This window comes from Streptomyces sp. NPDC006512 (assembly GCF_040611935.1).
Lineage (GTDB): Bacteria > Actinomycetota > Actinomycetes > Streptomycetales > Streptomycetaceae > Streptomyces.
Window position 1 is genome coordinate 1 of the sequence record NZ_JBEXPG010000076.1, and the last position, 42,245, is coordinate 42,245.

The window sequence follows — 42,245 nt, forward strand, 5'->3', positions numbered from 1 at the left end:
GACCCTGTGGGAGAGTAGGACGCCGCCGAACAATCATTGTGGGAAAGCCCCGCACCTTATGGTGCGGGGCTTTTCTGCGTTTACGGCCCGGAACGGCGCGGATGCGGTGCCGTCCGGCCGTCAGGCGGCGCTACCAGTCGGCCGGGTAACTTTTCAGGCCGCTCGTTTCGAGGGTCCAGCGGCCGGCCGGGACGGTGTCACCGAAGGCGTAGGGGACCTTCTTGCGGTAGCGGATGCCGTCGGGGCCTTCCGAGGGGTCACTGTGGACCGTGACGGCCTTCTTGTCCTTGCGGGGATCCACGACGACGTACAGGGGGATGCCCATGCGCGGGTAGTCGTGGAGCTTGTCGCGGATGTCGGTGAGGGAATTCGTGCGGGAGACGACTTCCACCACCATCAGGACGTCGCGCGAGTTCACGACCTTGGCCGTGTCGTCGGTGTCCTCCTCGGCGATGACCATGAGGTCGGGGACCTTGGTCAGTCCGGTATGGGGATCACCCATGTTCGTGTCGTTGAGGGCCATGACCTCGGGCGTTTGGGCCTCGATCTGGCGGCGGAGCCGCACCACGTTCAGGCCGTGGGGAGCCGTGGGGCTCATCATCGTGAGGAAGATCTGACCGTCGGTGGTCTGCACCTTCCACGCGTCCTCCTGGAGCTCGGCCAGTTCCGCGAGTTGCTCCGCGAAATCGTGCATCCGGCGCATCTGCTCGGGGGTGAGGTCGGCCATCGTGTCCTCCTGGTGGGTGCCCGACCAGCGTAGCCAGCCCGGGACCGCAGGAGCGGCTCTAGAGCGCTAGTGCCGTGACCGGAAAGGTCCACCGGGTCGCGACGCCCGGCACGGCACCTCTCCGCGTTGTCGGACCACGGAGGTACGTCCAGTACGAGCCGCGGCCCTCCGCCTCGAGATGCACCGCACCGGACGCCGCGACCCGCCAAACCTTCCCGGCCACGGCACTAGAGGCGGCCGGCGGCCTTCAGGGAGAGGTAGGCGTCGGCCAGGGCTGGGGGGAGGGCTTCGGGGGTGGCGTCCACGACGTGGACGCCGTGGCGGGTCAGCTGGTCGGCCGTGCGGCGGCGCTGGGTCTGGGACTGGGTGCCCGCGGCGGCCTCGTAGACGGCGTCGACGGTGCCGCGGGCGCGGGTCATCTCGGCCACGTGCGGGTCGGCCACGGAGGCCAGGACGACCGTGTGGCGCTGCGTCAGCCGGGGGAGCAGCGGCAGCAGGCCCTCCTCGATCGGGGCCGCGTCCAGGCTGGTCAGCAGGACGACGAGGGACCGGCGGGGGGCGCTGCGCAGGATCGTGGAGACCAGGGTGCGGGAGTGGGTTTCGACGAGTTCCGCTTCGAGGGTCGCCATGGCGCTGACGAAGGCCGGAAGGGTGTCGGCGGCCGAGCGGCCCTGGACCTGGGCGCGGGCACGGCGGTCGTGGGCCAGCAGGTCCACGCGGTCGCCGGCGCGGGTGGCCAGGGCGGTCAGGAGCAGGGCCGCGTCCATGGCGGCGTCCAGGCGGGGAGCGTCCCCCACGCGGCCCGCGGCGGTGCGGCCGGTGTCCAGGCAGATCAGGATGTGCCGGTCGCGTTCGGGGCGCCAGGTGCGGACGGCGACCTTGTTCTGGCGGGCGGTGGCGCGCCAGTCGATGGAGCGGGTGTCGTCGCCGGGGACGTAGTCGCGGAGGCTGTCGAACTCGGTGCCCTCGCCGCGGGTCAGGACGCTGGTGCGGCCGTCGAGTTCGCGCAGGCGGGCCAGGCGGGACGGGAGGTGCTTGCGGCTGGCGAACGGCGGCAGGACGCGGACCGTCCAGGGGACGGTGTGGGAGCCCTGGCGGGACATCAGGCCGAGCGGGCCGTACGAACGGATCGTGACGCGGTCGGCCCGGCGGTCGCCGCGCCGGGTGGGGTGCAGGCGGGTGGTCAGGCGGCGGCGTTCGCCTGCGGGGACGGTCAGGTCGTGGCGGGAGGCGGGGCCCTCGGTACCGGGCTGCCAGCTGCTCGGCGGCCAGGCGTCGCGGACGCGGGCGCGGAGGGTGCGGCGGCCCGGGTTGGTGACCGTGAGGTGGACGTCGGCGCTCTCGCCGAGGCGCACCGAGGTGTCGCCCGAGCGGGTGAGGCGCAGGGCGCGGACGGGCGCCGCCAGGGCGCAGTCGACGGCGCAGGCCAGGGCCAGGGTGCCGTTGACGGCGAGGATGCCCGTCCAGCTCGGTTCGAGGATGCCGACGGGCAGGCTGCCGAGGGCCGCGAGGAGGGCGGCGCGTCCGGTGAGGGCCATCAGCGCGGGACGGGGACGTGGGAGAGGATCGCCGTGATGACGGCGTCGGCCTTGACGCCTTCCATCTCGGCTTCCGGGCGGAGCTGGACGCGGTGGCGCAGGGTGGGCAGGGCGAGGGCCTTCACGTCGTCGGGGGTCACGTAGTCGCGGCCGACGAGCCAGGCCCAGGCGCGGGCGGTGGCCAGCAGGGCGGTCGCGCCGCGCGGGGAGACGCCGAGCGTGAGGGACGGCGATTCGCGGGTGGCGCGGCAGATGTCGACGACGTAGCCGGCGATCTCGGGGGAGACGGTGACGTGGGTGACGGCTTCGCGGGCGGCTTCGAGTTCCTTCAGGCCTGCGACGGGGCGCAGGCCCGCCGCGGCGAGGTCGCGGGGGTTGAAGCCGGCGGCGTGCCGGGTCAGGACGCCGATCTCGTCCTCGCGGGAAGGGAGGGGCACCGTCAGCTTGAGGAGGAAGCGGTCGAGCTGGGCTTCGGGGAGGGGATAGGTGCCCTCGTACTCGACGGGGTTCATGGTGGCGGCGACGAGGAAGGGCTCGGGGAGCTTGCGGGGGGTGCCGTCGACCGTGACCTGGCGTTCCTCCATCGCTTCGAGGAGCGAGGACTGGGTCTTGGGGGGCGTGCGGTTGATCTCGTCCGCGAGGAGCAGGTTGGTGAAGACCGGGCCGTCCTGGAAGGAGAACTCGGCGGTGCGGGCGTCGTAGACGAGGGAGCCGGTGACGTCGCTCGGCATCAGGTCCGGGGTGAACTGGACGCGCTTGGTGTCGAGTTCGAGGGAGGCGGCGAGGGCGCGCACGAGCAGGGTCTTCGCGACACCGGGGACGCCTTCGAGGAGGACGTGGCCGCGGCACAGGAGTGCGACGACGAGACCGGTGACGGCGGAGTCCTGGCCGACCACGGCCTTGGCGATCTCGGTGCGGAGCGCTTCCAGGGAGGTACGGGCGCTGTCCGTGGTGGCCGTCATGAGGTGCGGACCTCTCTTTCGAGGGCGTCGAGGTGGTCGGCGAGCGCGACGAGTGCCGCGTCGTCGGCGGGGGTGGTGCCGAAGAGGAGGGTGGTCACGTCGCGGGTGCCGTCGCCGAGGCGGGCGGACACGGCGGGGACCAGGGAGGCCGGGTCGTGGGCCTGGGCGGGCGGTACGCCGACCAGTGCGGCGAGGCGTTCGCGGGTGGCGGCGCGCAGCACGGTCGAGGCGCGGTCGCGGGCGTCGGCCTTGCGGTAGAGGCGGGCGCGGCCCTCGGTGGCCTCGGAGGCGCGGACGGCGACGGGGAGCCTCTCGGTGACGAGGGGGCCGAGGCGGCGGGCGCGCCAGAGGGCGGCGAGGACGGCGGCGGCGAACAGCTGGAGCAGGGCCCAGTGCCAGCCGGACGGGACGAGGTCGAGGAGGCTCTGGTCCTCGGTGTCGTCGGCGGCGGTCATGTCCGCGAGGGTGGGCAGGTACCAGACGAGGTCCGGGCGGGAGCCGAGGAGTTGGAGGGCGAGGGAGGCGTTGCCCTCTTCGGCGAGGCGTTCGTTGAGGAGGACCGACTCGGAGCCGAGGAGGACGGTGTCGCCGCCCTTGGTGGTGCCGGGCAGGACGAGGAGGGTGGGGCGGCCGCCGCTGGGGTAGCAGGCGGTGGCTCCGGCGGGGCCGGCGGTGTAGCGGAGGTCGCCGCCGGTGGAGGCGCGGCCGGCGGTGGCGGCGGCCGGCAGGGTGCAGGCGGGGTCGAGGTCGTCCTGGTGGGCGAAGCCGCCGGTGCGCGCGGCGGGGGCCAGGTCGGAGAGGGAGTCGCCGGGGGCGATCAGGACGGTGCGGCCGCCGGAGAGGTCGATGGCGGAGCGGATCGCGCGGCGCTGGGAGGCGCCGAGCAGGTCCGGGTCGGTGACCAGGAGGGTGGTGCCGGGGCCGGCCGCGGCGGCGGCGTCGGTGGCGTTGGTGACCACGCGGGTGGTGACTCCGCGTTCCTGGAGGAGTTGCGCGAGGGCCCGGCTGCCCTCGGGGTCGGGGGAGCGGGGGTCGAGGCGTCCGTGGTGGTCGCCGGTCTGGAGGCCGGCCAGGAGGACGGCGGAGACCAGCAGGATGCCGAGGGCGAGGAGGAAGCCGCGGCTGCGGGCCCAGAGCTGGGCGCCGGTGAGGGCGGTGGAGGTGCCGGCGCGGCGGCCCGGGCGGTCGGGCGCGGGCGCGGGGGCCGGGGCCGGGGCGGGCGGCGCCGTCGCGGGCTCGGTGGGGCCGGTCATGCGGTGGGTCCCGTCAGGAGCGGCTTGGTGCGCTCCAGGGTGAGGTCGAGGGTGCGCAGGCGGGCGTAGGCGTCGGGGTCGGCGGTGCGGCCGCCGTAGGTGACGTCGTCGAAGGTGCGGGCGGCGGCGCGCAGGTCGTCGGCGTGGCCGGGCAGGGACACGGCGGCTTCGGCGGCGGCCTCGTCGGCGGTGCGGCCGGGGCGGGGGTCGAGGAGGGTGCGTTCCTCCAGGGAGCGCACGAGGGCGCGCATGCGTTCCTGGACGGCCTCGGTCCAGCGGCCGGCGGCGGCGTGGGCTTCGGCGGCGGTGCGGTGGTCGGCGGCGCTGCGCAGGCCGTCGTCGAAGAGGATGCCCGCGCTGGTGGCCGTACGGCGGGGGGTGCCGAGGCGCCACCAGAGGGCGGCGACGAGGAGGACGACCAGGACGACGACGGCGAGGACGCCGTAGCCGCCGCCGGGGGTGGAGGCGGAGGCGCTGTCGAGGAGGCCGCCGATCCACTCCCAGAAGCGGTCCAGCGCGCGCTCGAAGAGGCCGGGGTCGTCCTGGTGGTAGGCGCGCTTGGCCAGTTCGCGTTCGGCCGCCTCGCGGGCGGCGTCGCGCGGTGTCGTCAGTGGTGGCGTCTCGGCGCCGGGCAGCAGCACCGTGGTGCCGGTGACGATGAGTCCCCCCGTTCTCATCGGTGCGTCAGCCTCCTGTGACCGGTCCGCTGCCGGGCTGCGGGGTGGCCGCGTCGTAGTCGTCGAGGCCGGCGGCGCGGGCGAGTTCCAGGTCGAGGGCCTCGCGGCGGATGCGCTGGTCGATGTAGAGGAGGTTGGTGACGCCGGTCTGCATGGGGACGGTGACGGTGAGGCTGACGAGTCCGCCGATCGCGGTGATGATCAGGAAGGTCCAGCTCTGGGCGGAGGTGCCGTCGAGGAGGCCGCTGAAGCCGCCGGGGGACACGATCATGGCGATGACGGCGAAGGGCACCGCGATGATCAGCGAGGTGATCCAGGTGATGACCCAGGTGAGGGCGCTGATGCCGAAGATGCGCCACCAGGAGCCCTTGACCAGCTTGGCGGACCGCTTGAAGGCGTCGGTGACCTTGCCGCGTTCCAGCACCAGTGCGGGCGGTGCCAGGACGAAGGTCACGAAGTACCAGGCGAGGAGCGTGAGGGCGACGGGGATGCCGAGGACCATCAGGACGGCGTTGCCGGTCAGGAGGCCGGGGAGCAGGGGCAGGACGCCGGCGGCGAGGGCGCCGAGGAACAGTACGGCGGTCAGGGCGAGCAGGCGCGGGAGCAGCGGGCGGACGGCGCGCAGGTCGGCGGCGACGGTGGAGCTCTGGCCGAGGACGGCGCGGCTGACGACGCCGGCGAGGAGGCCGGTGACCAGGAGCAGTCCGAGCAGCTGGATGTAGTAGTTGAAGACGGCGGTGGTCAGGGTGTCGCCCAGCAGCCGCATGGCTTCTTCGGGGGTCGCGGCTTCGTCGGGCGTCATGACGAGGTTGTCCATCATGAGGCGCTGCACGGTGAGCAGGCCGAGCTGGACGAGGGCGGCGAGGACGAGGCTGACGGAGAGGACCGTCTTCCAGTGGCCGCGCAGGGTGCTGACGGCGCCGTCGAGGATCTCGCCGAGGCCCAGGGGGCGCAGGGGGATCACTCCGGGCTTGGCGGCGGGGGGCGGGCCGCCCCAGCCGCCGGGGCCACCCGGATGGCCGTACGGGGCGCCGTAGGGGCTGCCGTACGGTGCGCCGGGCTGCTGACCGGGCTGCTGGCCGGGCTGGCCGTACGATCCCCAGCCCTGGCCCTGCTGCTGCGGGGGCGGGGTGGGGCCCGCTGCCGGGCTGGACCACTGGCCGGGCGGGGGCTGGGACGCCGACCACTTCGGGGCGTCGGCGGGCGGTGCGGGCGGCTGGGTGCCGTCGGAGCCCTGGCCGTCGGACGGGGATCCGGGCGTGGCCCAGCCCGGAGAGTCGTTCATCGTCGCTCCTTCACGTGCACCTGCCGTGGCGGGCGCGCTGGTCGGCTGCCATCGTGCCATGGGGGGACCTCGAACGGACCAGCTGTCCCCCACCCAGGATCTTGGGCTGCTCGTCCCTTCAATTGTCGCGCGGATCCGGGGCAGACTGGTCGTCCTGATCACCACGCAGGTCCGAGGGGCGATTTCCAGCCCTTTTGGCTGTGGGACAGCTCACCGCCGGGTAACGATTAGCTAATGGGATGATGTCAAGCATGAAGGGACGCGTCCTTGTCGTCGACGACGACACCGCACTGGCCGAGATGCTCGGCATCGTGTTGCGTGGAGAAGGTTTTGAGCCGTCGTTCGTAGCGGACGGTGACAAGGCATTGGCTGCCTTCCGGGAGGCCAAGCCGGACCTCGTCCTGCTCGACCTCATGCTGCCCGGACGGGACGGCATAGAGGTGTGCAGGCTGATCCGGGCCGAGTCGGGCGTGCCGATTGTCATGCTCACCGCCAAGAGTGACACGGTGGACGTGGTCGTGGGCCTGGAGTCCGGGGCCGACGACTACATCGTCAAGCCGTTCAAGCCGAAGGAGCTGGTGGCCCGCATCCGGGCGCGTCTGCGCCGGTCGGAGGAGCCCGCACCCGAGCAGCTGGTCATCGGTGACCTGGTCATCGACGTGGCCGGGCACTCGGTCAAGCGCGACGGCGCCTCCATCGCACTGACCCCGCTGGAGTTCGACCTGCTGGTCGCCCTCGCCCGCAAGCCCTGGCAGGTGTTCACCCGCGAGGTGCTGCTGGAGCAGGTCTGGGGCTACCGGCACGCCGCGGACACCCGCCTGGTCAACGTGCACGTACAGCGTCTGCGCTCCAAGGTCGAGAAGGACCCGGAGCGCCCCGAGATCGTCGTGACGGTGCGCGGTGTCGGCTACAAGGCCGGACCGAGCTGACGTGCAGCCCGGCAAGCCCCGGGGCGGCTCCCGATGGGGGTCCCCGTGGGGTGGCCGGCAGCTCCGTTCGGTGGCGGACGGAGCCTCCGGCGGCCCCGTGCTGCGGCTGTGCGTACGCCTCGTACGCCGGCCGCTGCTTCCGGCTGTCCGGCTGTGGCGGCGCAACATCCAGCTCCGGGTGGTCGTCGCGACGCTGCTGATGTCGCTGGCCGTGGTCCTCGCCCTCGGCTTCGTCGTCGTCGCCCAGGTCAGCAAGGGACTCCTCGACGCCAAGGAAGAGGCCGCGCAGAGCCAGGCCGCGGGAGGGTTCGCGGTCGCACAGGAGAAGGCGAACACCCCCCTGTCGGTGGAGCCCGACGCCACCGACAACAAGGTCGGCCGGGACGCCAGCACCTGGATGAACTCGCTCGTCAAACAGCTCGCCAGCGGCGGCCAGACCGCCTTCGAGGTCGCCGCGCTCGGCGCGGGCGAGCAGCAGCCCGGAGCCCAGGGCGTCAAGGGCGCCCGCGCGTCCGGCAACGTCGACCCGACCGCCAGCGTCCCCATCGAGCTGCGCCGGGCCGTCAACCACGCCACCGGCACCTTCAAGACCTTCTCCGAGATCCGGTACACCGCCGGCGTCGGGGACAAGGCGCCCGAGCCCGCGCTCGTCGTCGGCAAGCGGCTGACCGACATCAACGGCTACCCGTACGACCTGTACTACCTCTTCCCGCTCACCCAGGAGGAGGAGTCCCTCAACCTGGTCAAGAGCACCATCGCGACCGCCGGCCTCTTCGTCGTCGTCCTGCTCAGCGCCATCGCCTGGCTCGTCGTGCGCCAGGTCGTCACCCCCGTCCGGATGGCCGCCGGGATCGCCGAAAGGCTCTCGGCCGGGCGGCTCCAGGAACGCATGAAGGTCACCGGCGAGGACGACATCGCCCGCCTCGGCGAGGCCTTCAACAAGATGGCCCAGAACCTCCAGAACAAGATCCAGCAGCTGGAGGACCTCTCGCGGATGCAGCGCCGCTTCGTCTCGGACGTCTCCCACGAGCTGCGCACCCCGCTCACCACCGTCCGGATGGCCGCCGACGTCATCCACGACGCCCGCGTCGACTTCGACCCCGTCACCGCCCGCTCCGCCGAACTCCTCGCCGGACAGCTCGACCGCTTCGAGTCGCTGCTCGCCGACCTGCTGGAGATCAGCCGCTTCGACGCGGGCGCGGCCGCCCTGGAGGCCGAGCCCATCGACCTGCGGGACGTCGTACGCCGCGTCATCGACGGCGCCGAACCGCTCGCCGAGCACAAGGGCACCCGGATCCGCGTCCTCGGGGACACCCAGCCCGTCATCGCCGAGGCCGACGCCCGGCGCGTCGAGCGGGTGCTGCGCAACCTCGTCGTCAACGCCGTCGAGCACGGAGAGGGCCGCGACGTCGTGGTCCGGCTCGCCTCCGCGGGCGGGGCCGTCGCGGTCGCCGTCCGCGACTACGGCGTCGGCCTCAAGCCCGGCGAGGCCACCCGGGTCTTCAACCGCTTCTGGCGCGCCGACCCGGCCCGCGCCCGCACCACCGGCGGAACCGGCCTCGGCCTGTCCATCGCCGTCGAGGACGCCCGGCTGCACGGGGGCTGGCTCCAGGCCTGGGGCGAGCCCGGCGGCGGCTCGCAGTTCCGCCTCACCCTGCCCCGCACCGCGGACGAGCCCCTGCGCGGATCCCCGATCCCGCTGGAGCCCGAGGACTCGCGCGGCAACCGGGCCCGCGCCGCCGCCGAGGCCGCCGGACGCGGACCCGGCGCCGGCGGGCGCCCCGACGGCCGGTCCGAACGCGCGGACCGCTCGCCGATACCGCCGCGCCCGGCCGTCACCACGGCCATGCCGGTGCCCGCCGACCCCACGGCACTGCCGGGCAGCGGCTCCCGGGTCGTCGCCAGGCCGGCCGACCAGCCGACAGCACAGGAGGACGGAACCGGTGGAGGACGCTGAGCGCGGGCAGGACCGCCCGCCGGGCGGAACGAAGGGCACGAGGACGCTCCTCGTCCTAGGAGCGGCCGGAGCACTGCTGACCGGCTGCGCGTCCATGCCGACCCGCGGCGAGATCCGCCCCGTCGAGGCCTCCCAGGGCGTGGACTCCCAGGTCCGGGTGTTCGGCGTACCGCCCGCCGACAAGGCGAACCCCGCCGACATCGTCGAAGGCTTCCTGGAGGCCATGACCAGCGACGACCCGCAGCTGGAGACCGCCCGCAAGTACCTCACCCCGGAAGCGGCGGAGAAGTGGAAGCCCGGCTCCGCCGTGACCGTGCTCTCCGCCGGCCTCGACCGGCTCCCCGTCCAGGGCGAGAAGGACCCCGACGGACCCCGCTGGAAGATCACCGGGAAGAAGCTCGCGACCGTCGACGAGCGCAGCGCCTACCAGCCGGAGACCGGCGGCGGCCGCTACGAGGAGTACCTCCAGCTGGTCCAGGTCAACAAGCAGTGGCGCATCGCGACCCCGCCCAGCAGCCTCGTGCTCAGCGAGTCCGACTTCCAGCGCATCTACAAGCCCGTCAACAAGTACTACTTCGCCGGCAACTCCCTCGTCGCCGACCCGGTCTACGTCCGCCAGCGCAGCGACCCCGAATCGCGGATGGACCCGACCACGCAGACCGTCCAGTCGCTGCTCGCCGGGCCCTCCAAATGGCTCGGCCCCGTCGTCTCGACCAGCTTCCCGACCGGCACCGGACTGCGCGAGGGCACCAAGTCCCTCTCGTACGACGGCCAGAACACCCTGCGCGTCCCGCTCAACGGCAACGGGGCCAACGTCGCGCAGCCGCAGTGCCAGAAGATGGCCACCCAACTCCTCTACACCGTCCGGGACCTGACGGGCTCCCGGCTGGACCGCGTCGAACTGCTGCGCCCCGACGGCAAGTCGCTGCTGTGCGGCGTCAACCAGCCGGCGACCACCGCGTTCGTCAGCCGGACCCCGGTCCCCGAGCACCAGTACTACGTGGACAAGGACTCCAAGCTGGTCCGGATGGTCCTCAGCGTCAACGCCGAGGAACAGCAGGACAAGCCGGAACCGGCACCCGGGCCGCTGGCCACCGCCGCCGACTTCAAGGTGGGCTCCGCGGCCGTCACCTACGACGAGAAGCGCGCCGCGGTCGTCTCCGGAGACGGGCACGGCCTGTACGTGGTGACCCTCGCGACGGCCGGCCCGATGCCGCAGCCCCTCATGACCAGCAAGAGCGGCAAGCTGACCCCACCCAGCTGGGACGCCCACGGCGACCTGTGGATCGCCGACCTCGACCCGCAGACCCAGGGCCTGTGGCGGATCCCCGGCGGCACCGGCACCCCGCAGAAGGTCGACGTCGCCGGACTCGACGGGAAGATCACCGGACTGAAGGCCTCCTCGGACGGGGTGCGCCTCGCGCTGCTCGTCGAGAAGGAGGGCGGGCGCAAGAACCTCTACACCGGCCGGATCGAGCGGCCCGAGGGCAAGGGCGACTCCTCGCCGGTGTCGGTGCGCGAGCTGCGCCCGGCCGCTCCGCAGATGGCCGAGGTGACGGCGATGAGCTGGGCGCCGCGCGGGCGGCTGCTGGTGGTGGGACGCGAGAGCGGCGGCGTCGACCAGGCCCGCTACATGCTGGCGGACGGCTCGATGGTCGCCGCGAGCCTGCCCGGGGCGACCGGGCTCAGCGCGATCGCGGCCGCCGAGGACGAGTCCAAGCCGGTCGTGGCCTACTCCGGCGAGGACGGCATCGTGTGGCTTCCGCCGGGTGCGCAGTGGCGCACGGTCGCGGCGGGCGGCAAGGCCCCGGTGTACCCGGGCTGACCGGCTGACCGGCTCGGCCGGGGGTGTCCGCGGCCGGGGTCCGGGGTTTTCCACAGGGGTGGCGGGGGCCGTACGGGCCCGCCACAGTGGAGGCATGCGGGGGTGGTGGCAGGAGGTCTCCGGGCTGGTGCTCCCGGCGGGCTGCGCGGGCTGCGGCACCGGCCGGGCGGTGCTGTGCGCGGACTGCCGGAGCGCTCTGGGCGGGAGCGCGGCGGGCCGGGTGCGTCCGGCCGCGCGGCGGGCCGGGCCGGCGGGGCTGCCGGCCGTGCACGCGGCGGCTCCGTACGAGGGGGCCGTACGGGCGGTCGTACTGGCCCACAAGGAACGCGGGGCACTGCCCCTGGCCGGGCCGCTGGGCGCCGCCCTGGCGGCCGCCGTGGCCCTCGCGGTGCTCCGGGCGGGTGCGGGCCGGGCGGGGGAGCTGGCGCTGGTTCCGGTGCCCTCCGCACGGCGGGCCGTCCGGGCGCGCGGTCACGACCCGGCGCGGCGGATCGCGCTGGCCGCCTCGGCGCGGCTGCGGCGGGCCGGTACGGCCGCGCGCGTGGCGTCCGTACTGCGCCAGCGCAGGCCGGTCGAGGACCAGGCGGGCCTGGGGGCCCTCAGGCGGCTGGAGAACCTCTCGGGGGCCCTGGAGGTCCGCGCGGGCGGTGCGCGGCTCACCGCGGGGGCGGGGATCGTGCTGGTCGACGACGTGATCACCACGGGGGCCACGCTGGCGGAGGCGGCCCGGGCCCTGCGGGAGGCCGGACTACGGGTGGACGCGGCGGCCGTGGTGGCGGCGCCCGCGGAATCCTTCGTCCGGATCCGGTCGGCAACCCGTACAGAGCAAAAATCTTGTGAATAGATCCGGAACCCCTGGGGAATGCGCAACGTTGCAGGTAGTAAGAGGGAACAGTCACCTGAACGTAGGTATGTTCCGGTAGCGGGTGCCGACAACCGGCATTGAGAGATATGTTCGGTTGTGAGGAACTGGCGATCCTTGGGACCCGGGTATCGGAGCACCAGTCCGCCCGTTTTGGAATCTTCGTGTCAATGCCTGCTCAGGGGGTTGTCTCTCTACTCCGAAGTCGGTGGGATGTAGATCTTGCCGATGGGGGAGGAGGAGGTGAAAGTCGCCAAGTCCGAGGCTCCGGTGTTCACCGGGGCCTGGTGCGAAAGGGAGACGCTTCGCCGCACGAGGCGGGGCTCTCCGGGAACGGAGTTCTGCGTGGACATCGTCGTCAAGGGCCGCAAGACCGAGGTGCCCGAGCGGTTCCGCAAGCACGTGGCCGAGAAGCTGAATCCGGAGCGGATCCAGAAGCTCGACGCCAAGGTGATCAGCTTGGACGTCGAGGTGTCCAAGGAGCACAACCCGCGCCAGGCCGACCGTTCCGACCGCGTGGAGATCACCCTGCGTTCGCGGGGCCCGGTGATCCGTGCCGAGGCCGCCGCCGCAGACCCGTACGCGGCGCTCGACCTGGCTCAGGACAAGCTGGAGGCCCGGCTGCGCAAGCAGCACGACAAGCGCTACACGCGCCGCGGCAACGGCCGGCTCTCGGCGGCGGAGGTCGCCGACGTGGTGCCGGGAGTCGCGTCGCTCAACGGCAACGGCGAGCCGGTCGGCGAGGAGAAGGCGGACGGGATTCCGACCACCCGCATCGGATCCCTCGAAGTGCAGGGCGAAGGCCCGCTCATCGTCCGCGAGAAGACCCACTCGGCCGGACCCATGTCGCTCGACCAGGCCCTGTACGAAATGGAACTGGTCGGCCACGACTTCTACCTGTTCGTCGACTCCGAAACCAAGATGCCCAGCGTCGTCTACCGGCGTCACGCCTACGACTACGGCGTCGTCCACCTGAACTCCGACGGCGCCTCCAGCTCCGACCAGCCGGCAGCGGGCGCCGGCGGTGCGCTCGGCGGCTGAGCATTCATCCGTCGCCCCCGCGGGACGCACGGGCGTTCCGCGGGGGCACCTGTATGGGCGCGTATGAGCCAGCCGGATTTCGCCAGATCCCCGCCCGGCGGTGCGGGCATGGAATCATGGCGGACAGTCAGCCGGCGCCCCATCCCGCCGGTTCGGCCCAGCAGCTCGGCACATGCAGGGGGAGGAACGATGGCGGACAGCTTCGGGCCGGTACGCGGTGACGACGGCGCGGGCTGCCGCGAGGCGGACCCGGCCGGGGAGCCCATCCGGGTGCTCGTCGTCGACGACCACGCCCTCTTCCGGCGCGGGCTGGAGATCGTCCTCGCGCAGGAGGAGGACATCCAGGTCGTCGGCGAGGCCGGGGACGGTGCCGAGGCCGTGGACAAGGCCGCCGACCTGCTGCCGGACATCGTGCTCATGGACGTGCGGATGCCCCGGCGCGGCGGCATCGAGGCGTGCACCTCGATCAAGGAGGTGGCCCCCTCCGCGAAGATCATCATGCTGACGATCAGCGACGAGGAGGCCGACCTCTACGACGCGATCAAGGCGGGCGCGACGGGCTACCTGCTCAAGGAGATCTCCACGGACGAGGTCGCGACGGCGATCCGCGCGGTCGCGGACGGCCAGTCGCAGATCAGCCCGTCGATGGCGTCGAAGCTGCTCACCGAGTTCAAGTCGATGATCCAGCGCACCGACGAGCGGCGGCTGGTGCCGGCGCCGCGGCTGACGGACCGGGAGCTGGAGGTCCTGAAGCTGGTGGCCACCGGCATGAACAACCGTGACATCGCGAAGCAGTTGTTCATCTCCGAGAACACGGTGAAGAACCACGTCCGCAACATCCTGGAGAAGCTCCAGCTGCACTCCCGGATGGAAGCCGTCGTCTACGCGATGCGCGAGAAGATCCTAGAGATCCGCTGACGCCACCGCGGGTCGGGGCGCCGGTGCCTACGCGCCGCGCGCGCGGAGTTCCGCCGTCACGGCGGCCGCCTCCCGCTCGCTCGTCGCGCGGTCGACGCGCACCTCCTCGCAGCCCACCCAACGGGCCGCCTCCCACAGGGCCTCCGCCATAGCGCCGGCGGCCTTCGGACTGGTCAGCGAGAGCTGGCGGGCCACGAGGGTGGTGCCCTCCCGGCCCGGGTCGACGCGCCCCTGGAGGCGGCCGCCGGCCAGCAGTGGCATCGCGAAGTAGCCGTGGATCCGCTGGGGTTTGGGGACGTAGGCCTCCAGCCGGTGCGTGAACCCGAAGATCCGCTCGGTGCGGGGGCGGTCCCAGACCAGGGAGTCGAACGGGGACAGCAGGGTGGTGCGGTGGCGGCCGCGCGGCACGGTGGCCAGGGCCTGCGGATCGGCCCACGCCGGCTTGGCCCAGCCCTCCACCGTCACCGGGACCAGACCGGATTCCGCGACGACCGCGTCGAACTGGTCGCCCTTGAGCCGGTGGTAGTCCGCGATGTCGGCGCGGGTGCCGACCCCGAGCGAGCGGCCGGCCAGGGCCACCAGGCGCCGCAGGCACTCGTGGTCGTCGAGGTCGTCGTGGAGCAGGGCGTCCGGGACGGCCCGCTCGGGCAGGTCGTAGACCCGCTTCCAGCCGCGCCGCTGGGCGCAGACCACCTCGCCGGTGTCGAGGAGCCACTCCACCGCGATCTTGGTCTCGGACCATTCGAACCACTCGCCGCCGTTCTTGGCGCCGCCGAGCTCGGTCGAGGTCAGCGGGCCCTCGGCGCGCAGCCGGTCCAGGACCGCCCCCGTCGAACGCTCCTTGTCCTGGAGGACGTGCCAGCGGTGGCCGCGGGCCCGGCGGGCGCGGCGGCGGAAGGCGAAGTGCGGCCACTCCTCGACGGGCAGGATGCAGGCGGCGTGCGACCAGTACTCGAAGGCGTGGCTCTGCGACCAGTAGGCCTTCTCGACGGTGTCCCGGCCGACCGCGCCGAGGCGTGCGTACGGGATCAGCTCGTGCGAGCGCGCCAGGACCGAGATCGTGTCCAGCTGCACGGCGCCCAGGTGGCGCAGGACCCCGCGGACCCCGCCCCTGCGGTCGGGCGCTCCGAGGAAGCCCTGCGCGCGCAGGGCGATCCGGCGGGCCTCGTCGGCGGACAGGGACAGGGTCGGCTGCGGCAGGCTCATGGCCCGCAGCCTAGGCGCCGCCACTGACACCGGTGCCCGTGGCGGCGGGGAGGTAGGGGAGGGCGGGGGTCAGGCCGAGGTCCGAGGGGAGCAGGGCCCCGACCCAGCCGTCGCGTGCGGTGCCGTTGCGCAGGAGGGAGGCCCGCAGCAGGCCCTCGATGCGGAAGCCGGCCTTCTCGGCGACGGCCTTCGAGCCCGCGTTGCCGACCTCCGCGCGCCATTCCAACCGTACGGCGCCGAGCTCGGTGAAGGCCCAGCGGGCGACGGCGTCCAGGGCCTCGGTCATGTAGCCGTGCCCGCGATACTCCCTGGTCGCCCAGTACCCGACCTCGTACGAGCGGGTCCCGAACGCCTCGTGCACGTGGACGCCGATCGCCGCGACCAGCGGGCCGCGCGGGCCGAGACGGACCGCGAAGCTGTACCCGGTGTCCCCGCGCCAGCCGGCCGGGACCAGCTCGCCCACGAAGGCCTTCGCGTGGGCGCGCTCGTAGGGGGAGGGGACCATCGTCCAGCGCTGGATGTCGGGGTCCTGCGCGGCCGCGTAGACCTCGTCCTCGTCGTCCGGCGCGAAGGGCCGCAGGTCCAGGCGGGCCGTGGTCAGTGTGGTGGGCTCCATGGGCGGAGTCTGGTACCTGGGCGCGGAACGGGCGAGCACTTTTTTCCGAAGCGGGCCCGGAGAGGGCGGCACCTATTTCCTTCTCCGTACGTTCTCATTCCGGGCGCCCGTGCCCTGCGGACACGGCGGACCTCCCGACGCGACCACGTCCTCGCTTACGATGGCCGTTGCGGTGGGGCCCACCTGCCGTGCCCGTGTACGTACAGTGCCCAGGCCCGACCGGCAAGGAGACAAACCTCGGTGTCCGTCTTCAACAAGCTCATGCGTGCAGGCGAAGGCAAGATCCTGCGCAAACTGCACCGCATCGCGGACCAGGTCAACTCCATCGAAGAGGACTTCGTCAACCTCTCCGACGCCGAGTTGCGTGCGCTCACGGACGAGTACAAGCAGCGCTTCCAGGACGGCGAGAGCCTGGACGACCTGCTGCCCGAGGCCTTCGCGACCGTTCGCGAGGCCGCGAAGCGCGTCCTCGGCCAGCGTCACTACGACGTCCAGATGATGGGTGGCGCGGCGCTGCACCTCGGCTACGTCGCCGAGATGAAGACCGGTGAGGGCAAGACCCTCGTCGGCACGCTGCCCGCGTACCTGAACGCGCTGTCCGGCAAGGGCGTCCACCTGATCACGGTGAACGACTACCTCGCCGAGCGCGACTCCGAGATGATGGGCCGGGTGCACAAGTTCCTCGGTCTCGAGGTCGGCTGCATCCTCGCGAACATGTCGCCGGCGCAGCGCCGCGAACAGTACAACTGCGACATCACGTACGGAACGAACAACGAGTTCGGCTTCGACTACCTCCGCGACAACATGGCCTGGTCGCAGGAAGAGCTGGTCCAGCGCGGCCACAACTTCGCCGTGGTCGACGAGGTCGACTCGATCCTCGTCGACGAGGCCCGCACCCCGCTGATCATCTCCGGCCCGGCCGACCAGGCCACCAAGTGGTACGCCGACTTCGCCAAGCTGGTCACCCGCCTGACCAAGGGCGAGGCCGGGCAGCCGCTCAAGGGCATCGAGGAGACCGGCGACTACGAGGTCGACGAGAAGAAGCGCACCGTCGGCATCCACGAGGCCGGTGTCGCGAAGGTCGAGGACTGGCTCGGCATCGAGAACCTGTACGAGTCGGTGAACACCCCCCTCGTCGGTTACCTCAACAACGCGATCAAGGCCAAGGAACTCTTCAAGGCCGACAAGGACTACGTCGTCATCGACGGCGAGGTCATGATCGTCGACGAGCACACGGGCCGCATCCTGGCCGGCCGCCGCTACAACGAGGGCATGCACCAGGCGATCGAGGCGAAGGAAGGGGTGGACATCAAGGACGAGAACCAGACCCTCGCCACGATCACCCTGCAGAACTTCTTCCGCCTCTACTCGAAGCTGTCGGGCATGACCGGTACGGCCATGACCGAGGCCGCCGAGTTCCACCAGATCTACAAGCTCGGCGTCGTCCCGATCCCGACGAACCGCTCGATGCAGCGCAAGGACCAGCCCGACCTCATCTACCGCACCGAGGTCGCCAAGTTCGCCGCCGTCGTCGACGACATCGCGGAGAAGCACGAGAAGGGCCAGCCGATCCTCGTCGGCACCACCTCGGTCGAGAAGTCCGAGTACCTCTCGCAGCAGCTCTCCAAGCGGGGCATCCCGCACGAGGTGCTGAACGCCAAGCAGCACGACCGTGAGGCCACGATCGTCGCCCAGGCCGGCCGCCGCGGCGCGGTCACCGTCGCCACGAACATGGCGGGCCGCGGTACCGACATCAAGCTCGGCGGCAACCCGGACGACCTCGCCGAGGCCGAGCTGCGCCAGCGCGGCCTGGACCCCGAGGAGCACATCGAGGAGTGGGCGCACGCCCTTCCCGAGGCGCTCCAGCGCGCGGAGGCGGCCGTGAAGGCCGAGTTCGAGGAGGTCAAGGACCTCGGCGGGCTCTACGTCCTGGGCACCGAGCGGCACGAGTCGCGCCGCATCGACAACCAGCTGCGCGGCCGCTCCGGCCGTCAGGGCGACCCGGGCGAGTCCCGCTTCTACCTGTCCCTGGGCGACGACCTGATGCGCCTGTTCAAGGCGCAGATGGTCGAGCGGGTCATGGCGATGGCGAACGTGCCGGACGACGTCCCGATCGAGAACAAGATGGTGACGCGCGCGATCGCGTCGGCCCAGTCGCAGGTCGAGACCCAGAACTTCGAGACGCGCAAGAACGTCCTGAAGTACGACGAGGTGCTCAACAGCCAGCGCGAGGTCATCTACGGCGAGCGCCGCCGCGTCCTGGAGGGCGAGGACCTGCACGAGCAGGTGCGCTTCTTCATGGACGACACGATCGACGCGTACATCGCGGCCGAGACCGTCGAGGGCTTCGCCGAGGAGTGGGACCTGGACCGGCTGTGGGGCGCCTTCAAGCAGCTCTACCCGATCAAGACCACCGTCGAGGAGCTGGAGGAGGCGGCCGGCGACCGTGCCGGGATCACCGCCGAGTTCATCGCGGAGTCCGTCAAGGACGACATCCACGAGCAGTACGAGAGCCGCGAGAAGGCGCTCGGCTCCGACATCATGCGCGAGCTGGAGCGGCGCGTCGTGCTGTCGGTGCTGGACCGCAAGTGGCGCGAGCACCTGTACGAGATGGACTACCTCCAGGAGGGCATCGGCCTGCGGGCGATGGCCCAGAAGGACCCGCTGGTCGAGTACCAGCGCGAGGGCTTCGACATGTTCAACGCCATGATGGAGGGCATCAAGGAGGAGTCCGTCGGCTACCTGTTCAACCTGGAGGTCCAGGTGGAGCAGCAGGTCGAGGAGCTTCCGGTGCAGGACGCCCCGTCGCTGACGAAGGAGCCGGTGGCGCGGCCGGAGATCCGGGCCAAGGGCCTGGACGCCCCGCAGCGTCCGGACCGGCTGCACTTCTCGGCCCCGTCCGTCGACGGCGAGGGCGGTGTCATCGAGGGCGACTTCGACGCGGACGGCTCCGCGGACGGCGGCGACGGCATGACGCGGGCGGAGCGCCGCAAGGCGCAGAAGGCCTCCGGCGGGCGGCGTCGCAAGAAGTAGCCCCGAGGGGATCTGTCGCGACGGCCGGGGCCGGACACCGTGGGTGGTGTCCGGCCCCGGCCGTTGCGCTGCCGCGCGGGGGTGGTGTCCCGTGCGGGTGCGGCGTCGTGGCCGGGGGCGCCGCCCCGGACCCCCGCGCCTCACACGCCGGCGGGGCTGGAGAAGCAGCGCCGCCGGTGCCGGGCCAGCGCCGGGTGTGGTGGGGTCAGGGGCGGGGGGAGGCGATTTCCACCGCTGCGCAGCGCCAGCGGAGGTCGGGGCCCTGTTCCAGGCGGAAGGCCATGGCCGAGACGCGGTCGCCCGTCGTGATGCGGGCGAAGGCCTCGATGACGCCCGGGCCGGGGTGGAAGCGGCCGCAGTGCCGCAGTACGGGGCGCAGGCGGTCGCGCAGGGGCCCCGTGGGGGCCAGGGTGACCAGCTGGTCGTACGCCTCGCCCACGGTGAGGCCCAGCAGCGAGTGGACGGGCCGCTGGCCGCTCAGCACCGCCAGGAGGCGTTCGGCGAACCAGTCGTGCGGGCCGGGGCGGCGCACGGGGCGCGGGGTGCCGGCGGGCCGCCGCTGGTCGCGCCGGCCCGCCGGGCGGGTACGGGAGGGCGGCGATCCGGGAGCGGTCCGGCGGCTGCGGTTCCCCTCGCCGCCGGCCGTGCCGCGCGTGGTGGTGTCCATGGCGTCTCCCCCGTACTGGCCTGGCCCGGCGGTCGTACCGGGCGGTAACTCGGTGGGGGTTTTCTACGGCCGCCGCACACGCTCCGCAACCGCCCCGCGCGGCCGGTCCGGCGGGCGGCCCGGTTCACTTATCCGGGTGGCCGCGGCCCCGCCACGGTGCGCCGGAGCCCGGGCGCGGGGACGCCGGTGGACGGGCCCGGGAGCGGCCCGGCGGGCCCGAAAGGGTACGGGCCCGTCACTCAGCCGGACGCACCGCCGGGAACGCGGCGGGCGGTCGTATCCTGAGGGCGTTTCCGACTACCGAAAGCAGCCGGCCATGCGCGTGTACGTCCCCCTGACACTCCCCGGTCTCGCCGAGGCGCACAAGGCGGGCGAGCTGGGGCCCGCCCCGCTCCGCGCCTACGCCGTGACCCCCGGGCTGCGGGAGTGGTACGTGTCGGACGACATCGAGGAGCTGGAGTACGCGGCCCTGAACCGGGCCGCCGCCGCCTCGCTGCGGCTGATCTCCGCCTACGCGGACGCCCCCCGCAAGCGGGTCGTGGTCGCGCTCGACGTCGACGACAAGGCCGCCACCGCCGCCCCCGGGGTCGACGAGGCCACCCTCGGCCAGGTGACGCTGGCCGCGCCCGTACGCCTCGCGGTGGCCGCCGCCGTGCACGTGGACGCCGACGACGCCCGCGAGGACGTCACGGCCGCCGCCGGAGCCCTCGCGGCCGCCGACGGCGGGGACGACGACGCCCGGTTCGTGGTCGACGGCGCCGAGGACCACGAGCTGCTGTGGTTCGGCGTCCAGGAGATTCCGGGGCTGCTCAAGTGACCCGCCCGGCCGACCACATCGTGTGGGACTGGAACGGCACGCTGCTGCACGACATCGACGCCGTGATAGCCGCGACCAACGCCTCCTTCGCGGAGCTGGGCTTCGCCCCGATCACCCTGGAGACGTACCGCGACCTGTACGTCGTACCGGTCCCGAAGTTCTACGAACGCCTCATGGGCCGGCTGCCCACGGACGCCGAGTGGCTCGTCATGGACGAGGCCTTCCACCGGCACTACTGGGCGGCCGCCGACGGCGCCGGGCTCGCCGAGGGCGCGCTGGAGCTGCTGCGCGGCTGGCAGGCCGACGGACTCACCCAGTCCCTGCTGTCCCTCGCACCCCACGACAAGCTCGTCCCCCTGGTGCGCACGCACGGCATCGACCGGCACTTCCTGCGCGTCGACGGACGGACCGGCCCCTCGCACACGAGCAAGGCGGTGCACCTCGTACGCCATATGGCGGCCATGGAGGCGGCGGGAGTGAGCGCCGACCGTACGGTCCTCATCGGAGACGCGGTGGACGACGCGCTCGCCGCGGCCCACGTGGGCGCCCGGGCGATCCTCTACACGGGTGGTTCGCACAGCCGCGCAAGTCTGGAATCGGCCGGAGTGCCCGTCGTGGACAGCCTGGCCGAGGCCGTAGCCGCAGCTCGCGAACAGGCCGGATAGCGGCGGGCACGGACAGGGCCTCCGGGTCGCTGTCCAGAGTGTCAAAGTTCCACCCCCGGATTTGTACACATACAGCTCATGACGTGCCGGGGGTGGATCGGGATAGCCTGGTACCCGTGATCAGCGCGATAGTCATCGGGGGCACTGACGCCCCCGGCCCGCGCCCGGCGCACGACCGTGCCCGGGCCTTCGCTGATCCCCGCTGCCGGGACACCGTGCCGATCTTGGCCGATTCCCTCCCGGTCGGCTCATTCGACGACATAGCGTCGGCAACGATTCCTGACGGGCATCCCGCTTCGAGGCGGCACCGTGTCAGTCCTTCCTTCAACCTACGTCGCGCAATGGCGCGCGACAGGAGCCAGAGGCATGCAGACCAAGCTGGACGAAGCAAAGGCCGAGCTGCTCGCGCGGGCGGCACGGGTAGCTGAGAACAGCCCGGCCGGGGGGCTACTTCCGACTGGGTCCGACCAAGGGGAGCGCCCCGAACGGGGATCGACGCTGTCCTACCTCCAGCGCTACTACCTGCACACCGCACCCGAGGACCTGCTGGACCGGGACCCGGTCGACGTGTTCGGGGGCGCGCTCTCGCACTACCGGCTCGCCGAGAAGCGCCCGCAGGGCACCGCGAGCGTGCGGGTGCACACCCCCACGGTCGAGGAGAACGGCTGGACCTCCAGCCACTCGGTCGTCGAGGTCGTCACCGACGACATGCCCTTCCTCGTCGACTCCGTCACCAACGAGCTGTCCCGCCAGGGCCGCGGCATCCACGTCGTGATCCACCCGCAGGTCGTCGTGCGCCGTGACATCACCGGCAAGCTCATCGAGATCCTCGGCCCCGACTGCGACGCCCACGGCCCGCGCACCGAGCGCCCCCACGACTCCCTCGTCGAGTCCTGGATCCACGTCGAGATCGACCGCGAGACCGACAAGGCCGACCTCAAGCAGATCACCGCCGATCTGCAGCGCGTCCTGTCCGACGTCCGGGAGTCCGTCGAGGACTGGGAGAAGATGCGCGACGCCGCGCTGCGCATCGCCGAGGACCTGCCGGCCGAGCCGACCGCCCCCGACCTGCGCGAGTACGAGCTCGAAGAGGCCCGCGAGCTGCTGCGCTGGCTCGCCGACGACCACTTCACCTTCCTCGGCTACCGCGAGTACAACCTCGTCGACGGAGACGCCCTCGCGGCCGTCCCCGGCACCGGCCTCGGCATCCTGCGCTCCGACCCGCACCACAGCGGCAAGGACGACGGCCACCCGGTCTCGCCGTCCTTCAACCGGCTGCCCGCCGACGCCCGCGCGAAGGCCCGCGAGCACCGCCTGCTGGTGCTGACCAAGGCCAACAGCCGCTCCACCGTGCACCGCCCCTCGTACCTCGACTACGTCGGCGTCAAGAAGTTCGACGCCGACGGCAACGTCATCGGCGAGCGCCGCTTCCTCGGCCTGTTCTCCTCCGCGGCCTACACCGAGTCCGTGCGCCGCGTTCCGGTGATCCGCCGCAAGGTCGCCGAGGTCCTGGAGGGCGCCGGCTTCTCGCCGAGCAGCCACGACGGCCGCGACCTCCTCCAGATCCTGGAGACGTACCCGCGCGACGAGCTGTTCCAGACCCCGGTCGACCAGCTCCAGTCCATCGCCACCTCCGTCCTGTACCTCCAGGAACGCCGCCGGCTGCGCCTGTACCTGCGCCAGGACGAGTACGGCCGCTACTACTCCGCGCTCGTCTACCTGCCGCGCGACCGCTACACCACGGGCGTCCGGCTGCGCCTGATCGACATCCTGAAGGAGGAGCTCGACGGCATCAGCGTCGACTTCACCGCCTGGAACACCGAGTCGATCCTCTCCCGCATCCACTTCGTCGTCCGCGTCCCGCAGGGCAAGGAACTGCCGGTCCTCACCGACGCCGACGTCGAGCGCATCGAGGCCCGGCTCGTCGAGGCCGCCCGCTCCTGGGCCGACGGCTTCGGCGAGGCCCTCGTCGCCGAACTGGGCGAGGAGCGCGCCGCCGAGCTGCTCCGCAAGTACGGCACCTCCTTCCCCGAGGGCTACAAGGCCGACCACTCGCCGCGTGCGGCCGTGGCCGACCTGTGCCACCTGGAGCGGCTCTCCGCCAGCGACCGCGAGTTCGCGCTCTCGCTGTACGAGCCCGTCGGCGCCGGCCCCGGCGAGCGCCGCTTCAAGATCTACCGGACGGGCGAGCAGGTCTCCCTGTCCGCCGTCCTGCCCGTCCTCCAGCGCCTCGGCGTCGAGGTCACCGACGAGCGGCCGTACGAGCTGCGCCGCACCGACCGGGTCAGCGCCTGGATCTACGACTTCGGTCTGCGGATGCCGCTGTCCACCGGCAACGGCGACTCTTACCTCGGCGACGACGCCCGCGAGCGCTTCCAGGACGCCTTCGCGGCGGTCTGGCAGGGCGACGCGGAGAACGACAACTTCAACACCCTCGTCCTCGGCGCCGGGCTCACCTGGCGGCAGGCCGTGGTGCTCCGCGCGTACGCGAAGTACCTGCGGCAGGCCGGCTCCACCTTCAGCCAGGACTACATGGAGGACACCCTCCGCAACAACGTCCACACCACCCGGCTGCTGGTCTCGCTCTTCGAGGCGCGGATGTCGCCGGTCCGCCAGGCCGCCGGCAGCGAGCTCGTCGACGCCATGCTGGAGGAGCTCGACGGGGCCCTGGACCAGGTCGCCTCGCTCGACGAGGACCGCATCCTGCGGGCCTTCCTCACGCTCATCAAGGCGACGCTGCGGACGAACTTCTTCCAGCTGAACAGCGCCGGCGAGCAGCACTCCTACGTGTCGATGAAGTTCGACCCGCAGGCCATCCCGGACCTGCCGGCCCCGCGCCCGGCCTACGAGATCTGGGTGTACTCCCCGCGCGTCGAGGGCGTCCACCTGCGCTTCGGCAAGGTCGCCCGGGGCGGCCTGCGCTGGTCCGACCGCCGCGAGGACTTCCGTACGGAGATCCTCGGCCTGGTCAAGGCGCAGATGGTGAAGAACACCGTCATCGTCCCGGTCGGCGCCAAGGGCGGGTTCGTCGCGAAGAACCTGCCCGACCCGTCGGTGGACCGCGACGCGTGGCTCGCCGAGGGCATCGCCTCGTACAAGATCTTCATCTCGGCGCTGCTCGACATCACCGACAACATGGTCTCGGGCGAGGTCGTGCCCCCCACGGGCGTGGTCCGTCACGACGAGGACGACACCTACCTCGTCGTCGCCGCCGACAAGGGCACCGCGACCTTCTCCGACATCGCCAACGGGGTCGCCGAGGCGTACGGCTTCTGGCTGGGCGACGCCTTCGCCTCCGGCGGCTCCGCCGGCTACGACCACAAGGGCATGGGCATCACCGCCCGCGGCGCGTGGGAGTCCGTCAAGCGGCACTTCCGCGAGCTCGGCCACGACACCCAGACCGAGGACTTCACGGTCGTCGGCGTCGGTGACATGTCCGGCGACGTCTTCGGCAACGGCATGCTGCTCTCCGAGCACATCCGCCTCGTCGCGGCCTTCGACCACCGGCACATCTTCATCGACCCGAACCCGGACGCGGCCACCTCCTACGCCGAGCGCCGGCGCCTGTTCGACCTGCCGCGCTCCTCGTGGGCCGACTACGACACCGCGCTCCTGTCGGCGGGTGGCGGCATCCACCCGCGCAGCGCCAAGGCCATCCCGCTGAACGCGCAGGTCCGCGAGGCCCTCGGCATCGAGGCGGGCGTCACCAAGATGACCCCGGCCGAACTGATGCAGGCCATCCTTCAGTCGCCGGTGGACCTGCTGTGGAACGGCGGCATCGGCACGTACGTCAAGGCGACCGCCGAGACGCACGCCGACGTCGGCGACAAGGCCAACGACGCCATCCGCGTCAACGGCTCCGACGTCCGCGCCAAGGTCATCGGCGAGGGCGGCAACCTGGGCCTGACCCAGCTCGGCCGCATCGAGTTCGCCCGCACCGGGGCCGGCGGCGAGGGCGGCAAGGTCAACACCGACGCCATCGACAACAGCGCCGGCGTGGACACCTCCGACCACGAGGTGAACATCAAGATCCTGCTCAACGCGGTGGTCGCGGACGGCGACATGACCGTCAAGCAGCGCAACAAGCTCCTCGCCGAGATGACCGACGAGGTCGGCCACCTGGTGCTGCGCAACAACTACGCGCAGAACACCGCGCTCGCCAACGGCGCCGCGCAGGCCCCCAGCCTGCTCCACGCCCAGCAGCGCTTCATGCGCCGCCTGGAGCGCGCCGGACTGCTGAACCGGGCGCTGGAGTTCCTGCCCACCGACCGGCAGATCCGCGAGCTGCTGAACAACGGCAAGGGGCTGACCCAGCCGGAACTGGCCGTCCTCTTCGCCTACACGAAGATCACGGTGGCGGACGAGCTGATCGCCACCGAGCTCCCGGACGACCCGTACCTGCGCCGTCTGCTCTTCGCCTACTTCCCGGCCGCCCTGCGCGAGAAGTTCCCCGAGCAGATCGACGCGCACGCGCTGCGCCGGGAGATCATCACCACCCTCCTGGTCAACGACACCGTCAACACCGGCGGTTCGACCTTCCTGCACCGCCTGCGCGAGGAGACGGGGGCCTCCACGGAGGAGATCGTCCGGGCGCAGCTCGCGGCCCGCGAGATCTTCGGCCTGGCCGACGTGTGGGACGCGGTCGAGGCGCTGGACAACGAGGTCGCGGCCTCCGTCCAGACCCGGGTGCGGCTGCACTCGCGGCGCCTGGTCGAGCGCGGTACGCGCTGGCTGCTGAACAACCGGCCGCAGCCGCTCCAGATCACCGAGACCATCGAGGTCTTCGGCGCGCGGGTGTCCGAGGTCTGGGCCGAGCTGCCCAAGCTGGTGCGCGGCGCGGACCTGGACTGGTACCGGTCGATCATGGACGAGCTGACCGGCGAGGGTGTGCCGGAGGAGCTCGCGGCCAAGGTCGCCGGGTTCTCCTCGGCGTTCCCGACGCTGGACATCGTGGCGATCGCGGACCGCACCGGGGTGAACCCGCTGGACGTGGCCGAGGTCTACTACGACCTCGCGGACCGTCTGGACATCACCCAGCTGATGGACCGGATCATCGAGCTCCCGCGGGCCGACCGCTGGCAGTCGATGGCCCGTGCCTCCATCCGTGAGGACCTGTTCGCCGCGCACGCCGCGCTGACCGCCGACGTCCTGGCGGTGGGCAACGGCACCTCGACGCCCGAGGAGCGGTTCAAGGCGTGGGAGGACAAGAACGCCGCGATCATCGGGCGGGCCCGGACGACCCTGGACGAGATCCGCGGTTCGGACGACTTCGACCTGGCGAACCTGTCGGTGGCGATGCGGACCATGCGCTCCCTGCTCCGCGCGCACAGCTGATCACCTGATCACCTGATCACCTGATCACCGACCGAACGAAGGCCCCGGCCCCGGATGTGTTCCGGGGGCCGGGGCCTTCGGCTCGTCCGGGCCGCGGGTCAGCCGCTGGTCAGCCGCGGGTGAAGGCCTCGTAGGCGTCGCAGACCTCCGCGGAGGGGCCGTCCATGCGCAGGACGCCCGATTCCAGCCAGATCGCACGGTCGCAGGTCTCGCGGACGGTGCCGATGCCGTGACTGACGAGGAAGACGGTGCCGGCGTGCTCGCGGAGCTCCTCGATGCGGGCCTGGCTGCGGCGCTGGAAGGCGGCGTCGCCGGTGGCCAGGGCCTCGTCGATCATCAGGACGTCGTGGTCCTTGGCGGCGGCGATGGAGAAGCGCAGCCGGGCGCCCATGCCGGAGGAGTAGGTGCGCATGGGCAGGGAGATGAAGTCGCCCTTCTCGTTGATGCCGGAGAAGTCGACGATGCCCTGGTAGCGCTCGCGGATCTGCCGGCGGGTCATGCCCATCGCGAGTCCGCCGAGGACCACGTTGCGCTCGCCGGTCAGATCGTTCATCAGGGCGGCGTTCACGCCGAGGAGCGAGGGCTGGCCCTGGGAGTAGACGGCGCCGGAGGCCACCGGCTGGAGTCCGGCGATGGCCTTGAGCAGGGTGGACTTGCCCGAGCCGTTGGAGCCGATGAGGCCGATGGCCTCGCCCTTGTAGGCGGTGAAGCTGACGCCCTTGACGGCGTGCACCTCGCGGACGCCGGGGGCCGGCCCGCGGGAGAAGATCCGGCTGAGGGCCGCGGTGGCGCCGCCCTTGCCCCCGCCGGAGCCGTGGACCTTGTAGATGACGTGGACCTCGTCGGCGATGACGGTCGGCACGCGGGTGGCGGGGGCCGGCGGGGCGGCGGGTGCGGGTGCGGTGGGGGTCAGGGCGTCAGCCACGGCCGTACTCCTCCTCTGCCTTCCAGAAGTAGACGAACCCGCCGGCGCCGGCGAGCAGGGCCCAGCCGATGGCGACCGGCCAGACGTGGTGGGGCAGCGAGTCCGCCGTGAAGCTGTCGATCAGGGCGAAGCGCATCAGGTCGATGTACACGGCCGCCGGGTTGGCCTTGAGCAGGAGCAGGACCCAGTCCGGCAGGTGGTCCTTCCTCAGGAGCGAGTCGATCGACCACATCACGCCCGAGGAGTACATCCAGGTCCGCAGGACGAACGGCATCAGCTGGCTGACGTCGGGGTTCTTGCTGCCGATGCGGGCCATCACCATCGCGCAGCCGGCGCAGAACACCGCCATCAGGAACAGCGTCGGGAGGGCGATGAGCCAGGCCGGCGAGGGGGTCTGCCCGAAGGCCAGGAGCAGGACGACCAGCGCGCCCATGGTGACGAGCAGCTGCTGGAAGAGCTGTACGACGGAGGACAGGGGCAGGCTGGCGCGCGGGAAGTGCAGGGCGCGCACGAGCCCGAGGTTGCCGTGGACGGCGCGGGTGCCGGCGTTGACGGAGCTGCCGATGAAGTCCCAGACGAAGACCCCGGTGATCAGGAACGGCACGTAGTCCGGCACGTCGTGGCTGGCGCGCATGACGATGCCGAAGACGAAGTAGTAGACGGCCGCGTTGAGCAGCGGGGTCACCAGGTGCCAGACCTGGCCGAGCTTGGCCGTGCTGTACGTGGCGTGCATCCGGGCGGTGGCGTACGCCGTCACGAAGTGGCGGCGGTCCCAGAGCTGCGCGAGGTACCGGGGGAGGGAGGGGCGGGCGCCGCTGACGGTCAGGCCGTGGGCGGCCGCCAGCTCCGCCGCGGTCGCGTGCGCGGGGGCGGGTGGCGCGGTGGTCACGGTGGTCACGGGAGGTCGCTTTCGACGGGGTCGGGGCCTCGCGGGCGATGGGACGGTGCGATGGAACGGGTCCGTATCGTCGCTACGGCGAGGTTAGGGCGATCCACGTCGGAACGCAACCGTATCGTCGTGACGGGTGGGGGTCGGCCTGCGCGGCTATGCTCTGTGCATGACCACCGAGCCCGCCGCCGCCCCTGCCCGCCGAGCCCCCGCCGGGGCCGCCGTCCTGCGCGAGGACGTCACCGAGGCGATCCGGGCCGCGGTCGTGGACGAACTGGCCGCGGTCGGCTTCGCCCGCATGTCGATCGAGGGCATCGCCCGCCGGGCCGGGGTCGGCAAGACGGCCGTGTACCGCCGCTGGAAGTCGAAGCTGCACCTGGTGCTGGACCTGGTCGGGGCCTTCGCCGCCGACGGACTGCCCGTACCGGCCACGGGCTCGCTCTACGGGGACGTACGGGCCCTGCTGGAGGTCATGTCACACGTGCTGCGCCACCCCGTCGCCTCGGCGGTCATCCCCGACCTGCTGGTCGAGGCGGCGCGGAACCCGGAGATCGCGGACGCGGTCCGCGGAGCGCTCCTGGACGGCCAGCGCCGGCTCGCCGAGGGGATCGTCGCCGAGGCGGTCGCGCGGGGCGAGCTGCCGGAGTCGGCGAGCCCCGAGCGGGCGCTGGACCTGGCGATCGGGCCGCTGTACTGGCGGCAGGTGGTCGTACGGGACGAGGTGCCGGCGGCCTACCTCGACGGCCTGGCCCGGTCGGTGGTCGCGGGCCTGCGGGCCGCCTGAGCCGGGGCCGGGCCGTCCGGGCGGGCCGCCGGCCGGCTCAGTACGCGTACCGGTGGGCCGCCAGGGTCGGCTCCGGGGCCGGCGTCGGGGACGGGGCCGCGGGCGCCGGGCGGCGCTCCTCCAGCGGGACGACCGCCGGGAGCGGGGCGGACTGCCCGAGGAAGACGCGGCGTACGACGCGCTCGGCCGCGTGGCCGTCGTCGTGGGAACAGAACCGCGAGCGGAACGCCGCGCGCAGCTGGGCCGAGCGGGAGCCCTGCCAGTGGCCGGTGGCGAAGATGTCCACGAGCTCGTCCTCGGTGCGCGCGATCGCGCCCGGCGGGCACGCCCGCAGGTCGAAGTAGGTGCCGCGGGCGGCCTCGTACGCCTCCCAGTCGTCCGCGTGGATGACGATCGGCCGGTCCAGGGCCGCGTAGTCGAACATCAGGGACGAGTAGTCGGTGACGAGCGCGTCGGAGGCGAGGCAGAGCTCCTCCACCGAGGGGTGCGCGGAGACGTCGATCAGCCGGGGGTGCGGCTCCCACGCCGGGTCGGTGTCCGCGTACGTGAGGTGGGTGCGGGTCAGCAGCGTGAAGCGCGGGCCCAGATCGCGCAGGACCCGCTCGAAGTCCAGGTGGTCGGGGCGGCTGCGCCGGTAGTCCCGGTGGGTCGGCGCGTACAGGATCGCGGTGGAACCCGGGGGGATGCCCAGGCGCTCGCGCAGTTCGAGGACGTCGGACCGGGTGGCGTGGTGGAAGGCGTCGTTGCGCGGGTAGCCGTACTCCAGCGTCGTGTACGAGGACGGCAGGGCCTTCTCCCAGACGAGGGTGGAGTGCCGGTTCGCGGAGAGCAGGTAGTCCCACTGGTCGGCGCCGCGCAGCAGCCCGGCGAAATCGGTCGTCGGGGTCGCCGCCGGGCGGTCCTGGAGGTCCAGGCCGACCCGCTTGAGCGGGGTGCCGTGCTGGGTCTGCACCAGGATCTGGCCCGGGCGCTTGACCAGGGCGCGGTCGAAGTTCACGTTCGAGGTCAGGTAGGTGGCCCGGGCCAGGGCCGTCCAGTACGCGGCGGAGCCCGGACGCAGCGCGGTGGTCTCGGGCGGGAGCGTCGCCGCGTGCCGGGGGTCGCAGATCCAGGCCGTGCGCATCCGCGGGGCCAGTTCGCGCAGCTTCGCCTCGATCGCCGCCGGATTACAGGCGTAACCGCCGTGCCAGTACGCGGAGAAGACGGCCAGCTCCGGGCGCAGCGGCAGCAGCCGCTGGACGCGGTAGTGCAGCCGCAGGGCACTCTCGCGCAGGCCCCGGCCCAGGACGAGGGCCCCGCCGCCGGCGGCGAGGGCGGCCGAGCGCAGCACCGACAGGACGCGGTACGTGCGCCGGACCCCCAGTCGCATCAGGGAGTGCCGCAGCCGGTCGGTGCGGCTCGGCGACAGCGGCTGCCCGCCCGGGCCGGCCGGCGTCCGGTGGCGCCGCAACAGGGCCGAGGCCCGCGCGAAGAACTCGGCGCGGGCGGCGCGCGGGAGGCGGCGCGGATCGGCGTACAGGGCGCAGAAGTGCTCGGCCATCCGCCGCTGCACGGCGGGGCGCCAGCGCTCCAGTTCGGGGCGGGTGGCCAGGTAGCCGAAGACCCGCTCGTACTGGTCGAAGATGTCGAGGTGGCGGCGGCTGGAGGTGGTGAGGATCGAGCCGGTGCGGCGCTGGCGGTAGTGCACGCAGACCCGGTCGAGGACGGCCACCGACTCCGCGGCCAGGAGCGCCGGATAGGTCCACGGGGTGTCCTCGTAGAAGCCGGGCGGGAACGCGAGGCCCTCGCGCTCCACGTACTCGCGGCGGTACGCCTTGTTCCACACCACCATCAGCATGCCGAGCAGGGCCGGGCGGTCCGCGAGGCGGAAGCTGGCCGGGCCCTCCTCGGAGAGGCGGTGCGCGAGCCGGTTGCGCACCAGCTCGCCCGTCCAGAAGGTGCGCGCGTAGTCGTAGACGAGGACGTCGGGGGAGCCGGTGGCCTTCAGCCGGTCGGTGACGGCCTGGAGGGCGCCGGGGGCCAGGGTGTCGTCGCCGTCGAGGAAGACCAGGTAGTCGCCGGTGGCCCGGGCCAGACCCGCGTTGCGGGCCGGGCCCAGGCCCAGGTTGTGCGCCAGGTGCACGGCCGTGACCCGGGGGTCGCGGGCCGCGTACTCGTCGATGATCGAACCGCAGGCGTCCGGGGAGGCGTCGTCGACCGCGATCAGTTCCAGATCCGCGTACGACTGGCTCAGGACCGAATCCAGACTCTCCTGGAGGTACGCCTGAACCTTGTACGCGGGCACGATGACGCTGAACCGGGGCACGGGACATCCAGGGGTCGGCGTGGGCATGTTGCCCAGGAACCGCGCGCGCGGCGATCGGGTTACGCAGGGTGTGGCATTCGGGTTACCCAGCGTCAACGCCGCACGTCAACACCGTGATCACGAGCGGTGCTCACTTGACCGCGCCGGCCATCACCCCCGTCACGAACTGCCGCTGGAACGCGAAGAACACGACGAGCGGCACCACCATCGACAGGAACGCCCCGGGAGCCAGGACGTCGATGTTGTTCCCGAACTGCCGTACCTGCTGCTGGAGCGCCACCGTGACCGGCGGGTGCGCCGAGTCCGCGAAGACCAGCGCCACCAGCATGTCGTTCCACACCCACAGGAACTGGAAGATGCCGAGCGAGGCGAGCGCCGGACCGCCGAGCGGCAGCACCACCCGCGCGAACAGACGCAGTTCGCCGGCGCCGTCGAGCCGCGCCGCCTCCAGCAGTTCGCGCGGGATCTCCGCGAAGAAGTTCCGCAGCAGGAAGACCGCGAAGGGCAGGCCGAAGGCGGTGTGGAACAGCACCACGCCCGCCGTCGTCTCGAACAGGCCCACGGCCCCGAAGAGTTCGGACACCGGAATCAGCGCCACCTGCACGGGAACCACCAGCAGGCCGACGACGACCAGGAACAGCCAGTCCCGGCCCGGGAATTCCAGCCAGGCGAAGGCGTATCCGGCGAACGCGCCCAGCACCAGGACCAGCAGGGTCGCCGGGACCGCGATCGCCACCGTGCTCAGCAGCGAACCCGTGATCGTGTCGTTCTCCAGCAGCCGCGCGTAGTTCGACGCCGTCAGCCGCGACGGCTCGGTCAGCACCTGCCACCAGCCGCCCCGGTTCAGGTCTCCCGGCGACAGGAACGAGGACAGCAGCAGCCCCAGCGTGGGCAGCAGCCAGAACAGGCCGACGAGGACCAGGAAGACCCGCACCGCCCCCGACGCCACCCGCGCGGCGGCCGCCCGCCCCCACGACGTACCCCGCGTACCCGCCGTGGCGCTCATCGGGACCTCTCCTTCCGCAGCCTGCGGATGTTCACCAGCATCACCGGCACCACCAGCACCAGCAGCAGGACGGCGATGGCGCTGCCCAGCCCCGGATCGGCATCCGTCCCGAACGAGGTCCGGTACAGCTGGAGCGCGAGCACGTTCGCGTCGTCCTGGACCGCACCCGGAGCGATCACGAAGACCAGGTCGAACACCTTCATGACGTTGATGACCAAGGTGACCAGCACCACCGCCAGCACCGGCCCCAGCAGCGGCACCGTGATCCGCCGGAACACCTGCCACTCGCTCGCCCCGTCCACCCTGGCCGCCTCCAGCAGCTCGCGCGGCACGGCGGCCAGCCCGGCCCCGATCAGCACCATCGCGAACCCCGCCCACATCCACACGTACGCCCCGATCACCGCCGGGGTGACCAGCGCCGGGCCCAGCCACTCCACCCCCGCGTACGCCTCCCGGAAGTTCCCGGCGGGCAGCCGCAGCAGCGCCCCGTCCGCCTTCGCGGACAGCGCGAACGTGCCGTCGGCGCGGGTCGTCGCCGACTCCACCACCCTGCCGTCCTTCACCGCCTCGACCCGCATCCCGGCGAACGCCGACTCGGAGGGGTCCACGGTGTTCGTCGTACCGCCCCCGCCCCGGGTGAAGTCCTGCCACACCGTGCCGGTGACCTTTCCCGGAGCGGAGCCGGCCGCCTCGGCCGTGCGCGTCCCCTCCGGCAGGTCCTGCGGAGCCACCCCGACCAGCGGGAGCAGCACCGGCACCCCCGCCCGTACCGGACCGCGCGTCACGAAGGCGCCCCCCTCGGCGGGCTCCAGCGGGGAGTCCCGGCCCGGGCGGGCCCGCGGGAACGCCGAGGACTCCGCGAAGGTGTCGTGCACCCCCACCCAGACCGCGTTGGCCACCCCCCGGTCCGGGTCGTGGTCGTAGACCAGCCGGAAGATGATCCCCGCCGCCAGCATCGAGATCGCCATCGGCATGAACACCAGCAGCTTGAACGCCGTTCCCCAGCGCACCCGTTCGGTCAGCACCGCGAAGATCAGACCGAGGGCGGTGGCCGTCGTCGGAGCGAGCACCACCCACAGCGCCGTGTTCGTCAGCGCCGTACGGATCGTGTCGTCGCCGAGTATCTCCCGGAAGTTCGCCCCGCCGACGAAGGAGTCGCCGGAGCGGTCGAAGAAGCTGCGGTAGACGGAGTAGCCGATGGGGTGCACGACGAGCGCACCCAGCAGGACGAGGGCCGGCAGGAGGAACGCCGCCGCCACGAGGCGACGGCGCCGGGCCTCGGCCGACTTCCGCGAAGCCGTGGCCGCCACGGGATCAGTTCCCGTAGGCCCTGGCCGCTTCCGCCTCCAGTTTCGCCTGGGCCCCCGCCACGTCCGACGGGTTCGCCAGGAAGTCCTGGAGCGCCTTCCACTCGCCCGAGCCCGGCGTACCGCCGAAGGCCGCCGGAGCCTGGTCCGACATGTCGAAGCGGAAGTCGTCGCCCGCCGCGATCAGCGCCTTCGCGATGCCCCGCTGGATGTCGTTCGGATACGCGGCCGGGTCCACGGCCTTGTTCGGGGACACGAAACCGCCCTCGCGGGCCTGGATCTCCGCCGCGTCCGGCGAGGCCAGGAACGTCAGCAGCGCCTGCGCGCCCTTCGACGGCTTCAGCGCCACCGCCACGTCACCGCCCGACACCACCGGCGCCTTCGCGCCCACCGCCGGGAACGGGAACACGAGGGCGTCCTCGCCGACCTTCGCCTCCGTCTGCCCGATGTTCACCGCCACGAAGTCGCCCTCGAAGACCATCGCCGACGCCGGCCGGTCCCCACCCGTGAACGTCTGCGTCACCGACTTCGGGAACTCCGTCGCCAGCGCCCCGCTCTGCCCGCCCGCCAGGAAGTCCTTGCGCCCGAACAGCTCGCCGAGCGTCGTCAGCGCCTGCTTCACGCTGTCGTCCGTCCACTTCAGCTCGTGCTTGGCGAGCTGGTCGTACTTCTGCGGGCCCGCCTGGGACAGGTAGACGTTCTCGAACCAGTCCGTCAGCGTCCAGCCGTCCGCCCCCGCCACCGAGACCGCCGGAGTACCGGACGCGGACAGGGTGTCCGCCGCCGCGATCAGCTCCTTCCACGTCTTGGGCGCGGTGACGCCCGCCGCCTCGAACGCCTTCGCGTTGTACCAGATCAGCGACTTGTTGGCCGCCTTGTAGTAGACCCCGTACTGGGTCCCGCCGACCGCGCCGAGGTCCTTCCAGCCCGCCGAGTAGTTCGCGTCCAGCTGCGCCTTCGCCTCCGGACCGACCGGCTGCGCCCACTTGTTCTGCACCGCCGCCGTCAGCGCCCCGACCTGCGGCAGCAGCGCCACGTCCGGCGGGGCACCGCCCGCGATCTTCGTACCGAGGAAGGTGACGATCGGGTCCTGGGCCGGGACGAAGGTGACGGTCGCGCCCGTCCGCTTCTCGAACTCCTTCAGCACCTTGGTGAAGTTGGCCTGTTCCGGGCCCGTCCACACCGCCGCGACCTCCAGCTTCTCGCCGGGCAGCTTCGGCAGTTCCACGCGGTAGGCGGACGGCCGCGAACCCTGCGGGGGATCGGACTCCGGATCCTTCCCGTCCCCGCAGCCGGTGAGGGCCAGCGCCCCCGCCGCTACCAGCGCGGCCCAAGTCCCGCCGTACGCAAGACCTTTCGGCCGCTCCGGACTCCGCCGTCCCCGCTGTCCTCGCATGGTGTCGCCCCCGATGCCGTGTGGCTTTGGTGGTGTGTCCCGTGCCACAAGGTCTACGCCGCCCCGCCCACCCCCGCAATACCGCGTCACGGGGGCGCCGCCCGGGCCGGGGCGGACGTCAGGGAGCCGGCGGGAACAGCACTGGCACCGCCGACACCAGGTGGGAGGCCCGTTCCAGGGCGCTCGCCAGGAGCGCGAGGTCGGTCGGGCCGTTGCCCAGCTCCCGCACCGGCCGGCGGGCCGGCGGGTCGCCCATCCGGTCCCACTCCACCGGGACCACGGTCGGCCTCAAGGTCGCCGTCCGCGGGATCCGGCCCGTGACCCGGCCGCCCTGGAAGGGCACCGACCGGCCGTCGGCGTACCGGAGCAGGCCGCGCCCCGGGCCCGGCTGGTCGGGCGCGCCGAGCTCGACCCGCAGCGTCGCCGCCCGGGCCGGCTCGGTGTCCGCCGTACGGTCCGGGCGGGCACTGGCCGCGATCAGGTGCACCCCGAGCCGGGCGCCTTCGCGGGCCACCGCCTCCAGGACCCGCACCACCGAACCGGCCGCCGGACGGCCCGTACTGCCCAGACCGGGAGCCACCAGCGCGTCGAAGTCGTCGACCAGCACCACCAGCCGCGGCAGCGGACTCGGACCGGCCGCCGGGTCCGTCCGCGGCGCCGAGGCCCGCAGCCGCAGCGTGCCGCTGCGCGGGGGATCCAGGTCGCCGTGCTGCTCGCCCGTCGCGGGCCGGCGCGGGGACACCATCCGTTCGGACACCGCCAGGCGCGCGTGCCACTCCGCGAAGGGCACGCCGTCCAGCAGCTCGTGGCGGCGCTTCAGCTCGGCGCCGAGGGCCTGCGCGAACTCCCGCATGCGCACCGGATCGGACGCCACCAAGTGGGCCGACACGTGCGGGAGTTCCGTACAGGGCAGGAGGCCGTCGCCGCGCTCGCCGCCGGCGCCGTCGAGGAGGAGCAGGGCCAGCCGGTCGGGGCGGGCGGCCGCCGACAGGGACGCGGCGAGGGAACGCAGCAGCTCCGTCCGGCCGCTCCCGGCGGGGCCCTCCACGAGGAGGTGCGGGCCGTCGTGGACCAGCTCCGCGCCGACCGGCCCGCGCCGGCCGGCGCCCAGGACGATCTCGGCGAGCCCGCCGACCCCCTGCCCCTGGTCGGTGGCGGCGGCCCAACGGGCCATGAGGGAGGCCGGGGTGGCCCGGGCCAGCCCCAGCTCGTCCAGCAGCCGCGCGGTCGCGGGCAGGGTGGCGGCGGCCGGCCGGTACCCGCCGTCGCCGCCCGGCGCGTCCGCGCGCAGCGGGGCCAGGGCCCGGGCGAACCGCTCCGCCCACGCGGCGGAGACGGCGTCGGCGACGGCGGCCGCGCCCGGCGCCACCGGCCTACCGCCGCTGACCGCGAAGGTCCGTACCGCGGTGGCTACGTCCCCGCTGAGCAGGGCGGCCGCGGCGCAGTCCCGGAAGGCGGGCGTGGCCGCGCAGGCGCTCTCGTACGTGGCGGCCACCGGGGAGGCGGGCGTCGCCGCCGGAGCGTCCGCGAGGGCCAGGAGGTGGATCCCGGCGGCCGGCCCGTGCGAGGCCAGCCGTCCGGTGACGTCGCGCAGGGCGCCCGCGCCGGGATCGCCGTCGAGCACGACGACCGTGCGTGGCCCCTCGTACGCGCGCGCCGCCTCCCGGACGGTGGCCGGGTCCGCGGCGGCCCAGTTCGTGCCGAGCGGGCTGTCGTCCAGCCGCCGGGTCAGCTCACCGGTCCGGGCGGCGGCCTGGTCGCGGTCGTAGGCCAGCAGCAGCCGGCAGTCCTGCCCGTGCGCGGGCCGTACGTGGGGCAGCCAGCCCAGCCAGGCCCAGTCGCGGCGGCGTTCCTGGACGGGGCGGGCGCGGTCGGCCGCGATCAGTACGATCTCCAGCCGGCCCGGCGCGTGCAGCGCGGCGAGCTGGGCCACCACCGAACGCGCCACCCCGGTCAGCCGCGCCCGCGGCCCGGCGATGCCGAGCGAGCCGGTGTCGCGCAGCGCGATCCGGCTCCCGGCGCCGAGCCCCACCTCCAGTAGCCGGGGATGCCCGGCCCCGCGCGACCACAGCCGCCCGGTCGGCCCGAGCGCGGCCAGCAGCAGCGCGGCAGGGTCGTCGGCGTCGGGCACCGCCGCCACCGGGGCCTGCGGCTCCACCACCGGCTCCGGCTCGGCCTCCTCCCCGCGGACCCACTTGCGGGCCCAGGCGCCGATGCCGCGCCGTCTGGCTCCGCCGGCCCGCCGGTCGGGGTCCTCGTGGGGGCCGGGAGCGGCGCCGGAGCCGGGGTCCGCGCCGGGGCGGGCGCCCGTTCCGGCCGCCGCACCCGGGGCGGGGTACGTGCCCCCGCCGGGGGCCGCCGCCGTACGCGGCGCCGCGCCCGCGGGGAGACTGCCCGGGCCGGAACCCGCGCCCGCGCCGGATCCCGCATCCGGCCCCGGGCCGGAACCCGCGCCCGGCCCGGGGCCGAAGGCGCCCGGGTCGCCTTCGCGGGCCGCGCCCCTGCCCAGGACCGGCTCCCGGCCGGAGACACCCGCACCGCGCTCCCGTACCCCGCCCGGGGCGGCGTTCCAGCCGGAGTCGCCGGAACCCGGCTCCCCGGCCCGGCCCGTGCCCGGCGCCGCGCGGTCGCCGTACGCACCCGTGCCCGTGTCCCCGCGCCCGCCCGAGCCCGCAGGCGCGGGTCCGCCGGACGTGCCGCCCGTGCCCGGGGCCGTGTTCCAGCCGGAGTCGCCCGTGCCGGGTCTGCGGGCTTCGCCCGTGCCCGGTGCCGGGTGCCCGCCGGAAGGGCTCGTACCGGTCCCGCCCGCGCCCGTGCCCCGGCCGTGCGGGGCCGTACCGGTCCCGCCCGTGCCCCCCGCGACCCCGCCGGAGGCGTCCGGCAGGGACAGGTGGCCCTCCAGGTCCGGGACCACGGTCAGGGACTCCGTACCGCCCGGGGCCAGCCGCAGTGTCGACTCGCCGATCCGCAGCAGGGCGCCCGGCGTCAGCGCGACCGGCCGGGCCCCCACGGGCGTGCCGTCCAGCGTCGTGCCGTTCGTGGAGCCGAGGTCGGCCACCGCCACCCGCCCGTCCGCCCGCACGGTCACCGTGCAGTGCAGCCGTGACACGTCCGGGTCGTCCAGCGGCACGTCCGCGTCCGCCGAGCGCCCGATCCGTACCGATCCGGGGTGCAGCAGGTGTACCCCGCCCGCGTCCGGGCCGGCCACCACGTGCAGCTGCGGGGCGTCGGGGCCGTCGTCGGGCAGGGCGTCGGAGTCCGGCAGCGGCGTGTGCAGGGCCAGTACCGCCCCGTCCACCAGCGGGGGCTCGCCGAGGACGGCCCGTTGCGGGTCGAGCCGCTGCGAACCGGCGTACAGCACGACCGTGCCGCCGGTGTCGGGGCCGCCCGCGGTCGCGGCCAGCCCGGAGGCGACCGCGGCCAGCGGGGTACCGGCGGGCGCGGTGACGAGTACGTCACCACTGGCCGGCGCGGTGGCGCTCTGGTGGCCGCTGCGCGACCCAAGGACGGTCAGCCGGATCTGCATCGCCGTCAGCGGTCCCTTCTGCGCGGAGCGCAGTGCACGGTGCGTGCGCCCGGCAGGGGGAACGGCGGGACATGCCTGCCCGATCACCCCCCGCCCGGCACGGACGCGTCGTCCGGTCAGGTATGCCGGAAGGCAGGGCTCCCGTCCCGTGCCGTTCCGTACGGGTGCATCCTCGCACCTGTCACACACAACACGCCCGGCACCCGGCAACAAATGATCTTGATCGGTCCGCAGGGGTGCGATCGGCGAACAAATCCGGACAGGCCGCCGGAGGAAATCCGAGGGAAAACGCCCCCGGCATACCCCGTATACCTCACCCTTCGTACATATGTGCGGCAACCAACCTTCGCCGCCCCGCGTCTTCCCCGGGGACACCCCCTAGAGTTGGGGCCGAAACCCGTACAGCGGAATCAGCCGAGAACTCCGGGGCGACCTGAAAACCGGAGCACCGGAACAGACGGAACAGACGACAGCAGGGGAGCGCGAGACGTGCGGCCAGTCGGCAGCAAGTACCTGCTCGAGGAGCCGCTCGGACGCGGCGCCACGGGCACTGTCTGGCGTGCCCGCCAGCGGGAGACCGCCGGTGCGGAGGCAGCCGTCGCCGGGCAGCCCGGCGAGACCGTGGCCATCAAGGTCCTCAAGGAGGAGCTGGCCCAGGACGCGGACATCGTCATGCGCTTCCTGCGCGAGCGCTCCGTCCTGCTGCGCCTGACGCACCCCAACATCGTGCGCACGCGCGACCTCGTCGTCGAGGGCGACCTGCTGGCCCTGGTCATGGACCTGATCGACGGTCCCGACCTGCACAAGTACCTCCGCGCGAACGGCCCCTTCAGCCCGGTCGCCGCGAGCCTGCTGACCGCCCAGATCGCGGACGCGCTCGCCGCCAGCCACGCCGACGGAGTCGTCCACCGCGACCTGAAACCGGCCAACGTGCTGCTCGACGAGAGCAACGGCCAGATGCGGCCGATGCTCACCGACTTCGGCATCGCGCGCCTCGCGGACTCCCCGGGCCTGACCCGCACCCACGAGTTCGTCGGCACCCCCGCCTACGTGGCCCCCGAGTCCGCCGAGGGGCGTCCGCAGACCTCCGCCGTCGACATCTACGGCGCCGGCATCCTCCTGTACGAGCTGGTCACCGGCCGGCCGCCGTTCGCGGGCGGCACCGCGCTCGAAGTGCTCCACCGCCACCTGAGCGAGGAGCCGCAGCGGCCCCCGACCCTGCCCGAGCCGGTCTGGACCGTCATCGAGCGCTGCCTGCGCAAGGAGCCCGACGAGCGCCCCAGCGCCGAGAGCCTGGCCCGTGGCCTGCGCGTGGTCGCCTCCGGCATCGGCGTGCACTCCTCGCCCGCCGAGGTGGAGGCCGCCCTCGGCGTCGGCGCCCTGCTCGCCCCCGACCCCTCGCCCGCGCCGGTCCCGGCGACGCCCGGAGCCGTCGGCCCCGGGCAGGCGCCGGCCGGGCCGCAGGGCGCGTACGACCCGAACGCCATGACCAGCGTGATGCCGCCGATCGGCGGGGCCGAGGCCACCACCGTGCTGCCCAGCACCGGGGCGCCCGCCGCCGAGGCGACCTCGGTCATGCCGCCCGTGCAGCAGCCGGACGCGCCGCACCCGTGGCAGTCGCAGATGCGGGCCGTCCGCGACCGCAACGAGCAGACGCAGATGCACTACCTCGACCCGAGCGAGGACCCGCTGCGCCGCCGCCCGCAGCGCCAGGCCCCGCCGCCCCCGCAGCACCAGCCCCGCCCGCCGCAGCAGCCGCAGCAGCCTCCCCAGTACCGGCAGGCCCCGCCGCCGCAGCACTACCAGCAGCAGTCGCAGCCGCCGCAGCAGTACCAGCAGCCGCCGCAGCACCAGCCCCAGCAGTACCAGCCGCAGCCGCCGCCTCGGCAGTACCAGCAGCCGCAGCAGCCCCAGTACCGCCAGGCCCCGCCGCAGCAGCACCAGCCCCAGCAGCAGCCGCCGCAGGCCCCGCCGCCGCAGCAGCGGGCCCCGCGTCCCCCGCGCGAACCGCGGGAGCCGCGCCGCCGCAGCGCCAACCCGGTACGGATCCCCGGACTCGGCTGCCTCAAGGGCTGCCTCGTCATGATCCTGCTGTTCTTCGTGGCGGGCTGGCTGGTCTGGGAGCTCACCCCGCTCCAGGAATGGGTCGGCACCGGCCGCGGCTGGTGGGACCAGGTGTGGACCTGGGGCTCCGGCGCCGCCGACTGGGTCTCCAGCGTCGGCGGCTCCGGAAGCGGATCCGGGTCCTGACGGCGACCAGGAGCTGACGGGCCGGCGGAGCCCCGCGGGCGCTCCGCCGGCCACCCGTAGCGCCGACTTCATGGATTTGTCGACATCCGGGACGTGATTTCGCCCGCAGAAGTGAAGGTCGCCGCGATCCGGAGCGCCCAACCCCCATTCGGCCGCGTAGCTTTGGTGCGGTACGCCAGCCGCTGAGGGAGCAGTCGTGGCACGGAAGATCGGCAGCCGGTACACCGCGCACCAGATCCTGGGGCGCGGCAGCGCGGGCACGGTGTGGCTGGGCGAGGGGCCTGACGGGCCCGTCGCCGTCAAACTGCTGCGCGAGGACCTCGCGTCCGACCAGGAACTCGTCGGACGGTTCGTACAGGAGCGCAGCGCGCTGCTCGGCCTGGAACACCCGCACGTCGTCTCCGTCCGCGACCTCGTCGTCGACGGCAACGACCTCGCCCTCGTCATGGACCTCGTCCGCGGCACGGACCTGCGCACCCGCCTCGACCGCGAGCGGCGCCTCGCCCCCGAGGCGGCCGTGGCCATCGTCGCGGACGTCGCGGACGCCCTGGCCGCCGCGCACGCGGCGGGCGTGGTCCACCGCGACGTCAAGCCCGAGAACGTCCTCCTCGACATGCAGGGCCCGCTCGGCCCCGGCGGCGCGCACCCGGCGCTGCTCACCGACTTCGGCGTGGCCAAGCTCATCGACTCCCCGCGGCGGGCTTCCGGCGGGCCCGGGACCCGGGCCTCGGCCCCGACGACCCGGATCATCGGTACCCCCGACTACCTGGCCCCCGAGATCGTCGAGGGCCTGCCCCCGCGGGCGGCCGTCGACATATACGCCCTGGCCACGGTCCTGTACGAGCTCCTCGCCGGGTTCACCCCCTTCGGCGGCGGGCACCCGGGCGCGGTGCTGCGCCGGCACGTCACGGAGACCGTGGTCCCGCTGCCCGGGATCCCGGACGAGCTGTGGCAGCTGATGGTCCAGTGCCTGGCGAAGGCCCCCGCGTCCCGGCTGCGCGCCTCGGAACTCTCGGCCCGGCTGCGGGACCTGCTGCCGATGCTGGCCGGCATGCCCCCGCTGGACGTGGACGAACCGGACGACGCCGAACCGGAGGAACCGGAGGCGGAGGACCTGCCGGCCGACCCGGTCCGGCGGCGGGGCGTGGTCCCGCTGGTCCCGGGCTCCGCGACGGACTCCAACCGCGACACCCACACCTCCATGCGGGTGCCCGGCCCCGACGAGCTGGCGGGCGGCGCGCTGGGCACCGCCCGCGTCCCGCGTCCCGCCGGGGGACACCGGCCCGGGTCCGCCCGGCACCGGGCCGAGGCCGCGCGGAAGCGGAGGCTGGTGATGTCCGCCTCCGCCGTGGCGCTCGTCGCGGCGGTCGGCCTCGGCAGCTGGCTCGCCGTGTCCGGCGGCGACGAGGGCACCCCGCCGCCGCAGGACGGCAAGCGCTCCGCCCCGGCCCGCCCCTAGGGCCTGTCGTCAAACTCCCGTCTGCCCCGCGACGCCTGGCACGCGCTCTCGCCGCACCGGGCGAAAGCCAAGTACGTCCAGTACGC

29 protein-coding genes are annotated in these 42,245 nt (G+C 73.2%); 13 read left to right on the plus strand and 16 right to left on the minus strand.

All coding sequences use genetic code 11. From position 1 onward, the window contains the following. Positions 1 to 130: 130 nt before the first annotated feature. From ABZZ17_RS35175 to ABZZ17_RS35200, 6 genes are all read right to left on the minus strand, one after another. Positions 131 to 727 (minus strand): Uma2 family endonuclease, encoded by a 597-nt coding sequence (locus tag ABZZ17_RS35175; RefSeq protein WP_356882540.1) that lies wholly within the window; start codon positions 725 to 727, stop codon positions 131 to 133. Positions 728 to 954: 227 nt separating this feature from the next. Continuing rightward, entirely contained in the window at positions 955 to 2,265 is a 1,311-nt protein-coding gene (locus ABZZ17_RS35180; RefSeq protein WP_356882542.1) for a DUF58 domain-containing protein, read from the minus strand. Beyond that, positions 2,265 to 3,227, minus strand: a complete 963-nt coding sequence (locus ABZZ17_RS35185; protein WP_356882544.1) for a MoxR family ATPase — start codon at positions 3,225 to 3,227, stop codon at positions 2,265 to 2,267. The genes ABZZ17_RS35180 and ABZZ17_RS35185 overlap by 1 nt, the downstream gene beginning before the upstream one ends. Next, complete coding sequence (locus ABZZ17_RS35190; protein WP_356882546.1) at positions 3,224 to 4,480, minus strand: DUF4350 domain-containing protein; 1,257 nt, start codon at positions 4,478 to 4,480, stop codon at positions 3,224 to 3,226. Before ABZZ17_RS35190 ends, ABZZ17_RS35185 begins: the two co-directional genes overlap by 4 nt. Next, positions 4,477 to 5,157: a DUF4129 domain-containing protein gene (locus ABZZ17_RS35195; protein WP_356882548.1), complete on the minus strand. Its 681-nt coding sequence runs from the start codon at positions 5,155 to 5,157 to the stop codon at positions 4,477 to 4,479. The genes ABZZ17_RS35190 and ABZZ17_RS35195 overlap by 4 nt, the downstream gene beginning before the upstream one ends. A 7-nt stretch (positions 5,158 to 5,164) precedes the next feature. Beyond that, the gene (locus ABZZ17_RS35200) at positions 5,165 to 6,442 is read right to left on the minus strand and encodes a hypothetical protein (RefSeq protein ID WP_356882550.1); all 1,278 of its coding nucleotides are present in this window, start codon (positions 6,440 to 6,442) and stop codon (positions 5,165 to 5,167) included. A 239-nt stretch (positions 6,443 to 6,681) separates the two neighbouring features. On the opposite strand from ABZZ17_RS35200, the gene mtrA reads away from it, so the two are divergent. The 6 genes from mtrA to ABZZ17_RS35230 all read left to right on the plus strand — a co-directional run bounded on the left by mtrA (position 6,682) and on the right by ABZZ17_RS35230 (position 13,974). Next, positions 6,682 to 7,371: a two-component system response regulator MtrA gene (gene mtrA / locus ABZZ17_RS35205; protein WP_323188307.1), complete on the plus strand. Its 690-nt coding sequence runs from the start codon at positions 6,682 to 6,684 to the stop codon at positions 7,369 to 7,371. 70 nt (positions 7,372 to 7,441) lie between these two features. After that, positions 7,442 to 9,328, plus strand: coding sequence for an MtrAB system histidine kinase MtrB (gene mtrB, locus ABZZ17_RS35210; RefSeq protein ID WP_356882552.1), 1,887 nt, complete (start codon positions 7,442 to 7,444; stop codon positions 9,326 to 9,328). After that, entirely contained in the window at positions 9,315 to 11,153 is a 1,839-nt protein-coding gene (locus ABZZ17_RS35215; RefSeq protein ID WP_356882554.1) for an LpqB family beta-propeller domain-containing protein, read from the plus strand. The genes mtrB and ABZZ17_RS35215 overlap by 14 nt, the downstream gene beginning before the upstream one ends. Positions 11,154 to 11,247: 94 nt before the next feature. Continuing rightward, entirely contained in the window at positions 11,248 to 11,997 is a 750-nt protein-coding gene (locus ABZZ17_RS35220) for a phosphoribosyltransferase family protein (RefSeq protein ID WP_356882556.1), read from the plus strand. A gap of 363 nt (positions 11,998 to 12,360) precedes the next feature. Continuing rightward, the gene (gene raiA / locus ABZZ17_RS35225) at positions 12,361 to 13,056 is read left to right on the plus strand and encodes a ribosome-associated translation inhibitor RaiA (RefSeq protein WP_356882558.1); all 696 of its coding nucleotides are present in this window, start codon (positions 12,361 to 12,363) and stop codon (positions 13,054 to 13,056) included. A 189-nt stretch (positions 13,057 to 13,245) separates the two neighbouring features. After that, a complete protein-coding gene (locus tag ABZZ17_RS35230) occupies positions 13,246 to 13,974 on the plus strand; it encodes a response regulator transcription factor (RefSeq protein ID WP_356882560.1) in 729 nt (242 codons plus the stop codon). A 27-nt stretch (positions 13,975 to 14,001) separates the two neighbouring features. Here ABZZ17_RS35230 and ABZZ17_RS35235 read toward each other — a convergent pair whose 3' ends face one another. Beyond that, positions 14,002 to 15,180: a crosslink repair DNA glycosylase YcaQ family protein gene (locus tag ABZZ17_RS35235; protein WP_356882562.1), complete on the minus strand. Its 1,179-nt coding sequence runs from the start codon at positions 15,178 to 15,180 to the stop codon at positions 14,002 to 14,004. 10 nt (positions 15,181 to 15,190) lie between these two features. Beyond that, positions 15,191 to 15,796: a GNAT family N-acetyltransferase gene (locus tag ABZZ17_RS35240; protein ID WP_356882564.1), complete on the minus strand. Its 606-nt coding sequence runs from the start codon at positions 15,794 to 15,796 to the stop codon at positions 15,191 to 15,193. A gap of 240 nt (positions 15,797 to 16,036) precedes the next feature. On the opposite strand from ABZZ17_RS35240, the gene secA reads away from it, so the two are divergent. Then, on the plus strand, positions 16,037 to 18,829 hold the full coding sequence (gene secA / locus ABZZ17_RS35245) for a preprotein translocase subunit SecA (RefSeq protein WP_356882566.1): 2,793 nt from the start codon (positions 16,037 to 16,039) through the stop codon (positions 18,827 to 18,829). A gap of 205 nt (positions 18,830 to 19,034) precedes the next feature. On the opposite strand, the gene ABZZ17_RS35250 is transcribed toward secA, so the two are convergent. After that, on the minus strand, positions 19,035 to 19,496 hold the full coding sequence (locus tag ABZZ17_RS35250) for an Rv3235 family protein (protein WP_356882568.1): 462 nt from the start codon (positions 19,494 to 19,496) through the stop codon (positions 19,035 to 19,037). Positions 19,497 to 19,812: 316 nt separating this feature from the next. On the opposite strand from ABZZ17_RS35250, the gene ABZZ17_RS35255 reads away from it, so the two are divergent. The 3 genes from ABZZ17_RS35255 (at position 19,813) to ABZZ17_RS35265 (ending at position 26,312) form a co-directional block, all read left to right on the plus strand. Continuing rightward, on the plus strand, positions 19,813 to 20,313 hold the full coding sequence (locus ABZZ17_RS35255; protein ID WP_356882570.1) for a hypothetical protein: 501 nt from the start codon (positions 19,813 to 19,815) through the stop codon (positions 20,311 to 20,313). Further along, positions 20,310 to 20,978, plus strand: coding sequence for an HAD hydrolase-like protein (locus ABZZ17_RS35260; RefSeq protein ID WP_356882572.1), 669 nt, complete (start codon positions 20,310 to 20,312; stop codon positions 20,976 to 20,978). The genes ABZZ17_RS35255 and ABZZ17_RS35260 overlap by 4 nt, the downstream gene beginning before the upstream one ends. A gap of 366 nt (positions 20,979 to 21,344) precedes the next feature. Continuing rightward, the gene (locus ABZZ17_RS35265; RefSeq protein WP_356882574.1) at positions 21,345 to 26,312 is read left to right on the plus strand and encodes an NAD-glutamate dehydrogenase; all 4,968 of its coding nucleotides are present in this window, start codon (positions 21,345 to 21,347) and stop codon (positions 26,310 to 26,312) included. A gap of 109 nt (positions 26,313 to 26,421) precedes the next feature. On the opposite strand, the gene ABZZ17_RS35270 is transcribed toward ABZZ17_RS35265, so the two are convergent. After that, positions 26,422 to 27,225: an ABC transporter ATP-binding protein gene (locus ABZZ17_RS35270; protein ID WP_356882592.1), complete on the minus strand. Its 804-nt coding sequence runs from the start codon at positions 27,223 to 27,225 to the stop codon at positions 26,422 to 26,424. Between the two features lie 4 nt (positions 27,226 to 27,229). Next, complete coding sequence (locus ABZZ17_RS35275) at positions 27,230 to 28,135, minus strand: ABC transporter permease (RefSeq protein ID WP_356882576.1); 906 nt, start codon at positions 28,133 to 28,135, stop codon at positions 27,230 to 27,232. Between the two features lie 160 nt (positions 28,136 to 28,295). Between ABZZ17_RS35275 and ABZZ17_RS35280 the strand changes: the two genes are divergently transcribed. Then, complete coding sequence (locus ABZZ17_RS35280; protein ID WP_356882578.1) at positions 28,296 to 28,910, plus strand: TetR/AcrR family transcriptional regulator; 615 nt, start codon at positions 28,296 to 28,298, stop codon at positions 28,908 to 28,910. A gap of 37 nt (positions 28,911 to 28,947) precedes the next feature. Here the strand turns inward: ABZZ17_RS35280 and ABZZ17_RS35285 are convergent, their stop codons facing one another. The 5 genes from ABZZ17_RS35285 to ABZZ17_RS35305 form a co-directional block, all read right to left on the minus strand. After that, complete coding sequence (locus ABZZ17_RS35285) at positions 28,948 to 31,215, minus strand: bifunctional glycosyltransferase family 2 protein/CDP-glycerol:glycerophosphate glycerophosphotransferase (RefSeq protein ID WP_356882580.1); 2,268 nt, start codon at positions 31,213 to 31,215, stop codon at positions 28,948 to 28,950. 130 nt (positions 31,216 to 31,345) lie between these two features. After that, entirely contained in the window at positions 31,346 to 32,221 is an 876-nt protein-coding gene (locus ABZZ17_RS35290) for a carbohydrate ABC transporter permease (RefSeq protein WP_356882582.1), read from the minus strand. Beyond that, positions 32,218 to 33,531, minus strand: coding sequence for a sugar ABC transporter permease (locus ABZZ17_RS35295; protein WP_356882584.1), 1,314 nt, complete (start codon positions 33,529 to 33,531; stop codon positions 32,218 to 32,220). The genes ABZZ17_RS35290 and ABZZ17_RS35295 overlap by 4 nt, the downstream gene beginning before the upstream one ends. Positions 33,532 to 33,535: 4 nt before the next feature. Then, positions 33,536 to 34,852: an ABC transporter substrate-binding protein gene (locus tag ABZZ17_RS35300; protein WP_356882594.1), complete on the minus strand. Its 1,317-nt coding sequence runs from the start codon at positions 34,850 to 34,852 to the stop codon at positions 33,536 to 33,538. 190 nt (positions 34,853 to 35,042) lie between these two features. Continuing rightward, positions 35,043 to 38,450 (minus strand): FHA domain-containing protein, encoded by a 3,408-nt coding sequence (locus ABZZ17_RS35305; protein ID WP_356882586.1) that lies wholly within the window; start codon positions 38,448 to 38,450, stop codon positions 35,043 to 35,045. Positions 38,451 to 38,939: 489 nt separating this feature from the next. Here ABZZ17_RS35305 and ABZZ17_RS35310 point away from each other — a divergent pair, with 489 nt between their 5' ends. Both ABZZ17_RS35310 and ABZZ17_RS35315 read left to right on the plus strand, forming a co-directional pair. After that, a complete protein-coding gene (locus ABZZ17_RS35310) occupies positions 38,940 to 40,700 on the plus strand; it encodes a protein kinase (RefSeq protein ID WP_356882588.1) in 1,761 nt (586 codons plus the stop codon). A 196-nt stretch (positions 40,701 to 40,896) separates the two neighbouring features. Further along, positions 40,897 to 42,159 (plus strand): serine/threonine-protein kinase, encoded by a 1,263-nt coding sequence (locus tag ABZZ17_RS35315; protein WP_356882590.1) that lies wholly within the window; start codon positions 40,897 to 40,899, stop codon positions 42,157 to 42,159. Positions 42,160 to 42,245 lie beyond the last annotated feature (86 nt).

Bases quoted from the DNA above. Each gene is read 5' to 3' on its own strand.
- ABZZ17_RS35235 (WP_356882562.1), bottom strand. From the start codon at position 15,180: ATGAGCCTGCCGCAGCCGACCCTGTCCCTGTCCGCCGACGAGGCCCGC.
- ABZZ17_RS35280 (WP_356882578.1), top strand. From the start codon at position 28,296: ATGACCACCGAGCCCGCCGCCGCCCCTGCCCGCCGAGCCCCCGCCGGG.
- ABZZ17_RS35250 (WP_356882568.1), bottom strand. From the start codon at position 19,496: ATGGACACCACCACGCGCGGCACGGCCGGCGGCGAGGGGAACCGCAGC.
- ABZZ17_RS35265 (WP_356882574.1), top strand. From the start codon at position 21,345: ATGCAGACCAAGCTGGACGAAGCAAAGGCCGAGCTGCTCGCGCGGGCG.
- ABZZ17_RS35230 (WP_356882560.1), top strand. From the start codon at position 13,246: ATGGCGGACAGCTTCGGGCCGGTACGCGGTGACGACGGCGCGGGCTGC.
- ABZZ17_RS35305 (WP_356882586.1), bottom strand. From the start codon at position 38,450: ATGCAGATCCGGCTGACCGTCCTTGGGTCGCGCAGCGGCCACCAGAGC.
- ABZZ17_RS35290 (WP_356882582.1), bottom strand. From the start codon at position 32,221: ATGAGCGCCACGGCGGGTACGCGGGGTACGTCGTGGGGGCGGGCGGCC.
- ABZZ17_RS35190 (WP_356882546.1), bottom strand. From the start codon at position 4,480: ATGACCGGCCCCACCGAGCCCGCGACGGCGCCGCCCGCCCCGGCCCCG.
- ABZZ17_RS35195 (WP_356882548.1), bottom strand. From the start codon at position 5,157: ATGAGAACGGGGGGACTCATCGTCACCGGCACCACGGTGCTGCTGCCC.
- mtrA (WP_323188307.1), top strand. From the start codon at position 6,682: ATGATGTCAAGCATGAAGGGACGCGTCCTTGTCGTCGACGACGACACC.
- ABZZ17_RS35200 (WP_356882550.1), bottom strand. From the start codon at position 6,442: ATGAACGACTCTCCGGGCTGGGCCACGCCCGGATCCCCGTCCGACGGC.
- ABZZ17_RS35185 (WP_356882544.1), bottom strand. From the start codon at position 3,227: ATGACGGCCACCACGGACAGCGCCCGTACCTCCCTGGAAGCGCTCCGC.
- ABZZ17_RS35180 (WP_356882542.1), bottom strand. From the start codon at position 2,265: ATGGCCCTCACCGGACGCGCCGCCCTCCTCGCGGCCCTCGGCAGCCTG.
- ABZZ17_RS35255 (WP_356882570.1), top strand. From the start codon at position 19,813: ATGCGCGTGTACGTCCCCCTGACACTCCCCGGTCTCGCCGAGGCGCAC.
- ABZZ17_RS35175 (WP_356882540.1), bottom strand. From the start codon at position 727: ATGGCCGACCTCACCCCCGAGCAGATGCGCCGGATGCACGATTTCGCG.
- ABZZ17_RS35220 (WP_356882556.1), top strand. From the start codon at position 11,248: ATGCGGGGGTGGTGGCAGGAGGTCTCCGGGCTGGTGCTCCCGGCGGGC.
- ABZZ17_RS35240 (WP_356882564.1), bottom strand. From the start codon at position 15,796: ATGGAGCCCACCACACTGACCACGGCCCGCCTGGACCTGCGGCCCTTC.